Source organism: Salinivibrio proteolyticus, from assembly GCF_001996165.1.
Taxonomy (GTDB): Bacteria; Pseudomonadota; Gammaproteobacteria; order Enterobacterales; family Vibrionaceae; genus Salinivibrio; species Salinivibrio proteolyticus.
The window spans coordinates 57,672-106,865 of the sequence record NZ_MUFP01000011.1 but is presented as its reverse complement, the minus strand read 5'-3'; the positions used below and the strand labels follow the sequence as shown (position 1 = coordinate 106,865).

Genomic DNA, 49,194 nt, shown 5'->3' with positions numbered 1-49,194 from the left:
ACGTTGATAGGCAGGGTGTGTAAGCGCTGTGAGGCGTTGAGCTAACCTGTACTAATTGCCCGTGAGGCTTAACCATACAACACCCAAGAGGTTTTGGGTTGGACTTAAAATAAGCCAGTTGATTGTGGCGAGAACGAACAGCTTTCTAGATTACCGAATTTGCTTGGCGACCATAGCGCTTTGGACCCACCTGAYTCCATGCCGAACTCAGTAGTGAAACGAAGCAGCGCCGATGGTAGTGTGGGGTCTCCCCATGTGAGAGTAGGACATCGCCAGGCTTTGATTACAATTGATTAAAGCAAAGAGATATAAGYCTTTAGTCATACAGAATTGGTGCGGAGTGGTAGTTCAGTTGGTTAGAATACCGGCCTGTCACGCCGGGGGTCGCGGGTTCGAGTCCCGTCCACTCCGCCACTACTTAGAAACCCTAGCTGAGAAGCTGGGGTTTTTTGCATTTAAGCTCCCCTGAGCCAGACGTCTTGGTCGCGGCACTTGCAGGGCGCGTTGAGTCCCGCAGGATGGCCTGCCCGTTGTCCGCAACCCCGGCCCTCCGCCACTACTTATAAACCCCAGCTGAAAAGCTGTGGTTTTTTGCGTTTAAGGCGCCCCTAAATCAAGAGCTTATTCATGTTTGAGAACTGCACGGCGTGGAGTGCTTCACTCTCTTTCCTCACTATACGTTTTTACTAACGCTTGCTTAGTCATGACTTTATGAATGCATAAACTGCGATATGTGTGAGCCTGAGTGTCTCAATGTACCTTCGTTACTCTGGGCTGTCATGCATGACTGTAAAGCACGTAGCATTAGTTTACTATTTTGGGTGATACAGATATAAAAAAAGCGCCTTGCGGCGCTTTGAATGGTTTAGGCCATCCCTTGGATGACCACAAATTTTTCTAGGAGCTGATCCTCAGTCTCGACATTATCGGGATCGGTGATAATGCATTTGGAGATCGGGCAGACTGACTGGCACGTTGGCTTGTCGTAATGGCCTTTACACTCGGTACATAAATCTGGCTCGATCTCAAAGATCTCGGACCCCATCGAGATGGCCCCGTTGGGACACTCGGGCTCACACATATCGCAGTTTATACACCGGTCTGTTATTAATAGAGCCATGTCACAAAAATCACTCTTTTTGGCCTCTATATCAGGCACTTACAAATTATCTTGATTAACTGTTGTTTACCTTGGTTTACTGAAATAAACTTTGATTTTACCAATTCAGTAACGCAAATCCGTAACGCACAGCGTTTTTGATGGCTTCAAAAAGTGGCATGTGTGAGCTTTACGGTTGAGCCCAGTAATATCAAGGATCGACAATGTCAGACACTGTACCACAAAGCCGTAAATCGGCAAAAATGAGTGACTATGATCACGCTCTCAAAAAGTGGGAGTCCTGCAAACCACCTTACACAAGCTCACACATACAGATCTGCGTTGCGGCGGCCAAAACGCTACTTGAGCACGACGGCAAAGCGCGCCGATCAAAATACGAAAGCGCGAACTATTTACGCTTAGAATTTACCAAAGCAGGCAAAGTGGTGATCTACGCTAACTTTGCTAAATCAACTGGCTTGAAAGGGCGTAAGCTCGGTGAGTGGCCCGAGCTGCAGCTACCAATCGCACGCGAAAAAGCGCATGAGATAGCCGCTGGTGCGCTGCGCGCTGAGTCAGTACAACAAGCGATAGAAATGTATCATGATGATCTGCGCGGCCGTGTTGAGCGCATGAGCATGAGCGAGTCGAGCTTTGCGACATATTCATCACGCATCAAGCAGCTGGAACTCGCATTCGCAAAAAAACAGCCGTTCGTTGATGTCACATACAATCAGCTGATTGRCGTTCTCGATACGTGGATAGCAACCAAATCGAACAATCACGCGCTCGAGCTGTTTGCAGAGCTCCGGAGATTATGGAAGTTCTGCGCGCCAATCTTGGCCAACGGCAAAAACGTTGCCGCCTCCATTCCTGATAACTACGTTTCTTCACGCGTTCAGCGTCCTGCCGCAACTCGGCTTTATACTGACATCAACTCTATCGCGAAACTCTGGATTAGCGTTGCCGGCTGCACGTCCCCACACCAGAAAAACGCTATCCGGTACATGATCCTCACCGGCGTTCGTCCTATTAACGTGCACAACCTCAAGTGGGAATATGTCAGCTCCGACATGAGCGAGATTGCCTATCCATCAAGCACTGTCGGCGCGCGTGGCGCGATGAAAACAGAGAAAGAGTTTCGCATCCCGGTAACAGAGCCGCTAAAGCGAATTCTCAAAGAGCAGGCTGAATGGCGAGACGCGGTCCCTAACTGCAATAAAGAGTATGTATTTTTGCAGCCGCGCGATCCGTCTAAACCTTTCTCGCGCCGCTCCCTCGACAAGATCATAAAAACACACATGCCAGCGGATGCGATCAAAGGCATGAAGCACGACGGCACCATCAAAGGCAGCTCTGGCGCGTTCAATACCATCTGCCGTAAGTTCCTTAAAACAAACATCATCGTGATACTGCGAGATAAGGGACACTCACGAACAGAAGTGCGCGAGATAAGCGCGTTGTGCATGCATCACAAACTTGATAGCGATCCGATGGCCGAGCACTACGATTTTTCTGACGAGATACTACAAGAGGAAATGTCGCTCAAGCGAATGGCGTTTACAGCGCATGCTGAAAGCATTCTGTGCGCCGTTGCGCTGGAAAGAAAAAAGGCCAGATAATCTGGCCTTTGGATTAACACACGCTAAAGCAGCGCCGTTTAAATTCACACAGCTGGCTCTCTAAGTAGCGAACGCGACGCGCGCTGTAGCGAATTGGCGCCAGAAAACTGCGGTGCCGGTGCGATCGGGTCCACTGAATCAGCGTTTTTTGCGAAATACCGCCGAGCACTTCACAGGCCTCTTTTGGCGTCAGTTCTCGGTCGTTTTTAATTTGTTGAGCGTTAAGTCTCATTGCACGATGCTCCTTTTCCTTGCTCACAGCTGGTCAGGCTGGTCGGTTTTATTTAGTTATAACTTGTCGATACTTGGCAGACGTCATCACCGTCGCCGTACACGGCACAAATTAAAGGCAATAATTCGTGATGAGGGATCGCCGTTCCATCGCGTCCAATAGCAGGCTTACCAACCATCTTGTCACCGATTTCACAAAGCTGCGGTTGCCACCAATAGCGCCAATCTGCACTGACAAGCTCGGTTAACAAATCGTCTTCATCCTGGCTGCACAGCGGCGGAAACTCTTCTTTTATTTGCTCGGCGCTCTTGGCTGCGTATATCTCGCTCTCATCTTCGTAGCAGTAGGCTTTACGCCCTTTCAGTGTTACATCAACGATTGATTGCTTGATCCGCTTATTTCTTTTCATCTGGATTACTCCTATCAAATTGGAACTTACGAATAAGGCCAACTGGTTTACTGCCTGTTTTGTGGTTTTTAATCCACACATGCTCACCGTCAACGGCGAGGATTGTGCAGGCGCACCAGTTAAAGCCGCCTCTTTCTTTGTAGTAGCCCTGCCATCCCGCGAAGGGGAATATGGGCGATATTGATGCGCTCAAAGTTGAGTACCTCCCAGCTTGGTTAGCTATTTGGCAATCTCGCCCAGAGTATTTCGCCCTCGATGTGTTTATTGGTTATGGTGAATTCTTCTTTAATGTCATCATCTAAATGATCACAATGAAGATAAAAAAACTCGCCATGGTCACTCGCATCAAATTGCCAAGTTTCATGCTGAACAACGCCCTTTAGTTTGATTAGAATCGGAGTGTTGTATGGCGGCTTCTTATCACAAGCATCAAGCCATTTAATCGCATCTTTCGCCAGAGTATCACGCAGCGCTGCGTTTTCTGACTTAAGCTTATCAATGCAGCCTTCGTTAGCGTCCATCTGCCCCTCTATCATGTCAGCCAAGTAATTTACTTGCTCGCCAGAAAACTCGCTCACTTCGCAGCCTGATACGCGCTCAAATAATGAGTGAAGTTGGTCGCGCAGGGCTTCATTCTCTTGTGATAACTTTTCCACATGACGCTCCGCCATGTTTAAGTGCCAATTTGGCGTTTCTGTTTTGTACATTATTATTCACCTTGCTTTGTTTTGTTTATAAACTTTCGTTGCCATCTGTAAGTGACATTATCCAGTTTCTGAGCTCAATCATTTGAGGACAAAAAACCATACTCGCTACGTATGTGTAGAGTTTTGGATAATCGTGCTGTTTTCTTTCAATGAATGCTTTTGCGTCCGCTTCGGTTAAGCAGGTTTTAACAACAACCTCAGTTTCCTGCATGTGAAGTTTTTTGAGCGTGTCAGGCAGATCGTCTAAATCTGGGTCAAAGTCATTATTGATAGACTCAATCAAGCGATCATAGTCGTCCTCGTCAACCTCCCCATCTACCAGTTCAATATTTGCGTCCATATTGTTACAGGACCAGTCTTTTATCCAATCTGGGTGTTGCTCAATCAAGTGCATTGCAACGTCTGAATAATCTTGGCTTTCCTCTGAATGGAATAGAGTTGCTCCGTCTTCTGTGTCGATAACCTCCCAGTGATGCTCGTTATATCCTTCTTCTGTTACAAGGTATTCTTTATATCTAACTTGCCATATCGGCTCGGCTGTAATTCGATTATCTTGTTCGTGCATTTGCCGAGACATTTCTAATAAGAAATTAGGGATTTCTTTACTCATACTCACGCCGCCTTCTTACCTTTTGCTCGTTTAAACTGATACTTAGCGCCACAATCGATGCACTCTGCACGCATAGAGCCGGAGCGTGTTTGCTTTAACTGCCCATCGCAACGCTCGCAACGTTTTTGTTTTAACGCCTCGGCCATGCCTTTATTGATGGCCTCGGAGTTATTTGCGCGGGGGATTTTATAACCCAGCGCTCGAAGAATTCGCTTGTACTCCGTAGAGATCCATTTGCCATCTGGCTCTAGGTGCAGGCCGTCGCTCATCATGTCGCCGAGCTTAACGAGCTGAGAGAGCAAATGGCTTTCGGTTGCCTTGTCCTTGCTCATGCCGCCTCCAAAAATTTCTCATCTGTTGGCATTGTTTCATTCACTAGCGACAAGCAATCCGCAACACCAAGCTGGCCAGCATGAAAACAGAAACATCTAAATTCAGCTAAAACATGAATGTGAAAGCGCTCTTCCTCGCTTAAACTAGTGGCCTTACTCAGTGCATTTAAAAGAAACTTTTTCCTACCACTCTCCTGAGTAGCCTCTTTATCCCCAACTCTTAACTCTCGAAGTATTCCAAGCTTCGCCTGATAGATTGCGTCTTGATCATCAATCGCTTTGGTAATAACCCTGTGCATCACTTGAATGCATTTTTCTACGCAAGCATGATCGCGGTGCGCTATTGCCTGCTCGTTTGTAATGTAAGCCGTACTCATGCCGCCTCCCTCTGCGCACGTGTATAGGCGTTGCGGCGCTGTAGTTCGCAGGCGCGGCAGGCTGCAAAGTCGCCGTCAATATTGGCGCGTTGGCGATGCCAGAATTCCAGCGTTAGCGGATACCATTCGTGGCACTTGCTGCATGGTTTTTCGATGCAGTCTCTGTCAGCGCTGATGCGCATGATTCCCTTGCGTTCGCGACGAACAAACGCCTTGGCGGTTACGTGAAACTCGCTCGGATTGAGCAGCTGAATCACTTCAACTTCATGCACCTCAAATTTTTCTGCGATCTCGCTTTCTGATAAGCCCTCGCAGTGGAGGGCGCGAATCAAAAAGCAATCATGGTTAGTTAAGCTCATTGCACGATGCTCCTTTGTTTCAAACCCGCAGCTGGTCAGGCTGCTTTGATGGCGGTGCCGAATGCGTTATAACGCACGTTGATCATCTGTAATGCGTCACGCTTGCAATCATCGAGTGATGCGTGAGCGACTAAATCCAGCTCTAAATCGATATAGCCGCTGGTGTCGCCACTTAGTGCATCGATGTAGGTGCGCACGTCGCGCCACGCGTTGTACTTCACTGGCACATCAACGCCAAAATCACGCGCAAGGCTAAGCAGCTTTGGTGGATCAAAATCAGTGCCGCGACAAAACACCTGGCAACCTTCAATAAACTGCACAAAGTCTTTCAGGACGGGCTCACAAGCAAAGGTCCCAGCGTCCAAAATGCGCGCCATTGCCTCTTTTTGCGCGGGCTTGTTCCACCACGCCACAGTGCCCGCTTCGATAACGCGGCCTTTAAACACTTGCTCGCGCAGGTTTAGCACGGCATCAAACTCTTCAAGCTCGACGTTCGCAGGCGTTGCAAAGCGATCAAACTTCACCCCTGAGATACTGGCGATCAGCGCATTATCTGGCTTGAGCGCGAATGTCTCTAAATCAAAAACCACAGTATTACTTGGCACATTTGCCTCCTTTTGCCTCGACGGGCAGATCAAACAATGGGTTGGTGTAGGTGGGTTTGCGGCGCTGCTTTAGCTTCATTGCCGCTGAATACACGCCATAAAACACAAAGGCACACACGCTGTACTCAAACATGTTTCACTCCTTTTTCGGTGATAGTGCTTAGCTCGCGAATGCTGATCCGCTGCGTGGTGTGCCAGCAGGTCGCATCACCTTTAAACAAGCCGCCCTCGTGGCAGTTGGCGCAACCCTCTGGCAGTTGCTCACCGCACTTGCCGCAGGTGCCCAGCTGCTCACGCACGTTGGCGATTTGGCTGTGAAAGTGAGTGATCATTTCCGCTAGCGCCTCGGTGTGGCTGTATGGCGCATCTGGCATGCCGAACACGCGGCATACTTCATCTAGCTTTGCCATGTCTGCGACATCCAGCGTGAGCGGGAACGTGGTTACACCGCTGGCTTTGCGCTTGTTGCGTAGCCGCTGCGCACGAATGCGAGCTTGTTCGCGTTGTTTCTCGCGCTTGTCCATTACGCCGCCTTAGCCTTGGCTTTTTTAGCCGCACGCTTTTTCGCGGCTGTTTTGGCGGGCGTTAAAAACTGCAGGGCTCGCGCCATGCATTGCTCAAAGGCTTTGCCTTTAAAGCCGGCGTTCTCACGGAAATGTCGAAGGGCCACTTCGTCGCCACGGTCTGCATCAAGTGGCGTGTAGCCATCGGTAGTGAGTTTTTTGGTGACTTCTCGCACCAAAAACGCTTCTACGTTGTTTCGCGTTTGGATGCTCATTGCACGATGCTCCTTGGTTGAGTGCTGGCACTCAGGCCAGCGCTTGCAGGTTGGTCATGCCTGCGATACTCTTATTAGCGAGCCTTAGGGCTCATTGCACGATGGAAGCCCACTGGTTTGGTCACCGGTGGGTTTTCCTTTTTATGCCGCCGCTAACAGCACTTGCTCTGCGTGTGTCGCGGCAGTCAAAATGTCTTTTATCTGCTCTGTTTGCTGCGGTTGCAGCTCTACCTGAACCCCCTCTAGAAATTCATCCACTTGTTGCTGATAACGCGCTATGCATGCATATGCGTCGCTGCTTGGGTTTAGCTGGCTGAGTTGCTGGCCAAACATGGCGCGCTGCACTTTCAGCTTTGTGATGAGCTGCGCGAGCTCGATGATCGTGTCGGCGTTGATGGTGTTTTTCATTTCTGTCGTCCTCTGAAAAGTGCGGGTGGTCAGCCCGATGGCTCATTGCACAAAAAATTTCTGCGAACCTTATACTTCCCCATTAGGTTCATACTTTCTTTTTTTGGTACATAACCGCTCTCCGTGAGTACCTTTAAGGTACATAAAGGCGGCGGGCGTGTAAAGTCAGACAAGTAAAAAAATTAGATAGGACTCTCATTTCGACCAAGAAGCCAAGTGATAAAATCCAAACCTCATGACTCAAAAAAAGACATAAAGTCTTATAAAAATTGAAAAAAATGGAGGGGTACATGGACGTTATAGAGAGGCTAAGCGAGGCGATTGATACAGGTGAAGTGATAGATATTGCTTATCGTGGCGGCAGTCAACCAGGCGCCTCTAGGAAAATAAGCCCTATACAGGTTGATGGCGACACAGTAAAAGCTAGGTGTTTCTCTTCAGGGCGCGTAAAAACTTACATGGTCGAACTTATTGAGCTGATAGATGAGAATACCGATCGCCCTCTATTCACTGAAGATAACAAGGTGTCCGAACCTATTCCCTACCCAAGTCTTTTGCAAGCGGGCTCTTACAATAGGCCGCGCTTTGAGAGTATGGGGTGGGTAGTGAGCGTTACAGACGAAAGCGTTCAGCTTTTCAAAAAATGGAAAAACGGCAATAGCCAGAAGACGCCTAGCTGTGAAATAAACTATGAGGAATATTCGACCGAGCATGCCTACGATATAAAAACGGGTGAAATGGTTGAGTGCGATCCGATCAAGCGAGAAAGACCTTGGGTTGTTAGAGCAAGGAAAAAGAAAACCGTCAGCTTTTCTAACTTCCCTAGAGCATTCGAGAGGTTCTTTTCGTATGCTGAAGAACTGGCGCCAGAAAAGAATGATTACATACCCGACGCCTGCTACGAGATGGATTTGCTAAGCAGCCTCTGGAGACCAAGAGCCAAAAGAAGCGCGCTTACAATCGTTCCTGCAGTAAAGGGAAAGCAAGAGCCTAGAAGCGTGTTTCTTGAACACTGGGCCTTTCCTTTGGCGTATGCATACAGAGACGCCATAGACATAAAGCTAGAAGAAAGAACGGTAAACAAAAAGAAAGTGGCTATGTGGACGCAAGGCGGGCTACTAAAGTTTAAAGATGGAGACTTTATTCATTCGAGCGATAGAAAAAAAGCGGTCAGGGTAACAACAGCAAATCCTATGGGATGGGATTCGGACAAGGGAAAAATGTATATGGGGAGTGTCGCGTTCCGTTACCACCAAGACATTCACAATGAGGGTTATAACAACCCTTCTGAGTTCATATTGTCACAGCCTAAGTTCTTGAAGCTTCTAATCACAGGGAAAATAGATCTAAGCAACGAATAGCATCTAAGTCGCAAACCCGCCAAACACAACAACGCCAACGATTGTGCAGTTGCCGTTAATTTGCACGTACTGCTCGGGCCATTCTTTATTGAGCGGCTTGAGCATTTTGAGCCCATCTTCTTGAATGAGCTGTTTAAAAGTGGCCTGATTTCGGTCATCTAGACGAGCCACAACAAGACTTTTATTAATGGGTTGGACGTTAGGGTCAACCCAAATCAAGTGTCCCTCTTTGAAATCTGGCTCCATGCTGATCCCTTCAACTTTGAGCACAAATGTCTTTGGGCTGCAAGGAACTGGGCACGGGTAGCGCGGAGCAGATAATACGTCACGCTCATCAATATCTGACCAATTACCAGCCTGAACGCTTGATATTAACGGATAACCAAAACCAACAGAGCTGCTGGGATAAAACGCTTTAGGCTCATGAACCACTCCCGATTGAACTTCATCATGTGAGACATCTAGCCAGCCCTCTTCGAGCCCTAGCCTTTGCTCTATGTGCCTAGCCATACGCGAGCCCATCGACTTCGACGGGTTCCTGCCTATAACTCGACTCATTTGAGTAGGCGCGCGATCAACCGCCTCGGCAAATTTAGACAAGGTATCGAACCGCTCTACCAGCTTCCTAGCATTAACCAGGCGAAGTTCTTCAATCGTTTTCATGGTATCGATCATATTTTACCGTACCGAAAAGGTACACGCCCTTGCGGGTACTCTTTTTTTAATGTTTAATGTATCCCGGAGGTACTTAATCATGTATAAAAAATTCTGGCGTGAACTCGATGCCAAACAAAAGCAGGATCTGGCCGAAGAGGCTGGAACCACCGCTAGCTATCTGCGCCACGTCATGCATGGGCGTAAAGATGCGGGTCCCAAACTAGCGCTTCGACTCCATACCGCAACTGGCGGCGTCGTAAACAAAAGCGTACTTCGACCTGACATTTATCCACCCAGCGATGTAGCTGCATAGGTAAATAATAGAACAGATAGTTACCTAAAAGGTGAACCAAAAGTTTCTGTATGTACATCCAGCACAACCAAGGAGAGCAATCATGGCAACTCGAAGTTTCAAAAGCGTTATTCGTAACGCATTAGAAGCAACCCGCGTGGATTTAACCAAAGACGCGATCGCAACGCGCGTGACGCGTCACTATTTCAACATGAAGCTTGATGAAGAAGTAGACGCGCAGCACAAGCCGGTACTTAAGCCTGTGAGTGCGGCCAACGCCAAAAACAACGAGCAAAACTTTTGGCGGTATGTTGAGCGCACATCCGTAGAAGCCAAAGCCACCATCATGGATTTGCTGCCTGCCATTCTGGCCGCCATGCCCAAAGCCCGCGCTGTTAAAGCGTTGAATGATTTTTTAAACCCGCTTGGCTTTAGCGTGGCGGTAATTGGCGAGAGCCACTGCACCGTTAATCGTGATCGCCTGCTTGCACACCACGAACGCGAAGTGAGCGAAGCCAAGATTGCGTTGCTGYAGCTGAACGAAACCGCCTCGCTAGATGACTTGCGTGACGCGTATCGCGAAGTGCAAGAGGCGCGCGGCGCTCACGATCCGCTGCTCGATTACTTGGAATCGCTAATGACCAAAAAACGCAACGCCGCATAACAAGGAGCATCGTGCAATGAGCCTTCAATATCGCAACATCAACAACCGCCACTGCTGGGTGCTGACCACACCACGCATGGCGGCTATCATCAGCCGCGCTGAGGCTGAGCGCATTTTTCGTCAACTTAACGCGAAGGCGAAGGAGGCGAACCATGTCCATTAAGATCATGTCGGCAGTGTGGGATGCGCCCGCGTTCTCTGGTAACACCAAGCTGATCATGCTTTGCTTGGCCGATTACGCGAATGATGACGGCCTATGCTGGCCCAGCATCGATGCTGTGGCGCGTAAGTGCTCGGTCTCTAAATCAACGGTTAAAGCGCAAATCAAGCGACTGATTGAGCGTGGTTATGTAAGCGCTAAGCGCCGTAAACGTACTACCGAAGAGGGTCGAAAAACCAATGATACAAACCTCTATCAATTGAACGTTAATGCGATCAATGACCCCGAGCTAACCGAGGGCGAAAACTGCCCTAGGTCAGAATCTGCCCTAGGGCGAAATAGCGCAGGGGGTGGGTCAAATTTCGACCCCAAACCATCATTAGATCCGTCAGTTAAAAGAGATCCCCCTATAGTCCCCCAAAACCAAAGCGCGGATAACACACCGAGCAAAGCGAAAACCGATAAGCGCAAGACGTTAAAAACCACGCTGCCAGAAAATTTCTCTGTCACGGAGTCGATGCGCGAGTGGTACGCACAGCAAAATTTCTCGCTGTGCATCGAGGAGGCCACCGCCCAGTGGTGCGATGCCATGCTTGCCAAGCAAACCAAATACGTGGATTGGCCTGCGGCGTGGCGCAACGGCATGCGCAATGCCAACAAGTGGGCGGCACAGCGCAGCGGCGGGGCGCCAGCGCGCAACATTAACCAAGTGCCGGATCGCTCAAGCGATTTCTCGGCGCCAGCGAAATACCGCAAAGGGGGTGACGTATGAATTTATTCAGCAAATTGCAATCCATCATGCCTGCAAACGTCACACCGTACACGCCGGAGCAGTTGGCCGAAATTCGCGAGCGTGAGAACCAACAGTTTTGCCGCGAGAGCTACGAGCACTACGTGAGCAAGCAGGTTGAAAACGCCATGGGCCGCAGTGGCATTGCCAAAAAACACCGCAAGTGCTCATTGGATAACTACGCGACCGAATGCGCCGGCCAGCGCCGTGCGTACAATCAAGCCAGCGCGTGGCTGAGTGACTATCTGCGCGGCACCGAAGGCGGGTTTGTTTTTGCCGGCACACCTGGCACTGGCAAAAATCACCTAGCGTGCGGCATCGCCAACGCGCTTATCGAGCGCGGGCAATCAGCCATGGTGATCACTGTGTCTGAGCTGGTGCTGCGCATTCGCGACACGTACAACAGCAACTCCGCGATCACCGAAGCCGCGATGTATCGCCACCTCGGCAGCATTGATTTGCTGGTTCTGGATGAAGTCGGCGTGCAGCGCAACAACACCAACGAGCACGTGGTACTCAACGAGATCATCAACACCCGCAGCGCCGCCGAGAAACCAACCGGCATACTCACCAACCTGAACAGTGATCAGCTGCAGGGCATGCTCGGCGAACGCGCGATTGAGCGCATCATGGAAGGCGACGCATCTCGCTGGGTGGAGTTTAACTGGCCGTCGTACCGCTTGCGCCGCACGCAGGCACAAACGCGGGGGGCTGCGTAATGGCGATTTTAGTGAAATCAACCACCGCTGCGAGCGATAAAAACCGTTGGGGCACGCAATGGGAATGTTTCTGGGATGCCCAAGCGCTGTATGGCCGCGAGTTTCAGCTAGACGTTGCCGCCGAGCCTGAGACTGCGAAAGTAAATCGGTTTTATACCTCGGGCGATTGGATTGATCGCAGCCGTGCCGCGGGCGCGTTCGTGACCAACCCCAAAGCCACCATCGTGGGGTTTGATGCGCTATCTCACGATTGGGAGCACGACTGGTGGTGCAACCCGCCGTTTGATTTAAAGCGCGAATTTGCTGCCCACGCTGCCAAGCAAGCGCGGCAAAACGGCTTTAGCGGCATGATGCTGTTGCCGTATGAGCCGCTAACCGGTTGGTGGCTTGAGCTGATTGAGGGCGTTGCCGCTGCGGTTTACGAGCCAGACGGGCGCTACAACTTTGTAGAGCCGGACGGCGTCACCAAAAAAACCGGCGTGAACTTTGGCAGCGTGCCTGTGCTGTTCACTCCGGGCTACTTCCCCACCACACAACGCATTCGCTACCGCCGCGGCGTACGCGATGAGTTGATGATCAACTTAGGTGAAAACCTCAGTATGGAGCCATGTAAACCCGAGCAGGCAGTAGACCCACTCAAAGAACGCGAGGCCGCATAATATGAGAATTGAACAGTTGCTAGGAAAATTCGGGCTGAAAGGTATTAACTACGAGCCAACAACCGGTGGGCGTGGTTTGCTCTCTGTCGAGGAGCAGATCGCCAGTGTGGGAATTTGCTGGCAGGAGTCCCCCGCTGGCTGGCTGTTGCTGTTTGTCGAAGTCTGTAATGATGCATTGGCGTATAGCCAGTTGCACACGATCATGAAAGCGGAGGCGAACCGCCACTTGGCAAATATGCGCGGCAGTTATCCTGACCAAGCCCTTGATGCATTGGCAGCCACTGCCATTCATGAAGCAGCGACGCTGACTGGCCGTGTGTGCCCTGAGTGCAACGGCGCAGGGAAGGTGAAAACCGCAAGCCGCCATATGCGTAAGTGTGCCGCGTGCAAAGAGGGCCGCATTCCGTGGAACAACGAAACCCGCTTTGCGCGTTTTGCACAAGAGCTGCCGGTGACGTTTGGACGGTTTAACCGTTACAAGCCTGCGCTTGAGCACTTGGTGGATTGGCTAACAATGGGCCGCACCGCCGCGCTGTTAGCCATTGAGGGGCGCCTCGAGAAAGAGAAGGAAGAGGCTAGGAAAGTGGCGTAACTCGAAAGGCCGTGGCTGTTAGTCACGGCTTTTAAATTTTTCAGTTTTTTCAATAATATCACTCTTCGGGAGTTCAACATTTCTTTTGAAGAAATTTGTGATTCGATTTACGGCATGCTTATTTTCATCACCTATTGCATCGGAATCATCGGTTAACGCCATTAGCCATTCTTTCCTAATTTCTTCGTTGTTTATAAATGCATCTGCATCTTCTTTAGTTACTTCATAAAATAAAGCTTGGGCATACTCTCCACCCTTAAAGTATTTGAGGTAAGCCCTAAATACTAGTCTTAGAAGGAGGAAATACTTTCTCTTTTCCTCAGGGTGAACTATGTTGAATGTTCCATTTTTTTCATTTAACGTCAAACACACATCTTTTAGCTCTCTAGAGTATGCTAGATCTATATCGGTAAAGTCTTCTGACTTTTGATTGCAAAAGTCTAAAATGTCATGAATGGTCTTCTTTAAAATGACCAGCTCTGACTGAATGCTAAAGATATTAAATATTTTTATTTTTCTGTCTTGGATCTTTTTCTGAAGCTCGCCAAGCTCATTAAGTATCACTGGCTCTGCGTCAATTACCTCTAGGATTTTGGAGTAGTGCTCTACTGCCTCTTGGGCATACACTTTTTCATCATCAGGGCTTTTTCTTATTATATCTGAAACCATCCTGAAATTTTGGCAGTGCTCTCTTAATTCCTCTAGGAAAAAGTGGTTGTCATCGATACTGAGAGAGCAGTGATCATAATTGTTTTGGTTGAATATTGTGGAATAAAGCTTGCTTTTGTTATGGAATTTTAAATTTCTTTGTTCTTCTATTTCGGAAAGTAAGTTAAAAAACTCTCTTTTATGTTCTTGATACTTCTGAAATTCCCATAGTCTGCTTTGCTTTCCCCCTTGAGTTACCAAGAATATTAGGGTCGCTGATGTGGCTAGAGCTGCTAATGCGGAGCTTCCTGCGGCAAATAGTGTTACAGGGTCTTTCCAAGTGATACTGTCAAAAATACCAATAATGCCAACGACAAATATAGTGAAAATTGGTAGTGCGACTATAATCGTAACTATTGTTATAAAAAGCTTATTCAAGCTATTCATTATATTCACTCCCTAATGCGACCCACATCAATGGGTTAGATTATCAGTTGCAGCGTTGAGCTGCTACGGTAAAAGAAAACCTCCTCTCTCCTTTTTCCCTGCCCATGGCAGGGATTTTTTTGATACTTATCACAACAACACAACATCTAGTGGGTGAGTGTTGACACTCACCGCTAAATGCCGCAAGATTTCCACGATGCAAAGCCTCACCTTTTTGGTGGGGCTTTGTTGTTTCTACTCTCCCTCGGGCCAACCTGGCTTATCTCTATGACTGAAAAAATCTCGCAAACGCTCACTTACTTCTGGGCGTCGTTTGTGACGTTTTTCGGTGCGTTCTCGATTAACGAAATTGGCGTGATTATAGGTATCGTGCTCGGTATCGCCTCGTTTGTCGTTAATCTTTTGCACAAGCGACGCATTGCAAAAGCGATTGAACAAAACGTAAAGCTGGCAGCGTTCCATGAAAAACTGGACCAAGGCTAGCACCGGCGGTTGTACCGTCGGCGTAATCCTTGCGCTGGTGTTTGGGGCCGAGCACGACTTAAAAACCAGTGAGCAAGGATTAACACACACTGCTAATTACGAAGGGTGCCGCACCCAAGCCTACCAATGCAGCGCAGACAAATGGACTGCGGGCATGGGCCATACTGATGGCGTTGAAAAGGGTGACGTGGCAACCCATGAGCAAATCGCAAACTGGTTTGTTGAAGACGTGCGAGAAGCCGAGCAAGTGGTTAACCGACACTTGCGGGCTGACGTCACGCAAGCGCAATACGACATGAACGTGTCGTTTGTGTACAACCTCGGAGCGGGTAACTACATCCGCTCCACCTTCCTGAAAAAATTCAATAACGGCGACCCGGTCGGCGCATGCAACGAGCTGCCGCGCTGGGTGTACGTTAACGGCAAAAACTGCCGCATCGCTGCTAACAACTGTGGCGGCATTCCTAAGCGGCGAGACAGAGAACAGCAGATATGTTTGCACGGCTACGAATAGGACTGGCACTTAAAGTGCTGGCTGGCGTGGTGATTGTGGCGCTCTGGCTTTACACCGACGCACTCAATGCGCAACTGGAAGACGCCAAAGCCGCCACCGCTACCGCACAAGCGGATTTAGCACACGCAACCAGCAAGAACGCAGAGCTGGTACGTACGATTGAAGCGCAGCAACGCGAAGCAGAGCACAACCGCGACTTGCTCGACAAAGTGTTGGCGCAGCGGCGACGATCGCAAGCGCGTGCGAATGACGCTCAGCAGCAAATTAAAGAGACTTTACGCCATGAAGACAACAAAGATTGCGCTAATCAGCGGGTTGTTGGTGCTGATGAGTGGATGTACTACGAAAACGGAACTGGTGACGGAGTATAAAAACCGCGAAAAGCTGCCGCCCGACGCTTATCTGATTAAGTGTGAGCGACCTTTTGATCGTCCGCCACAGGTTTTCGGTGAAGGCATGGAGCGCGATCCTATCTGGCTGCAGCACTTTACGCTGTGCGCCAATCAAATTGAACAACTGCGTGAGTATTACCGCTCGCGCGACCCCACACGGGCAGATGCCGACCATTAAAGGCCAGTCGTCTGGCGTATTCATAGCGTCTGCCCGTTCCTTATCCTTCCGGCTTACTAGGGCCACTGCCGCGTCGGTACCTCGCAGTAATACACGTTAGCGATGACGGTCGCTCCTTATACCCGAGCGCGTGTGATAGTCAAAAAAGGTGCAAGCCAGCGTGAGAGCGTGACATTGGAGTGAAACGTCCAACTCGGCGATCGAGGCGTGACGGGCGGGAGAGACCGCCAATCAATTTACGAGGAACACAATGGATGAAAAACGGCTTTGGAATTTATCGCAGCTTGAAGCGTTCGGGCTTAACCGCGCGACGATCCGAAAGCGCTTAAAGGCGGCAGGCATTGAGCCACGCGCCACAGGCCGCAGTAATAAAGCGCTGTATGACATTATCGAGGTTGCGCCGCACCTTTGCCAGCGCCCACAAAAACAAACCGATGCCCCCGATCTCATGGGCTTTAAAACCGCTGCCGAACTGCGCGCTTATATTCAAGCCGAGCGCGAAAAGCTCGCGCTTGAACAAGACAGCGGCGAGCTGATCACCCGCGCTGATTACGAGAACGAAATTGCCATGGTGATTGCGGCCATCAAGAAATTTGCAGGCACCGCGATCACAAGGGTGGAATCGGCGATACCCAACGCCACTGGCGAACAGCTTGAAAAGCTCGAGATTTTGTATGATCACGATTTAAAGGCGGTGAGTGATGAGCTACAGCTTTGATGAACGCTTGGGCATTCAGTTTGCCAACGCTGCCGACATTCGCCGCTCACTCGCGCACTTGTGCGCCCCCACGAACAAAACACCCGTTGAAGCCGCCGACGAAGGGCTGTGGATTTCCGACGGCATGGACACGGTAAAGTTTTTATCGAGCGAGACGCCATACATGCGCACGCCGATGAACTGCCTTGCGCGCCGCATATACGAGGCGCTGATCTTAGGTGGCCCCGCGCGTAGCGGGAAAACCAAAGCGCTCATCGAAGGCTGGATTAACTACACAGTGACGCAAGCCCCCGGTGACATGCTGCTGATTTACAGCACAAAGAAAAAAGCCGAGAGCATGTCGAAAAAAGATCTCGCGCGTAGCTTTGCTGCAACCGAGCAAATCAGCGCGTTGCGCACAGGACGCAAAAGCGACGACACGCTGACCTTTAAGCACTTTAAAAACGGCATGAACCTGAACTTGGATTCGGCAACCGAATCGAGTCTGTCAGCAGAAACATTCCGCTATGCCGGTTACACCGACTATGACCGTGCCGACGATCACGTTGGCGAGGAAGGCAGCAAATTTAACTTGCTGCTCAAGCGTGTGCAGAACGCACGCAGCTCAGGCATGGCGATGGCGGAAAGCTCCCCAGGTCGTGTAGTACGTAACCCCGTCCCCGAGGCGGAGCTGGGCCCGCACGAACTGCAACCCTGCGGCGGCATTGCGGCGCTTTACAATGCTGGCGATCGTCGCCGTTTTTACTGGCAGTGCGATGATTGCGAGGCATGGTTTCGCCCTGATTTTGAAACGTTGACGTGGGATGACTTGCCGGACGCCATGGACGCGGCAAAAACCGCGCGCGTATGTTGCCCCCGTTGCACGCATGCAATCCCCGAGACTGACAAGAGCCGACACAACACAAACGGCGAGTGGTTTCGTGAAGGCGAGATTGACCAATACGGCAACGTGAACACCGACGAAAGCGAAATCCGCCAGAGCAAATGGGCGTCGTTTTGGTTTGAGGGCGTGGTCGCGACATACCAAAGCTGGGAAAGTCTGGTGTACCGCTACATTTCAGCCTCTCGTAATTTTGAAACGACCGGCGATGAGGAAGAGCTCAAGACGTTTTTTAACGTCGATATTGGGCGCCCTTACGTGGTGCAATCCCGTTCGCAAGAAATTGGCGCTCACGAACTGCAGCAACGCGCCGAGGCGAATCCGTACAACCGTGGTGTGATACCGCAAAACGGCCGCTTTTTGATCATGAGTGTTGACGTACAAGGCGGTAAGAAAAACGCCCGCTTTGTGGTGCAAGCACAGGTTTATGGTGAGGGCTTGCAACGCTGGGTGATTGACCGCTTTGAAATTCTCACTAACCCAAACCGCAACGGTGACCGCGTAAACCCGGCTGTGTATGCCGAGGATTGGGATTTGCTCATCGAGCAAGTGATCAAAAAAACCTATCCGCTCTCTGATGGCAGCGGGCGGGTAATGAAGCCAGTGCTAACGCTGTGCGACTCCGGCGGCTCGGGCGATCAGAAAGATGGTAAGCCGACCTCAGTCACGGAGAACAGCTACCAGTTTTATAACCGCCTAAAGCCGCTCGGCCTCAATCATCTATTCCGACTCGTTAAAGGCGCCAGCCGCGAGCAGGATCAGCTTGTCAAAGAAAGCTACCCCGACAAGCGAAGCAAACACGCACACGGTGAGATCCCGCTGCTTATTCTGCACACCAACCGGCTTAAAAACCGCGTGTCTTCTAGTTATGAGCGCGTGGAATTTGGCGCCCGTTATTTCTGGTTGCCGAGCTGGGCGGATCGCAGTTGGTTTGATGAGCTCACCGCCGAATTCGTGGACGACAAAGGCAACTGGCAAAAGCCCGACCGTGCCGCGAACGAGTCATTTGATTTGTGCGCGTATGCAGAGGCTGGCATGCACAAACTGGGCGGTGATGACATCAACTGGCAGAGCCCACCTAACTGGGCCGCGGATTGGCAATTTAACACGCACGTGATTGATGCCGATCAGCAGCCAGTGTTTGAGCGCACGCCGCGCCGTCGCTATCGGCATTCAAAAGGTATTTTCGGATGACATCAGCAAACAAGCAGCGCCTGCAAACCTATTTAGACGCAGAGAAAGCAATACTCGAAGGCGGGCAAACGGTGCAAACCGGCGAGGGGGAATCCCTCACGCTGGCATCACTTGCCACAGTGCGCAAAGARATTGAGCGGCTGCAGAGATTGGTTGCGTTAGAAGAAAGGCCAAGGCGGATCATCAGGAGGAATTATCTTGAGTAAATTCACACTGATTGACCGTGCCGTCGGCTACTTTAGCCCTACCGCAGGCTTACGCCGCGCACACGACCGCCAACTGCTCAACAAATACCAAGCCGCGTTGCCGGCTAACCCGCACACCAAAAAACGCAACAAACGCTCGACGGGGAACGCCAACCAGCTCAACAAAGGCGCCAAAGTGATCCGCGAACGGGCGCGCCATTATGACGAGAACAACCCGCACGTAACCGCCATCCTCGATGAGCTAGTCGTTAACGTCGTGGGCGCCAACGGCATCATGGTTGAGCCGCAACCGCTAGACAAAAATGGCGAAGTGCATGTGGAATGCGCGCGCCGGATCAGTGATTGGTTTGAAACCTATAGCCTGCATCAAAACATCGACGGCGAGCTAAGCCGCGCCGAAACCGAGCAGCTCGCGTGCCGCACTTGGCTGCGCGATGGCGAGGTGTTCGCGCGGCACTACATGGGTAACAACCCGCAAATTACTTACCCAACGGCGACGCCGTTTGCGGTGCAGCCTTTCGAGCCGGATTTTATTCCTGCACATATCAGCGAGCCCGAGCGTGGTTTGCTCGAGGGCATTCAGCGCAACAAGTTAGGCCAAGCCATTAAATATCTTATTCAGCGCGACTCGCTGGGCTTTGAGTTTGCCGAGGTAGACGCCTACTACATTTCGCATTTGAAATTTACGCGCCGCTTGCATCAAAACCGTGGTGTTAGCCTGTTGCACTCCGTGCTCGACTTGATCGCTGACTTGGAGGACTACGACCAAAGCGAGCGCATTAGTGCACAGATCGCCAGCCGCTTTGCTTACTTCACTAAAAGCGTCGCTAACGAAAACATGGGCAGCGATGGCTTTGTCGGTGCTGGCGATGAAGAGATCGCCCTTGGCTACGGGAACAGCTTTTCGCTGGCACCGGGTGAAGACGCGGGCGTGATTGAAAGCAACCGCCGTGAAGCAATGAGCGCGCCGTTCCGTGATGGACAGCTACGCATGACGAGCGCCGGCACTGGCGTGAATAACTCGAGTGTCACCCGACACTACACGGGCCCTTATTCATCACAGCGACAAGAGCTGGTTGATTCGTTCAGTCGTTACAAAGTGCTGCAGCGTCGGTTTGTGACGGGCTGGACCCGCCCACAATATCGCCACGCGTTGCAAATGGCGATGCTATCCGGCGAGCTGAAGATTCCGCAGGGCGTAAAGCGCGACACGATATTAAACGCGATTTATCAAGCGCCAGTCATGCCGTGGATTGACCCGAAAAAAGAGATGGACGGCATCGAGAAATCGAACCGACTCGGCTTGCAATCACTCAGCCACAGCCAGCGCGAGCGCAACATCAATCCACTGGCGACACGCCGCGAAATTCAAGCAGAACGTAAAGCAATGGATGAAATGGGCATTGTGAGTACGTCAGACCCTAAACATAACCTCGCTGATCAGATTCAGCATGAAAACAAGAGAGGCGATGATGCCGAAACCGACTAATAAATCTTGGTACACGCTCAAGAATGCGGGCGATAACCAGCCCGTTAAAATCTGGATCCACGGCGACATTGGCGCTTATGACATTGAAGCCGTTGACCTCATTCGTGCTCTGCAAGCCATCGGCAATGATGTTGATGTTGAACTGCGCGTGCAATGTTACGGCGGCTCGGTCTACGAAGGCCTTGCGCTGTACAACGCACTGAAAGCGCACAAAGGCAAAGTCACCGCAGTGGTTGACGGCGTGGTCGCTTCGATTGCGAGTTACGTGTTGATGGCATGCGATGAAATCCACATGCCTGAGAATGCGTCGCTGATGATTCATGACCCTGCGATTGGCGCGTGGGGCGGTGAGCAAGAATTAGAGAGCGCGCTCACTCAGCTGCGCAACGCACGCAAGACGCTCGCTGATGCCTACGTTGAAAAAAGCGGCAAAAGCGAAGCGGACGTGCTGGCCGCAATGGAAAAAGAAACTTGGTTCCGAGCCAATGAGGCGCTCGAGTTCGGCTTAATCGACAAAGTGATCGACCCTGTTGATTTGACCAACTGCGCCGTGAGGCCGGACGCGCTCACCGCGCAGTTTAAGCATCCGCCTAAAGAGCTGCTTAACCAACTTAATCCCGTGCCAAGCGAGCCGCCCGCGCCACCCGCGAACGAGCCGGCGCCAACGCCTGACCCTGAACCTCAACCCCTCGCCGCGCAGGCGGCACACTCTAAAAAAACACAGGTAAGCGACGATATGCCAACACCTAACACTGAGCTGCAAGCAGCCATCACCAAAGAAAACCAGCGTCAGCAAGCTATTCGTGCTCTGTGCGCGCAACACAAAGTGAGTGACACACTGCGTGACGAGATGCTGAACGACGTTAACTGTGACGAAGCCGGCGCCGCGCAGAAGATTTTAACCAACCTCGGCAAAAGCTCTGTTGACGGACAAGACCCGACTGGCGACAACGGCAAACCAAGCCCTAACTTGACCAACACGCACTTGCACGTCGGTAACGGCAATATCACTAAAGATGCGCTGCAAAATGCATTGAATAGCCGCTGCGGTGTTGCCGAAGCGGAAAAAGACAACCCGTACAAACACAAGACATTAATCGACATGGCGGAAATCGCGCTAGGCAAAGAGGCGATTAACGCTAGCAGCCGCAGTGATTTGGTTGCGCGAGCGTTTACCTCCGGTGATTTTGCCGACGTGATCACTGAAAGCGTACGCACTGTGATGCGCGACGAAGCGAAAGTGCGCGCGCCGCTTTGGCGCGACCTGGCATCAACCGAAAACTTGCCGAACTTTAAAGAGAGCGAGCTGGTGATGGTGAACGATGCGCCAGACTTGATGCGTGTCTCCGAAGATGGCGAGTATAAATCCGCCACGCTTACCGGCAGCGGCGAAAAAATCCAGCTGGCGACGTTTGGCCGAGAGATTGGCTTTACCCGCCAAGCGATCATCAATGATGAGATCTCATTGATCAGCAAAGTGCCGCGCAAGTTTATGCAAGCGGCGTATCGCTTGTCAGATAAGCTGTTTTTCAATGCCATCCTCAGCGGCAAGATGGCAGATGGCAACCCTGTTTTCCACGGCGCCAACTTGATTGAAGGCGTGAAAGCGGCGGATTACCAAGCGTTAATCACCAAATTGCACCGCGCGTTCTCGCTCGCCACTACTGACCAGGGCGATCCGCTCGATTTGCGCGGCGAAGTGCTAATTGCCAGCCCCGACCACGCACCCATGCTAGAAGCGGTGCTAAAAACCGCTAGCAAGCCGGATGCATTTAACCCCGCATACAACAAATTCAAAGACATTGTCGAGACAGGTCACGCAGCCAGCATTAACGGCGCCATCGGCCTGACATCGCGTGACTTTGAAACGGTGCTGATGGGCTTCTTGGACGGCCAGCAAGATCCGTGGCTAGAAACTGGCGACGGTTGGACCAGCGACGGCGCCAAGTTCCGCATTACGTACGACATTACGTCGAAAGTGGCTGACCGCCGCGGCATTGCAAAGGCGACGTTCGCGTAAGCCTCAGCTTTTTATATAACCATACCAAGCCCTGCACACGCGGGGCTTTTTGTTTTGCAAAACAGGATAGAAAACATGCGTATTGCAGACGGTAAAAGCATTGATATTGTCGCGCCAGCGGGCGGACTGAAAAAAGACGTACCCGTAAAGCACGGTGCGTTGATCGTGGTGCCGAAAATGACGGTGCCAGAGGGCGCGGTGGTATCCGCACATTGGCGCGGACTGTTCAGCGGGCCGATTAAAGACGGCGACACGCCCGCATTTAGCGGTGAGCCCGCTTACTTTAAAGGCGGCAAGTTCACCAAAACTAAGCCAACCGCCGAAAGTGATGTGAAAGTGCCCGTTGGTGTGTTCATCGATGGCGCAGTGTTGCTCACCGGCGTGACACTGGAAAGCTAATGAGCAGCCGCTTTGAACGTGCGCGGGGCAAACTCCGCGCATCCATCACGTATCACATGGGTTCACCGCATCCGGTCACGCTGCCCAGTGGCGATGCGGGTGTGACTTACGGCTACGTAAAACGCAGCAACAATGACGGCGTGCGCACTTACACGTTCTATGGCACCGAAGAGCTGCCCGCGGGCACCACGGTGAGTTACGAGGGCCACGTGTATGCATTGGCGTTCCGTGACTTGGCCGCTTCACCGCGTAGCGCGGGGAGCCAGTTGTGTTACGAGTACACGATGGGCCGTAAAACAAACAGCGAGAGCAATCATGGCTGGTCTGAGTTCGAGAATGTGGGTTGACACCGATTTTATTAAACGTCTTCCCAACCTGCCTAGTGACGTGCAAAAAGCAGCACAAATCGCGGTGCGCAAAACCAATCAGTGGTTTCGTCACATCACGATGACCGAGCTGGGTTATGAGCTGGCCATTGATAACAAAGCTGCGCTGCGCTCGCGTTTTAAAGTTTACCGCCAAGGCGGTGTGCGGGCGCGCTTGTGGGTGGGTATTCGCGATATTGGCGTGCACCGCTTAGGCAAGCCGGTGCAGCAAAAAGAAGGCGTCGCAGTCGGCGAACGCTTTTTTGAGAAAGCCTTTATCTCACCGATGAACAGCAGCGAATTACTGGTGTTTCGCCGCACCGGCAAGCATCGCTCGCAAATTGAAATGGTTCAGCTCGATATTGCGGACGAAGCCGAGGAGATCATCGGCAGCTATCAAGCCGATCTGAATCGTAAATTCGAGGAGATTTTCACGCGTGAATTCCACCGCTTATACAGCACCTAGCCAGTTCGTGAAACATGTAGTGAACACCCTTGGCCAGCGTTTAAACATTGAGATTGAAAGCGCTTACCAGCGCGAAGCGAGTGAGCTGAAAAGCGCCCGCGTTGCCTATCACACCGGTGATGTCGATTCTGAATCCGGCTACGCGAGTGATGGCCGCAAACAGCATGAGGTTGAGATCCGCTTTTTAGTGTATGTGCCGATAGTAAAAAGCGATTTTGAATTGGAAGCCCTTGATCTGGCTTGCCGGATTGAGCGCGAGCTACTGGAAACGACATGGCAAAGCGGCGGCGTGCATGACACGCTGACAATCGAAAGCAACGTGCCGCGCAAGTTCGCGCCGGAGCAAGGCTTTTTCTTACGTGTTGTCACCGTTCGCCAGCAAATCCGCGTGGGGCCGCTTGATGAGCAGTGGCACCAAATAGTCGGAGACGATCTCGATGTTGTCACTCCTTAATCGCATTGAATCCCTAGAACGCGAGCTAAAGCTAATGCGTCAGCAAGCCGAGCGCGACCGCCTTGCGACTGCAAACATTATCCGATTGGGCTATGTCGTGGTTGCCGATAAAAACACGGTGAGTGTGAAAACGGGCGACAACCTCGCCACGCGCATTCCGTTCTTTGTTTTCTGCGCAGGCCGCGTCAGCCACTACCGGCGACCCACATTGGGCGAGCAGTGCTTGTTGCTCAACCTTGGCTCGGGCGACAACTTGAATAATGCCGTGGCGTTGATGGGGTTGCCGTCTGACAAATTTCCGTCGCCGACAGTCAAAGAAAACGAATTCATGACCGATTATAGCGGCGGCATGAAGGAGGTTTACAACCTCGACACTGGCAAGCTCACGTGCCATTACCCCGGCGGTGTCGAGATGTATGCGCCGAAGTTTAAAAACCACGGTGAGATCATCGACCACACCCGCTCGATGGAGGCGGATCGCAACATCTACGACAGCCACGATCATCCTGAAAGCATCGGCTCGAAGACGAGCCCACCCACGCAGAAGCAATCCGAAAAATGATAGCCATCGACCCCAACACAGGGCGCACGGTCACCGGTGCGCAGGCACTGACGTGCCGTTTTCGTCGCGTGCTCACTACCGAAGTGACCAGCCGCATCAAACGCCGTGGCGTCGGCAATCGCGCAATTAGCACGCTGGGCAAAATGCAATCGCCCAACACGGCGATGATTGTGCAGAACCTCACGCTGGAAGCCTTGGCGATGCCGATTAATGGCCTGACTGCATTTCGCGCCACGCGCTGTAAAGCCACGCCAAGTGAAAGCGGTTTTCACATCACGGTTGAAGGCACCTGGCACGGCAAACCGATCAAGCTAGAGGGCGGACTATGACAAACCAAGTGCCCCAAGCGTTTACTACGCCGGATTTTGAAACGCTGCTGACTAACTACAAACAGCACGTAATTGAGTACGTCGCCGCTAAAGATCCCGATAACCGCGAAGCGGTGACCGAGGCGCTGAACAATGAGGGTGAGCTGCTCGCGCAAGTGCTCGAAGCACTGATGACAAAACGCCTCGCCGAAAAGCGCGAAGACAATCATCAGGCGTTGCAGATGTTTCGCCGCTTTGTGACCGAATCAGAAATGGTCGATCTGCTGGCGCTGCAGTACAACTTGAAGCGCCAAACCATCGAGCCAGCAGATACCAGCGTGTTCCCGCCAAAGCCAGCGGTGATGGAAAGCGACGAAGACTTACTGCGCCGCTTTGACCTCGCGCCTTATCAGTTTCACACCACAGGCACGCGGATGGGGTATAAGTTCCACGCCCTAACATTAGACGAGCGTCCGACGATCAGCATCGAAACCACAGAGACGGGCGTACTGATGCGGTATGACTTTCCCACCGAGTCACAGCCTGCATTGGTGAAAGATGCCGAGCCACGCATGAGAGAGCCGAACTCTGGCAAAGTGGATGTGGCTTTGCTGAGCCGCGAAACTGAAGATGGCACCCCGAGCGCGGCTTTGATTGCGCGTGCCGAGCAGTATTTAAATCGTGATGACATTGCGCAAGAGAGCGATGAGATCACCGTGGTCCCTGCGCGCATCACACCGTATCGCATTCACGCGACGCTCTTCACTGGCGGCGAACCTGCACACGACGTTAATCAAGCCGATGCGGTGGCGACGGCACAGCAGTTTGCGGAATCACAGCACCGATTAAACACACGCATTGATCGGCTAAAACTCGGTGAGTTGCTTTACTCGCTTAATCCTAAGCGCGTTGAGTTGCACGAGCCCGCCGCAGACATTGTGTGTGATTGGGATGAAGCGCCGCACTGCACCGAGGTGATCATTGATGTTAAAGCCAACTGAGTTCACATCTGTTCAGCCTGAAAATCGCACCACGCTAGAAGAAGCCTTGGAGTTTGCTTGGCATGCCGTTATCGCTGCCGCAGAGCGCCCCTATCCAAACCTTAAGCAACCACAACTGACCAATGCTGATTTTGTGAGCTTGCTGGCCGAAGAGCGCGGCGTGCTCGACTGGCAACCGAACGACACCCTCACACAGCGACGCGCCACCACCGATAAAGCCTTTGCGATACACAGCAAAGCGGGTACGCGATCAGGGCTGAAAGAAGCACTGGACGTGCTGGGGTTTGAATCGCGCGTGACGCGCGGTGACCTGCCGTATTCAATTGACGTGAGTGCAGAGATTGAAACCGGCTCGCTGGATGAAGCACTCCAACAGCGGCTGAGTGCCCGTATCACGGCTTACAAATCAGAGCGAGATAGCACCAGTTTGCAAACCGTTCGCGGTGCGACCGTGCACACTCGCCTCGGTGTACTCACCGAAGTGGGCATTGTAAATGACTGCCAACCCTACACGAACACCGATGCCATCAGCACAACGCCTGCGCACACTGGTGTGCTGATTGAAACGTACATTACGAATGATAGCGAGGCTGCGCAATGACGCTGACAGAACTCCAAAATTTGGACTTCCGCTGCTATGTAACAGCAGCCGGTTTTAATTATGAAGCAACCGCCAAAGCAACCAGTAAGACCGTCAACATTACCCATATTCAGCTTGGCAAGGGCATGCTGCCAGCTGATCAATCACCCGTGACTGTTACTGAGCTGGTTGAAAGCTACGGTGAGCAAGGCCGTTTTAGTGCCAGCGTTACCGAAGACGCCGATAACCCGGGCGGATTTATTGCTCAAGCCATTATTCCCGCCGATCACGCTATTGATGGGCAAGGTTATGTGATCAACGAAGCGGCTGCGGTGCTGGATAACGGCATTGTTTACGCTTACCGCCGTGTTGAGAGTGACTTTAAACTCGTTGGCCAAGGCTCAGCCAAAAGCTATATCCTCCGCATGCGCTTTCGCCCCGCGAACGCGGAAGTGATCCACTTCACCATTGACCCGTCCGTCGTGCTTGCGACCGAGCAAGATCTGAACGATGCGATTAAGCGGCACGAGCAGAAAGCGGATCCGCATAGTCAATACGCCAAGGAGCAAGATTTTCAGTCGCACCTAAATGCCAGCGATCCTCACAATCAATACGCCCAAAAGAGCGATTTTGAGCAGTTCGCGCAGCGTTCTCTGCTCACCGCAAAAGACTTCGTTAAATCAACGGCGTGGGAGGCTGCGTTTGCCGTTGCCGGCGGCGTGGTGCGTACTGCGTGTGACATTGCGGTGATTGTTGGTGACCGCGTCGTCACTGCTGGCGCAAACGAATCAATCGACATGCCGACACTAGTGATTGGAGCCGATTACGCAATCTATGCAACGCACGACGGCCTGCTCGTGTCGAGCAACTTCACTGTGCCTGATGGCTACACAGAGTCAAACTCACGCCGCATCGGCGGGTTCCACTACGGTGATAGTGAATTCAAAATGCACTCGTTCTATGACCTGCATTTCCGCCCGCGCGCACGTGACCCGCGCGGAATGGTTTTAGACATGGGCGAACGTTTCTGGGCGGACATTTATCTGACGAACACAACACCAGACCTGCTCGGCACGTCGGCATATGACGCGCAAATTGCAGACGGAAGCTCAGCACCAAAAGTACCGGCGATGATGGGCGGCGACGGAGCTCAGCAATACAGCGATTACACGCAGTTCACTGCCAATGAGCTGCTCGCATGCTATGGCAAGCGCTTGCCGAACTATCAAGAATTCCAAATGCTCGCGCGTAGTAACGTCTTTGGATACGTACACGGTAGTGACCCTGTGAAAACTCTATTCGACAGTAATTCACGCTCAATCATCGGATGCGAGCAAGTTTCAGGGCACATGCGCCAGTGGGGAGCCGAAGTATGGGATCGTGGCAGCGGAACAAGCGGCTATGAATGGTACGACATGACCGGAGGCTACGGAAAAATGTATGCATCGCACCTGCAAGGTGTTGGTGCGTCGTTGTTCGGCGCTGCTTGGGGGGATTCAGGACCATCAGGACCACGATCATCTACGTGGAGTAGCGAGCCATCGGACTCGAACAAATACCGTGGCTCAAGAGGTATCTGTGACCACTTCTTACTTGTTTGAGGAGAGAAAAATGCGAGGAAGTGTGGCAATTATCAACTCAGAAGCGGACGCACAAAAAGTAGGCATGACACGCGAAGACGCACTAAAGCAAGCGACAATCACAGTACGACATGACAAAGCGGAATACCCAGCGGACTACGACAAAAACCTAAAGCCCAACGACGAAGGCTACATTGAGCCAATCTACGAGTATGAAGAGGTTGTGGATGATGCCGCGCTGAAGCGGTTTGGGTTCACTTCCACCTCCTAAGCCCGCCACATCGGCGGGCTTTTTTACATCCGTTCCCACCCAGCCCCGCAGTTTGCGGGGTTTTCTTTTTGCAAAAAGACAGGAAAAGACGCATGAGCAAAAGCAACGTGCAGAGCTACCCTGTGCTCAAACCTTTTCGCCTAAATAAGCGATGGGTCAAATCGGGCACAGTGTCATTGCTGCCAGCGCAGGCGTACACGCTGCAGCTAAACGGCAAGATTGGCAAAGCCAAGACAGCTAACAACAAAACCAGCGAGGTGAAAAGCTAATGACACAACTCGCACCGATTAACGACTTTCAACTCAACGGCGTTGAGGTCAATACCATTGAGCCGTTGCCCAGCATGGGCCCACTGGCGCTGCAAATCGTTCACTTAACCGGCACGGCACCTAACTCGACGCTTGAGCCGAACGAGCCGACGCGCCTATTCAACTACGCATCGGCGATGATGGCGCTCGATACCACCGGTGACCGCCTTGGCACGCTGCCGTACTTAGTCCGCTACTTGCTCGAGTATGTCAAATGCATCGTGTATGTCACCGTGGTCGAAGAAGGCACCTCACAGGCAGAAACCGAAACCAACATCATTGGCGGCGTGGACTCGGAAACAGGCGCGATCACCGGCCTTGAAACCGTTAAAGCTTGCCCCGAAACACCAACCATTATCGCCGCCCCCGGCTTTAGCTCCGTCCCTGTTGGGCAAAAGCTGGCGCTGATTGGCCGCGACGTTCGCTGCCGTCCTGTATTGGATGGACCAAACACGAACGACATGGAAGCCGCCGAGTTTGCGGCCAACTTTGGCGCCGAAGGCACTGGCGAAGACAAAATGACGATTGTCGATCCGTGGTTTATGAAAACCTACGACGGCGCGCAGCTGTTAATGCCAGCTTCTATTGCGATGGTTGCGGCCATGGCATCGGTGGAAGGCTGGCAAAGTCCGCAGAACCGTGCGGTGCTGTGTGATGAAACCGCGCGTAACGTGTCGTACAAAATCAACGACAAAACCACGCAAGCCAACTTCTTGAATAAGCACGGCGTGGCGACGATTGCGCGCACGCGCATGGGCGGCTATTCGATCATTGGTAACCGCACCAACACAGGTCGCTTTATCTCGCATGTCGGGCTTGAAGATCTGATGGCGCGCAAGCTGGAAGAAACCAGTCAGCCGCTCATGGGCAAGAACCTGACCGAAGCGTTTATGAACCAGGTTATCGACCGCCTCACCAACTGGGGGCAAAACCTCGTCGCCCAAGGCGTTATTCCGGTGTTCCGTGCGTTTTTGCATCCAGATAAAAACAATCTGGAAAACTACACAAGCGGCCGCTGGTACTTGTGTGTGAACTATGGCCGCTACTCGCCGAACGAGCACATGGTCTACGAAATGAGCGTAGACAACGGCCTCATCGAAAGCTGGTTAGAGGAGGTGGTCAATGGCTGATCGCATTCGCATGCGCCTCACGGCACAGGTTGAATCTGTGCCGATGATGAACGAGATCGTGGACTTCACGCCGCCGGAGCTGAAAGCCAAGTTGGCAAGCAACGAAGGCAGCTTTGTGCAGCACGAGGACACAGTTGGTCTCGAAAAGCTTAGCTGGACGCTGAAAGTGCGTGGTGAGCACGGCGCGATCCAAAAAGAGCTTGGCAAATTCTTGATGAACAACGCGCAAATCAACATCACTGAGAAAGGCCGCACCACTGACGGCGAGCCCTACTCGGTGGAGTATTCGCTTTATGGTGGCATCACTAACATCAAGAAAGAGGCGGTGAAGATGGGCGAAAAGCCCGAGGTGTCCATCGAAGGCACCTGCCGCGCTTACAAAGAGACCGACACGGATACAGTGGTCCATGACATTAACGTGGACACCGGCAAAACCATCATCGGCACCGTCGATATGATGCAAGAAGCCGGCATTCAGTAACCACTAACCAGCAACCAAGGGCGCTTCGGCGCCCTTTTTTATTTGGGTGAGAGCATGAAATTAGTTAAAAAGCCTGTATCAAAATTACCTTTCTTCAAACGCGGTGACAGCAATGTGATTGAGATTAAACCGATCACCTTTGGTGACTTCAACAAGCTGCCTTATGCCAAAAAAGAAAGCGAATCACTGACCGACGCCGAGCTATTCCAGCAGTACAAAGCCGCCATCTTTGCTTGCACAGACATCAACGAAGGTGAGTTTGCGACGCTGACGGCGCCGGACTTTAACACCCTCTCGAAAGACATTGACAAATTCATTAACTCATCCAGCGATGTGCTACGCGGCGAGCCCATCACCGGCAACACCTTCGAGTTTGATTTGTTGCACCCGTTCGAGAACGACGTGGGTGAAACCATTTCGCGCATTAAATTCAAGGCGCCGTTGGTGGCGCATAGCGAAAAGCTGGCCGAAATTGACGACGCGCACGAACGCGAGCACTTCATGTTTCGCTGCGCGTGCGGGCTGGATGAAGAGGACGTGGATCGCATGTCGATGAACGACTATCTAGCGATTAAACCGCAGGTCGGCGCTTTTTTTACACTAACGGCGGATTACTTTCGCCCGAGGACGTTCAAAGCTTAATTGACATCATTCCGATGTACCGCAACACCACCGAAGCGGAGCTTAAAACATGGCCGCAAGATGCGGCCTTGCGCCGCTATGATCTCATTCTGGAAAAGCTGGGTGTGAAGCGATGAGCGAAAAAATCAGCTTTAACATCGAGGCCGCCGTGAAAGGCCTCAAAGACATTACCTCAACCACTACCGCCACCGAGCGACTTACCGAAGCCGTCGAAGCGCAGCGCGAAGCGATGAAGCAAAGCAAGCGCCAGCTTAACGAGCTAGAAAGCTACGACAAGGCCAAAGCACGGATCAAAAAGCTAGGTGGCGAGCTGGATAATGCGCGCAGCAAATACCAGCGCTTGGGTGATGAGTTAAAGCAGCAAAACAAAACCAATGCGGCCACGCGCACGGAGTACAAGCGCACGCAAAAAACGCTGGCCGATTTGCAGGCTGAGATGAAAAAGACCAGCGGCGACGGCTTAAAGCCGCTGCAGCGCGAAGCGCAAAACGCGGAACGCAAAATGCAGCAACTGGATGATGAGTTGCGTCGTGGTCAGCAAGCGTCGGAAGAGCTGCGCGTTGATTATCGCAAATCAAAATCAGCGGTGAGCCAGCTAACCAGCAAAAAAATCAAGCAAATTCAGAAAACGCGAAACTTACGCTCTGAGCTGCGCAAAGCGGGCGTGAACACACGCGACTTTGCCAATGAGCAAAAGCGGCTGCAGGCGGCATCGGAAAAAACCAGCGCGCAACTGGATAAACAAAGCAAGCGCTTGAAAGAGATGCAAGCGATCCAAGGCCGCATTGATGGACGCAAGGCGAAGCTTGGCGAACTGGGAGGCGAAGCAACCGGCTTGGCGATGAAAGCCGCGCCGATTGCGGCATCGATTTTTACCGCGATTAAAAACGAAAGCAGCTTTGCAGATGTGAAAAAAGTGCGTGACATGTCGCCAGAGCAGGCAGCAGAGTTGCGCTCATGGGCGCTAAAAACATCCGAAAAAAGCCCTATGTCCGCCAACCAAATCAATCAGCTGATGGCGGCAGGCGCGCGAACCGGTATTAAAAGCGACGAAGATTTAAAGCAATTTGTGCTAGATGCCAACAAAATGGGCGTCGCGTTTGATATGGACGCCGCAGAGGCCGGCAAAACACTGGCGGTGTTTAAATCATCGATGGGGCTCGATCAGCAAGGCGCAATGAACCTCGCGGGCCTTGCCAACTACTTAGACAACAACACCAACGCACAAGCCAAAGATATTGCCGGCGTGATGTCTCGCCAAGGTGCGACCGCTAAATCAGCCGGCTTTAGCGTGAATGAAGCTACTGCTTTATCTGCCTCGTTGCTTTCTTTTGGCATGGGTGAAGAGCGCGCCGCGACTGCGATGAAAAACATCTCAGGCCGGTTAACCATGGGCGACGCGGCCACGTCAGCACAAAAGAACGCGTTCAATCGCATTGGGCTAGACTCGACCGACATTGCCGCGCGTATGCAAGAAGACGCCTCCGGCACGTTGATTGATGTGCTTGATGCGATCAAGTCCGCGCCAATTGAAGAGCAATCGGCATTGATGTCGCAAATCTTCGGTGAAGAAGCCAAAGGCGCAGTGGCATCGCTGGCGGGTAACACCGATAAGCTCCATAAAGCCTTGAAGCTGGCGAGCGAATCCCAGCAAGTGCACACCAATTCGATCAACAACGAGTACCAAGGCCAGCTAGAGAAAACGGAAGCCGGTTTAAGCATGTTTATGAACAAGCTTAATCGGCTTTCTGTGGTCTTTGGTGAGTCTTTGCTTCCTGCTTTGARCTGGGTACTAGGGCCCGCGGGCGACTTAGTAAGCTGGCTAGCCGATGTTGCGGAGGCGAACCAAGGCATTACGGCTGCCGTCGGTATCGCAGCGGCTGGCTTTATCGGGCTAAAAGCGGCGCTGCTCGGCGTGAAAGCTGTCTCGTTAGTGTTAGGCAACAAAATGGACCAAGGCCGTTTGTTCCGCAAAGGACTTAACCGCGAAACCCGAGAAGGTGGCCGCATCGCGCAGTTCGCGGCGCAGCAGTGGCGAAGCTTAAACCAAGCAGTGCGCAACAGCAGCCCGCACGGTGGGCAATATGGCGGTGAGTACGGTGCCGGTTACGAGCCACGCAAGCGCGAAGGACTCGGCGAGCGCGTAAAACGCAAAACCCGTCGCACGCGGGCACGGTTCCGTCGTCGTGGTCGAGGTCTTGGTGGTTTAATTCGTGGCGGCATCGGCATGCTCATGCAACCCAGCCTCACCAGTGCAGTGCGTAATACGGCTAGTCGTGGCGGGGCAGCGGTAGCGAACACAGCCCGCGTATTAAACCCCATTCACAACAAAAAAGCCGTGGCGCTGTCTCTGGGCGGCGGTGCAATTGCGGCCATGCCAGCCACGGCCATGGCAGGCGATGCGATCGGTATTGGCGGGGACATTGCCGAATCCGTCGGCAAATTTGGCCTTGCGCGGATCCTCAAGCCGCTTTCCTACGCCGTGAACTCGGTAGAGGCTTACCGCGGTATTCGCGATGGTAACGGTGAGCAAGCTGGCTCGGCGCTGGGTGATTTAGGCGGTTCACTGGCAGGGGCGGCAGCAGGTGCAGCACTTGGCTCGGTCGTGCCGGGCATTGGCACCGCTATTGGTGGGTTAATCGGCGGTATTGCTGGCGGCTTGGGCGGGCAGGAAATTGGCGCGTGGTTTGGCCGCAAACTCGATCCGCCCGAGGTGACGGCCCAAAAGATCAAAGAGGTAGAACGTAAAAAGGCAGAAGCTGCACAAAAACCCCCTGTGCATTTTGCACCTCAGATCAACATTAAATCTTCACCTAACCAAAACAGTGAAGAAATTGCCGAGATTGCCATGCGCAAGATGGAAGAGAAGTACGCTCACGCCACCTCGGGCAACGACGTTACCACCCAGCTGGGTTATTCGGGCATAGATCAGGACTAAGGTGGCATTGCGCCACCTACTTATCACAAGCCATAGACGGTTACGTAAATCTGTTCTTTGTTGTCGGTCAGCTCGACTATGTACTCAATGGGAACAGATACGCTTTCGCCACTCCCAGCATTGTACGCTTCTAGCTCGGCTGCGCACTCTTTGGCTCCTGTTTGTTCGTTCTCACTAATAGTTCGGATGAACTTGACGTCATAACTAAAAAGCGCTGCAGCTTCACTGCCTAATTGCGCGGTCATTTCGTCATTCGCTACCTGCTTAACCAAAGTGGTTGAGTCTTCTCTGCTGCACTCAACGGTTGGTTCACCGCAGCCAGCAAGAAGAAAAACAGAAGAGGCCGCAAGTAATAGATTTCTCATGGAGGGTTCCTTATGTCTGCGCGATCTGTCTAATTTATTTCACAGGTTGACGAGTGGCAAATCATTGGACAAGGCGTGAGAGGTGGATCATTTGTTTTGCGCGCAACCGGTCCGTCAAATTGCGTTACGCCTGATTCTCAGGAAGCCAAAAATTCACCAACGAGGCTAGTATGCATCACTTAGTTATCGGCGAGTTTGTGTTTAGCGTAGGAGATAAAACCCCCATTGCTAAATTCACTCGCACCACACCCGGCTCCTATACAGAGGTAGGCGTAATCGACAACGCACGCTCTGAACACACAGGGCGCCCGCTTGAAACCATCGACATTACCGCCAAATGGCTGCAATACGGCGCCGCCGCGAACGTGGACGCGATTCGCAAACTGATCGACTCACCGCAACAAGTGAGTGATGGCCAAGGCAACAACCTCGGCCGATGGACGATCAAAAACCTCACCGAAGGACGCAGCCGTATCATTCACGATGGCCGCGCCATGGTCACGGACGTGACGCTGCAGCTGATGGAGAAACGTGATGAAAGTACAGGCTAAGCGCGGCGAACTGGTCACCGATTTACTATTCAAACAGCTCGGCCAAGACGATGATGTGATTGAGGCGGAATTCTACCGGCTTAATCCGCATGTTCGGGCCGATATTTTTCCGCAAGATACCCTCGTGACACTCCCAACCCCCACCCACAAAACCAACATCCAAAAACCAACCCGCAGCTGGGACTAACCATGATTAAACTGATAGGCAAAAACGCCGAGCTGATGCTCGCGCGTTTAAAGGCGTGGCGCTTGGAAGATAGCACCGGCACCGATGGCGACGCGCTCACGCTCACCATTAACTCAGACGACATAGACGGTCTGCCACCCAAGGGCGAAAAGTACCAGGTGTTTATTGCCGATGTGGAACGCGACACGTTTGAGATCAGCAAGCGCTCATTCTCGCTGCATCCGCGTGAAATAAAGTTAGTGCTTACGGTGGCGCCGTTCTCTGTAAAAGACGCCTCCGAATACCGCGCTCGCAAGTCATCCAGTTGGGATAACACCACATTAGCCCAAGTGGTCGCCGACACTGTTACCCCGCACGGCTTTCAGCCTTTTGTGCATCCTGAATTACAAAAAATTGAAATCCAGCATGTTGATCGCACCGACGAGAGCGTTCAGCAGTTCCTCAACCGTCTGGCCAAGAACTACGATGCGATCGCCAAGCCGGTGAACGGGCGCTTTATTTTCGTGCCCAAAGGCAAGGCGAAAAGCGCCACAGGCAAAGACATTGAAACGATTACGCTGTCACTTCCACAAGATAACCGCCCCGAACTGCCTAACTTCGTCAACGTAGGCGGTGATCTGGATGGGCGCAACGAGTTTAACGGTGTGCGCGGGCACTACGTTTCAACCGCTGATTGCTCTCGGCATGAAGTCAGCATTGGCGGCGCGCCGTTCAAAAAACTCGCCAAGGATCAGAACAGCAAAGCCGAGGCCGAACAGGCGATTGCTGCCGAACTGCGCCGTATTAAGCGCGAGGGCAGGAAGCTGAGCATTACCGCACCGGTGAACCCTGCCGCGTTCGCGGAAGGCTTGGTGATGCTGGATGAAACTTTCCCCCGAGCAGTTGCCGGGCTATGCAGCATTGATAGTGTGACCATTTCCGGCCAAGGCCTGCAAGCGACGCGCATGAGTTTAACCGCCACCATGACAGAGGGCGATTCATGATCATCAACCAACAAGCCTTTTTCATGCACACCGTGCGCACCAAAATATCGGATGCGCAAATTAAAAAGCACCTTCGTGATTCACGCGTGCGCCAGCTCAAAGACGAACGCGGCCCCATCTACCTACGCTTCAATAAACACCGCACTGGCGGCACGTGGATATTAATCGAGTACCGAAACGGCAACCAAAAGGCACATCGGATCGGTAAGTGGCCACTGGTGCCTGCCAAGCACATCATGGACATTGCCGCGAAGGCGCGCATGCAGCTAATGGATAGCGAGGCCGCTGAATATGCCAGCTTTGAGACGGTTGATCAGCTGATTAACTGGTACGTTAGTCGCGAACTAAAACTCAACAACTCATCACGTGCGCGACTGCGCAACATCAAGAGCATGGGCGAGCAAAAGCTGTGCTACTTCTTTGATGGCGTACCCATTCAACAAGTTGATCACCAATTGGTAGATAAAACGCTCATTCAACCGCTGTTTAATCAGGGCTACTCAGTGAGTTATGTGCGCGCCAATTTCCAACTATTGAAGTCGGCGTATTCCAAAGCTAAGCGCTTTAAACACATCACGATCAATCCGCTGGCGGATGTGAAGTTTAAAGACTTTTTCGGTGAGACGTTTTCTGTTTCGAGCGCGCAGGTTCGTGGGTGCAGACTACCAACCGACAAAGTGCCTGATCTGCTGCGCAAAGCCAGCGACTTGCCACCCATGCAGCGCATGCTGATCACAATGATGATTTCCCACGGCACACGCATTGGTGAAACTCGCAAAGCAAAGTGGACGCACATCGATTTGCACCGGCGCGTTTGGCACATCCCGATGGAAAACACTAAGAACGGCAAGGCGATTGATTACCCGCTAACGGCAGACATGGTTGAATTGCTGCGCTCATACCAACAATGGATGCATGCGCTAGGCTATAAGAAAGGCCGGTTTTTATTCCCAACCAACAAGCAAGACACCAAGCCGGTACATGCGCAGGTTGCATCAAACTGGATACAGCAAGTATCAGGCAAAGCGTGGTCGTCACATGATATGCGCAAGCGTGCGCGGTCGGTATGGCAGGAACTGGGGATTGATTACATCTTCTGTGAGCTGTTGCTTAACCACTCACGCGACATGCTAGACCAAGCCTACATGCATTCGCACGTGACACTGCAGAAGAAAAACGCGCTAGAAACGTATCACGAGTGGCTAAAATCGTGCTGGTTAAACTTCCTATCACCTGTCTCGATTGAAAACACGATCGCCGCTTAGCCCTTTCCCCGCCTGACCTCGCAGGCTTTCTTATGATAAACCTCAGAGAATGATAATGATGATGGACAATTTTTGCCAAAATGGGCAGATCTCGCCCGATCTTTCGCGTGTGGCGCGCACGTATCCGCATCAACTTAACTTCATCAAGTTGAGCAAGACACAACTCAAAGTGCTTCAATCAATCAGGAATGGTGAACGTGTAACAGCTTGGATGATTTCGGAGCGATGCGAACTGTCGCAATCATTCACAAGCACGCTACTAAAGCGGCTTTATGATAAGTGTTTCTTGAGAAGGCAATCAGTTGTTGCCGATTCGGGAGGAGTGGCTTACGAGTATTTCAAGTGAGTGGATAGCTGCCTGAAAGGCATCAGGCAGCATGTCGAGTTACAAAATATCTTCAAGATTAGTGCGCTTAGGCGACACATCCTTAAGAGCGCCGCTCTTAATTAAGCCTTTCTCCAAATCGTCTATATCTCCGATGCTGTTGACGTAAACAGTAGGCCAAACAGACTGGTTAGACCGATATGTCACAGCGACAACCTCATGAATGCCGCTATCGACGTTAATAAAGTCACCTGTTCGCGGGCAAAAGTCCATATAAAACGGATCTGGGTCTTCATCTATTTTCCCGCCAACTAAGTGCGCGAGAGTGACGTGATAAACCACCGGCTCTGACATATGCGTTCTCCTTGAGGTGAATGGGTCCTTCTGAGGGCTGTATCTCTTCAAACGAGGGCAACCCGCGCGAAATAAAAATTTTTCGGTCTCCTAGGTCATCACCACCAACTTACCAATAAACGTACACGTTGCCTAGCTTTCTTCTATCGCGTTATGCGTAACGCTTATAAGCAAACATTGTTTATTCTCTTTTATTGGCAGAATTATCACTAATGTGCTTAGCTTTGAGATGCGTATAGTCAGCTAGCAACTCAATCGCGTCATATTCGAACGAGTCTGGTTGCAAATGATCTAAAACGAGTAGTAGAGAGTTCGAGATTTTTTCAAGAGCGTCTTTAGCATTTTCCATTGCGATAACACCTATTGCCAACTTTATTAATTATGTAATTGTTTATCGTTGGTATCTTATGGCGTTAAACAGTGAGGATATAGAGGCAAAGTGCCTCGCTCAAATCTTGAACTATGATCGCTGTTGCATAAAACAAACAAAGCCGACCATTACCTCCGACATATCCGGCGGTTCGTGGCTGAATCGGATCGCGCAGCGGTGATTTACAGAGGTACGAGTCTGTACTTTGTGAATCGCGCGGTCACCGGAAAAGTTGGCGATAATGTTCTCGCATTCAAAAGAGAGCATCCACAGCTCGCGAAACACTATGCACACCAAGTCAGACAAATACTGTCTAACCAGTCAATAATAGAAACACTTGATTACATTTCCGAGACTGAGCAAGCGCAGGCTGCAATTTATCGAATGCAAAAGCGTCCGATCTACTTTGAAGGCAAAGTAATCGGTGTTGTGTTCGAAGGTATGCAGCTAAAAAAAGCTGAGCTTGCTCTCTACCAAGCTTTGAATATTGCCACCGCGAAAGAAATCGTTGATGTGCATTTCACGCAAGCGGAAGCAGTTGTTCTAGTCGCACTAAAATCAGGTTATAACGCCCGACAAGCCAGTAATATGCTTAACGTAACGCACAAAGCGGTTCGATCGAGAATAGAGCGAGTGATGGCAAAGCTGAACGTAAAAAATAGAGACGAGCTACTAGAAGCCGCGCGTCATCCAAAAGCGATCACAGCCATTACCACAGCGCTGATCAATGAGAGCTTCTCAATACAAATCGGTTAAAGCGCGTTAAACATCATGTAGCGCAATAAATTTTCTTTAAGTGTTTGTTTATATTAATAATAGAGAAGCGTTAGTAGGTAAGGAGTAACGCAATTCGCTTGAATGTAATTAACGCTAGTAACGCAAAAAATTAGAAGCCAAAGAGCCGATCAAAACATAAAAAAAGTGCGTTACGCTCAAACGAGTAACGCACTTAATGAAGAAATAACGCACAACGCTAACAGTAACGCACTTTTATAAGTTGCTGTTAATTAGTCATAATTATGTCACGTTCACACATATCGCAGTTTATGCATTTATCCGTGATGAGTAATGCCATACTATTTTCCTGATGGATTACGCGTATCTTGGCCTGATTTTAGGTTACGCATCAGTAGTGCGTATTCCAAGTCCATATCTTCTGGCACAGGAATAAACACAAAGTGGCCATTGCCTTTGGCATCGTCGATAGACTCTGATTTGCGGTTTTCCATGACTTCAAGAGTGAAGTGTACGTTACCCTTCGGCGTCATGAGCTCAAGGCTATCACCTAAAACAAACTTGTTCTTCACGGCAACTTCCGCTAAATCGCCACGGCGTTTACCGGTAAATTCACCAACAAATTGCTGTTGGTCAGAGACCGAATAGCCGTAATCATAGTTTTGGTAGCTATCGTGTGTATGGCGACGTAAGAAGCCTTCGGTATAACCGCGGTGCGCGAGGTTTTCCAGTGTGCTCATGAGGCTTTCATCGAAAGGCTTACCGGCAACAGCATCATCAATCGCCTGACGATAAACTTGGGCTGTTCGAGCACAGTAGTAGAAGGACTTCGTTCGACCTTCGATTTTCAGCGAGTGAACACCCATTTGGGTCAAGCGTTCAACGTGCTGAATGGCACGGAGGTCTTTTGAGTTCATAATGTAAGTGCCGTGCTCATCTTCATAGGCGGCCATTAATTCACCGGGGCGACGGCCTTCTTCAAGCAAAACGACATCGTCGACAGGCTGGCCTTCACCCAATGTTGGTGTGACTTCCTGTACTTGTACCACTTGGCCTGCATCGTCTTCTTTGGCTTCGTGAACCTTATAGTCCCAGCGGCACGCATTGGTGCAGGTGCCTTGGTTAGGGTCGCGCTTATTGATGTAGCCGGAGAGCAGACAACGACCCGAGTAAGCCATACACAGTGCGCCGTGCACAAACACTTCAAGCTCCATCTCTGGGCATTGTTTGCGGATCTCTTCGATCTCTTCAAGCGACAGCTCACGTGAAAGGATCACGCGTTCAACGCCTTGTGAATACCAGAACTTCACCGTCGCCCAGTTCACCGCGTTGGCTTGTACCGACAAGTGAATTGCCATATCGGGGAAATGCTCACGCACCATCATGATAAGGCCTGGATCTGACATGATCAGCGCATCAGGACCCATATCGATGATAGGTTGCAAATCGCGGATAAAGGTTTTCAGCTTGGCGTTGTGCGGTTGAATGTTACAGACCACATAGAACTTTTTGCCCTGTGCGTGGGCTTCATCGATCCCGATTTTCAAGTTCTCGTGGTTAAATTCGTTATTGCGCACACGTAAGCTGTAACGCGGTTGTCCGGCGTAAACGGCATCAGCCCCATAGGCGAATGCGTAGCGCATGTTTTTAAGGCTACCGGCGGGTGAGAGTAGTTCTGGAGTAAACATAATTCCTAGCTAAAGTCTGAGTGTAAGTCAGGCACCTTCATCGTGAAGGTGAGTGTGGGCGCTATTTTACTGTGACAGTGCCCACACTACCAGCAGGAATTACCTAGTATTTGTGTGGATTAAGCCTGTTGCATCAGTATGCAAAGGCTCACTCGGGCGACTAGTCGGTTTGTAAACCGCCGAGGGTCGTGAATAATCCATCAAGTAATACATCGAGCTCACCGCACATCAACGACAAGTCAGCATCCAGTCGGGCTGCGATATCTTCGCGGTCGATATCTGCGTTTTGATCGCGTAACTCTTCCGAAAACTTCAGGCGCTTAAGGCTGAGATCATCGCCCAACACAAAATGGATTTGTTCTTGCCAGTCCATGGCGAGTTTGGTGACTTGTTTGTCGGCATCGAGGTGGGCGTGAATCTCTTCACTAGTGAGGTCTTGCTGTTTGCATTTAATCACCCCACCTTCTTCAAGCAGTGCTTTGAGTTCAGCCTCATCACCAAGGTGGAAGCCCTGAGGCGCGCTGCCTTGTTTAACCCATTCTGTCATGGCATGTTCCACCGGTGTTTGGGTTTCGACGGGCACAACCGGTAAGCTACCGATGGATTTACGAAGTAAGGCAAGTAGCTCTTCGGCTTTTTTAATACTGGCCGCATCGACCAGAACCAGCCCTTTTGCCGGCATGAGAAGGGCGCACATCTGGCTTTGGCGGGTAAAAGCGCGCGGGAGCAACTCCATGACAACATCATCTTTTAGGCTGTCTTTTTCACGTTTTTTCAAACGCTGGCCTTGGGCTTGCTCCATAGCATCAACTTTTTCTTCTAGCGCATCTTTGATCACAGAGGCAGGAAGCAGCTTTTCTTCTTTGCGTGCCCGGATCAAAATATTGCCACCGCTGACATGGGTCAGCATGTCGCCGTGCTTACCCAATGCTTTGTCCCAGCCGAACTTCTGCATGTCCTGGCTGCCGCAAGGGGTAAAATCGAACTCTTTGAGTTGGCTTTCGAGCTGTTCGGGATCGAGAGGAATGTCGCGGGTGAGGCGGTAGACGAGTAAGTTCTTAAACCAAATCATGGCGAGGCTTTATCCATCCAGTTGTGAGAAAGCCAACATGGTATTGCATTCATACTCGAATGTCGCTGCAATTAGCGTAGAATTTTACCCGGCTCGCGACATTGGCGAGTGTCTATGACCTCGTCTTTTTTCAACCAACGGATAACCCCAGCAGTGTTAAAAATCATTCATACCTCAGATTGGCACCTTGGCCACCAATTGCATGGCTATGATCGTCAGCAAGAGCACCAAGCGTTTCTTGATTGGCTACAGCAGCAATTGATAGATGAAGAGGCGGATGCCTTGTTGGTTGCCGGAGACATCTTTGATAGTGCTAATCCGCCGGCGAGCGCTTGGCGTATGCTATACCGCTTCTTAGCGGATGTCGCGAAGGCGTTGCCCCAACTGAATGTGATTATTACCGGTGGGAACCATGACTCACCTAGCAAACTCGATGCGCCACACGAGCTACTCAAAGCCTTTGATTTACACTTAATTGGTGCTATCTCACGGCACAGCGATGGCAGTTTAGATACCGAGCGTATGATGGTGCCAGTGACGGACAAAGAGGGGCAAACCGCCGCTTGGGTGATGGCTGTACCTTTTTTACGTAGCAGTGATTTACGCACGGAAGGATTGGGGGAAGACGATGATCGTCTCATCGAAGGGGTGCGACAGATTTATCAGCAAACTGAACAAGCGGCGCGCGCCAAATGCACGGGGAGCCAAGCGCTGATTGCGATGGGGCATGTTTATATGGCGAGTGGGCAGCTATCAGAAATGTCTGAGCGACGCATTCTCGGCGGCAACCAGCATGCGCTGCCAGCTGATATTTTTGCCAAGGATGTTGCCTATGTGGCACTGGGACATTTGCACCTCGCGCAGCGGGTCGCGAAGCAAGACCGAATTCGCTATTGTGGTTCGCCGATCCCGCTGTCTCTGTCAGAGCGACACTATCGTCATCAAGTGCTCGCTGTCACGTTAGAGGGGGAGCAGCTTGCCGATATTCGCTCTCTTGAAGTGCCGCGACGGGTCGACCTATTGCGTGTGCCTGACAAGCCTGCTCCGCTTGATGAAGTGATAGAAGCGCTGCAGGCGATGACCCTTTCCCCACTATCGCTGGATATGCAGCCGTTATTGGAGGTGCCTGTTCTATTAGATGCCCCGCAACCGATGTTGCGTGAGAAGATCCTCGTGGCGCTAGAGGGACAGCCTATCCGTTTGGCGAAAATAACGCCGCACTATCGTGACCGCACCCACGAGCGCCAATTTCGTGAGCAGCGCTTGTCTGATGTTGAGCCGTTTCAAGTTTTCCGACACGGCTGGCAGCAAAAATATCAAGGTGAGCCGGATCCGGCTATCGCAGCGACTTTTTCACATTTGCTTGAACAACTGGAACAGGATGAGGACCAATAAACGATGAAAATTCTGGCATTACGTGGCGAGAACCTGGCCAGTATTCAACACCCGTTTGAGTTGGACTTTTCGAAGGGCCCTTTGGGTGATAGCGGTTTGTTTGCGATCACTGGCAAAACGGGCGCCGGTAAATCCACGTTGTTAGATGCTATCTGTCTTGCGTTATACGACAAAATCCCGCGCTTTCAAGCCAACAAAAAGAACGATGCAGATATTGGTCTCGGCGATCCTGCAACCCGAGTCAAAGCCAACGATGTGCGCAGTATTTTGTCGCGAGGAAAAGGCGAAGGGTACGCAGAAGTCGACTTCTTTGCCCATGACGGCAGTCGCTGGCGTGCCCATTGGTCGGTACGTCGCGCGCGAGGAAAAGCCGACGGTCGGATCCAAGCCAGTGAGCATTGGCTCGAAAACCTCACCACCGGCCAACGTTTTGCAGGAAAGAAACAGGAAGTGCTCAGTGAAATTGAGCGTCTGGTCGGGCTTAGCTATGAACAGTTCCGTCGAGCGGTGATGCTCCCTCAAGGAGATTTCGCGGCTTTTTTGAAAGCGTCAGCAGATGACCGCGCAGCACTGCTGGAGCGGATGACTGGTACCGAAATTTACAGCCGTTTATCCCAAATGGCCCATGAGCGTGCCCGTGATGAAAAACAAGCACTGGATCAGCTCATGCAACAGCTCGGTGACATTCAGCTACTGAGCGAAGATGAAGAGCAGCAATTGGTGGATGAGCAAGCCCAATGCCAACAGACGGTCAAGCATCATCAACACCAGCTCAAAATGCTGAACGACTATCGCCAGCAACACACCCATTTAGCGCAGGCGCAACAAGCGCTTGATGACGCGCAAGTGGCACTGGATGAGGCGGAACAAGAAAAAGCGGGTGTGGAAGCACGTCGAGAGACATTGGCGCAGATTGAACGTGCCCAAGCGGCGCGAGAGGATCTCAATGCGCTGCAGCGTCACCAGTGGCAGTACCTATCTTTGGGAGAGGATCTTGCTGCGTTAGCCCGTGATGAACAGGCTGTTGCAGCCGACTATGAGCGACAAGCGGATCGTTGGCGAGAAGCCAATCGCGCATTGACCGATGCCGAGCAAGGGTGGGCTGATATAGAGCCGAAGGTGCGTGAGGCTCAGCAAATCGAGACCCAACTAGCCAGTCTTGATGAGCAAATGCGTGAGCAAAACATTACCCTCAATGAAGAACAGCAAAAATGGCGTCAAGCGCAACAGACCCTTGAACAAACCCGTGCCCATGCACAGCATTTGGTGCATCGTGAAACGATCATTGCTGAGCAACTGGCAGCGTTTGGCGATTTCGGTCACGTGGCTGAGCACTATCAGCCGGTGTTTGACAACCTCAAGCAATTTTTAGATTGCCAAGATGCGCTAGCCGCACTGAGTGATGAGCACAGACAGCGACAGCAGCAAGCCCAGCAATGGCGTCCTCAGCGCGATAAGCTTGAGCAGGATATTGCGCAAGTGGATGCCAGCAGTGACCAGTTAAAAACAAAACGCGCGGCTGCGGAACCTGAGCGTTTGATTGCGGAGCAAGAGACCGATCAAGCGCGCTACAGCCAATTACAGTCTACCCGCCGTTTACAAGAGGCGGTCTTAAATGAGGCGCATAACTGGCAATACTGGGACGAACGCTGCCGCCATAATCAGACGGAGTTCGAAAAGTTTGATGCCATTTTCCGCGATAGCCAAACCCACCTAGCGCGTTTGAAAGACACGGTAACGCGCCAAAAAGCACAGGTTGACGAAGCACGCCACAGTTTGCAGCAAGCGATGGCCGTGATGGAGTTGGAAGACTTGCGTCAAGCGCTTAACGAGGGAGACCCTTGCCCGCTTTGTGGGGCGACTGAGCATCCTTACTTACACCATGCGCCCGTTGTGGAAAGTTTGATTGATCAGCAGCAAACGCGTCTCGCTGAGCTGCAAGCGACACTCAATCAAAGCCAGGCAGAATACTACTACTGGCAAAAGCAACATCAACAAAGTGAACACGCATGTGCTGAATTGCGTGAGCAAGGGCAAGTGTGGCAAGCGGAGCGTGATCAGTACGAAAAAGGGCTACGTGTCGCTATTGCTGAATTGGATAGTGACATCGACAGTCAGACGCCAATGCGCGATGTACTCATCGATATTGAAGCTCGAGCCCAACAGACGCAAGCGGACTATGTGGCTTGTTATCAAGCCATGACCGAACGTCAGCAACAGCTTGCCCATATTCAGCAGATTGATGCGGCACTCAGTGAGTTACAACAAGCTCGAGAGCAGCTTGTTGCCCGTCGTCATCACTTAGATCAGGCGTTAACCGAATGTGAAACACGCCTTACCGCCATCGACGAACAATGGCACCAGCAACAAGCTCAGCGTGATAGTCGCTGCGAGGCACTCGATAAACAGCTAGGCAAAGGCCAATGGCAGGCCAGCTTACAACAAGTGGGATCCGCGCGTTACATTCGCCAAATGGAGCAAAAAATCCAGCAATACCGCGCTTTGCAAGCGGAACGTGAGGGGATGGCGGCAGAAAAGCAGCGTACCGACACCGAGCTTGCCACGCTCACACAGCAGTGTCAGAGCTTATCGGATGCCATTCAGTCACGTCAGACGCAGTTGGTGAACTTGGCGCAACAACATCAGCAGCGTATGGCGGCGCGACAGGCGCTGGTGGGGGAGCAGGATCTTGCGAGCTTAGAAACTGAGTACAAATCACGCATAGACGCGCAGCGCCAGCGTCGAGCTGAGGCGGAAAAGGCGTATACGCAAGCCAGTGAGCAACGCGCCGGCTTACAAGCCCGCCAGCAAACCTTACAGCAGCAACGGCAAGATGCTAATCAGCACTATCGTACCGCCGTTAGGCGTTGGATCCAGTGGCAACCTGCGCTGGGAATGAGTCAGTATACTTTGATGGCGCATTTATCATTGAGCGAAGCTTGGCGCGCGGATGAACGCCAAGCTTTAAACCAGATTGAGGCGCGCTATCAGGAAGCGAAAACACGCTTTGAAGAACGTGAACAGCAGCTAAATCATTGTTATCAGGCCATTGCGACCGCTAAAGCGTGGTTTGATGAGCAAGCGCTGACAGATGACGAGACAGTCTTGGAGACGCAGCAAGCCGAGTGGCAACACGTGCAAGAGCAGGCTGAACAGCGTGTGTTCGATATTCGTCATCGGCTGACGCAAGCCGACCAGGCACGTCAGCAAGCGGGGAGTTTAACCGACAAAATCGATACCCAACGTAGTAAAACGGAACAATGGCTAAAACTGGCCGATTTAATTGGCTCGGCCAGCGGTGCCAAATTTCGTAACCTTGCCCAATCACTCACACTCGCCCAGCTGGTGGAGATTGCCAACGAGCACCTTGCTTCGCTTTCCCCTCGCTACGCGCTGCAAACCGTACCCGACAGTTTGTTAGCATTGCAGGTGGTGGATCATGATATGGGAGATGAAGTGCGCAGTGTGGAATCGCTCTCTGGGGGAGAGAGTTTCTTGGTTTCTTTGTCGCTGGCACTGGCGCTCGCCTCATTAGCGGCAGATACCCGTCAGTTGGGATCGCTGTTTATCGATGAAGGCTTTGGCACCTTGGACCCCGACAGCCTTGAGATGGCGCTGTCGTGTCTCGATACCCTGCAAGCGGATGGACGCCAAATTGGTGTGATCTCTCATGTGAGTACTTTAGTCGAGCGGATTGGCGCCCAAGTTCGCGTAGACAGTCAGGGCGGAGGTGCAAGTCGCGTGTTGGTCACACAGCAAGGTGTTGGCTAGGTCACAGCATGCACAAAGGGCGGGAAATTTGCTCGCGGTGGGTCACAAAAATGTCATAATAAATCCACATAATGGCGCCAGTTAAATGATAACACTAGGTAATTATCATGGTTAGAAGGATTCTAGTTGTTGAGGACGAAGCGCCGATCCGAGAGATGCTGTGCTTTGTGCTGGAGCAAAAAGGCTACCAAACGGTAGAGGCCGAAGACTACGACTCAGCGCTGGCGCAAATTTGCGAGCCTTATCCGGAAATGATCCTCATGGATTGGATGCTACCGGGCGGATCAGGAATTAACTTGATCAAGCACCTCAAGCGCGACGAACTGACCCGACAAATTCCTGTAGTGATGCTGACCGCGCGTGGGGAAGAGGAAGATAAAGTCCGAGGCCTAGAAGTTGGCGCGGATGATTACATTACCAAACCTTTCTCACCGAAAGAGCTCATGGCACGCTTAAAAGCGGTGATGCGTCGCGTATCACCGACCACACTGGACGATGTGATTGATGTACAAGGCCTCAAGTTAGACCCTGTCTCGCACCGTGTGACGGCCAATGATGAACCGCTCGATATGGGGCCAACCGAATTTAAGATGTTACACTTTTTTATGACGCATCAAGAGCGTGTCTACAGCCGTGAGCAGCTGTTGAATAACGTTTGGGGTACCAATGTGTATGTTGAAGATCGTACCGTTGATGTACATATCCGGCGTTTGCGCAAAGCGCTTGAAGCGGGCGGTCATGATAAGTTAGTGCAAACCGTACGTGGCGCAGGATATCGTTTCTCGACACGCAACTAAAAAGATAGAAAGCGCTCCACATACGTTGGGGTGGATGGAGAGTAAATGGTCGAACGACTGTCTTGGAAGAAGCTAGCTTGGGAGCTGGCTTTTTTTTATTTGCCTTGGTTTATTATTGGCTGGCTGTTCGGTGGCCTGCCTTGGTTACTATTGGGTGCAACGGTTGCCATGTTGCTTTGGCATCTGCATCAACAAATCAAACTGTCCGACTGGCTATGGAAAGATAAAAGCCTGACCCCGCCTTCAGGCACAGGCTCCTGGGAGCCATTGTTTAATGGCATTTATCGGCTTCAAAAACGTAATCGTCGCCGTCGCAAAGAGTTAGCAAACCTGATCCGTCGTTTCCGCAACGGGGCCGAATCCTTGCCCGATGCGGTGGTAGTCTTTGAAAGTGATGGCTCGATTGTGTGGTGTAACAAGCTGGCACAAGAACTCCTTGGCTTGCGAATGCCAGATGATAATGGCCAACATATTAGCAATCTTATTCGAGCGCCCGAGTTTGTCAGCTACATCGCCGAGGCAAATTACGATATACCGTTAGAAATGCGCTCCCACATCAACAGTGCGCGCACCTTAGAATTTCGTACCATGCCCTATGCCGAGGGAGAGTTCTTGATGGTGGTGCGTGATATCACCCAACTCAAACAGCTAGAAGGAATGCGACGCAACTTCTTCGCCAATGTCTCACATGAACTGCGTACGCCAATGACGGTATTGCGCGGTTATCTCGAGATGACAGAAGATCCTGACATGGTGATAGGGCCGATGTGGCCGAAAGCGCATGGTGTTATGACTGAACAGCTATCGCGCATGGAATCACTGGTTGAGCAGCTCCTGACGTTATCCAAAATTGAGGCGGCCGCAAAACCAGAATTAGATCACGATGTTGATGTGCCAGCCATGCTGGATGTGTTGCAAAAAGAGGCGCAAACCTTGAGTGGTGATCGTGAGCATGTGCTGACGTTTGATGTTGATAAGAGCCTAAAAGTAAAAGGCAATGACGACCAACTCCGCAGCGCGATTTCCAATTTAGTCTATAACGCGGTGAAGCATACCCCAGCTCAGGCGGCGATTTCCGTCAAATGGTATCGCACCGACAAAGGACCGCGTTTAGAAGTCACTGACAGCGGCGAAGGCATTCCTCCGCAACACCTCGATCGCTTGACTGAACGCTTTTATCGTGTCGATAAGGCGCGCTCTCGTGAAACCGGTGGCAGCGGTCTGGGTTTGGCAATCGTCAAACACGCCCT

62 protein-coding genes, 1 tRNA gene and 2 rRNA genes (1 of these 65 cut by a window edge) are annotated in these 49,194 nt (G+C 51.7%); 46 read left to right on the top strand and 19 right to left on the bottom strand.

The annotated features are described in order from the left end of the window. The 3 genes from BZJ19_RS10220 to BZJ19_RS10210 form a co-directional block, all read left to right on the top strand. Positions 1–76 (top strand): 23S ribosomal RNA (locus BZJ19_RS10220); the annotation flags it as partial. Positions 77–162: 86 nt separating this feature from the next. Beyond that, positions 163–278, top strand: a 5S ribosomal RNA gene (rrf, locus tag BZJ19_RS10215). 59 nt (positions 279–337) lie between these two features. After that, positions 338–414 (top strand) — tRNA-Asp (locus tag BZJ19_RS10210). A 451-nt stretch (positions 415–865) separates the two neighbouring features. Here the strand turns inward: BZJ19_RS10210 and BZJ19_RS10205 are convergent. Next, positions 866–1,120, bottom strand: coding sequence for a YfhL family 4Fe-4S dicluster ferredoxin (locus tag BZJ19_RS10205; protein WP_077522394.1), 255 nt, complete (start codon positions 1,118–1,120; stop codon positions 866–868). A 203-nt stretch (positions 1,121–1,323) separates the two neighbouring features. Between BZJ19_RS10205 and BZJ19_RS10200 the strand changes: the two genes are divergently transcribed. Beyond that, complete coding sequence (locus BZJ19_RS10200; protein WP_077675567.1) at positions 1,324–2,721, top strand: tyrosine-type recombinase/integrase; 1,398 nt, start codon at positions 1,324–1,326, stop codon at positions 2,719–2,721. Between the two features lie 13 nt (positions 2,722–2,734). On the opposite strand, the gene BZJ19_RS10195 is transcribed toward BZJ19_RS10200, so the two are convergent. From BZJ19_RS10195 to BZJ19_RS10145, 12 genes are all read right to left on the bottom strand, one after another. Then, entirely contained in the window at positions 2,735–2,953 is a 219-nt protein-coding gene (locus BZJ19_RS10195; protein ID WP_077675566.1) for a MerR family transcriptional regulator, read from the bottom strand. A gap of 52 nt (positions 2,954–3,005) precedes the next feature. Beyond that, on the bottom strand, positions 3,006–3,362 hold the full coding sequence (locus BZJ19_RS10190; RefSeq protein ID WP_077675565.1) for a hypothetical protein: 357 nt from the start codon (positions 3,360–3,362) through the stop codon (positions 3,006–3,008). Between the two features lie 215 nt (positions 3,363–3,577). Next, positions 3,578–4,069 carry a hypothetical protein gene (locus tag BZJ19_RS10185; RefSeq protein WP_077675564.1) on the bottom strand — a complete coding sequence of 164 codons (492 nt, stop codon included), beginning with the start codon at positions 4,067–4,069 and terminating at the stop codon, positions 3,578–3,580. A gap of 25 nt (positions 4,070–4,094) precedes the next feature. Further along, the gene (locus tag BZJ19_RS10180; protein WP_108744082.1) at positions 4,095–4,679 is read right to left on the bottom strand and encodes an ead/Ea22-like family protein; all 585 of its coding nucleotides are present in this window, start codon (positions 4,677–4,679) and stop codon (positions 4,095–4,097) included. Positions 4,680–4,681: 2 nt separating this feature from the next. Continuing rightward, a complete protein-coding gene (locus BZJ19_RS10175; protein ID WP_077675562.1) occupies positions 4,682–5,011 on the bottom strand; it encodes a hypothetical protein in 330 nt (109 codons plus the stop codon). Next, positions 5,008–5,388 (bottom strand): hypothetical protein, encoded by a 381-nt coding sequence (locus BZJ19_RS10170; protein ID WP_077675561.1) that lies wholly within the window; start codon positions 5,386–5,388, stop codon positions 5,008–5,010. The genes BZJ19_RS10175 and BZJ19_RS10170 overlap by 4 nt, the downstream gene beginning before the upstream one ends. Further along, entirely contained in the window at positions 5,385–5,747 is a 363-nt protein-coding gene (locus tag BZJ19_RS10165; protein ID WP_077675560.1) for a hypothetical protein, read from the bottom strand. Before BZJ19_RS10165 ends, BZJ19_RS10170 begins: the two co-directional genes overlap by 4 nt. A gap of 35 nt (positions 5,748–5,782) precedes the next feature. Further along, positions 5,783–6,352 carry a 3'-5' exoribonuclease domain-containing protein gene (locus tag BZJ19_RS10160; RefSeq protein WP_157891180.1) on the bottom strand — a complete coding sequence of 190 codons (570 nt, stop codon included), beginning with the start codon at positions 6,350–6,352 and terminating at the stop codon, positions 5,783–5,785. Further along, entirely contained in the window at positions 6,342–6,485 is a 144-nt protein-coding gene (locus tag BZJ19_RS17110; protein ID WP_157891179.1) for a hypothetical protein, read from the bottom strand. Before BZJ19_RS17110 ends, BZJ19_RS10160 begins: the two co-directional genes overlap by 11 nt. Then, a complete protein-coding gene (locus tag BZJ19_RS10155; protein ID WP_077675558.1) occupies positions 6,478–6,876 on the bottom strand; it encodes a hypothetical protein in 399 nt (132 codons plus the stop codon). The genes BZJ19_RS17110 and BZJ19_RS10155 overlap by 8 nt, the downstream gene beginning before the upstream one ends. After that, a complete protein-coding gene (locus BZJ19_RS10150; RefSeq protein ID WP_077675557.1) occupies positions 6,876–7,130 on the bottom strand; it encodes a hypothetical protein in 255 nt (84 codons plus the stop codon). Before BZJ19_RS10150 ends, BZJ19_RS10155 begins: the two co-directional genes overlap by 1 nt. A gap of 141 nt (positions 7,131–7,271) precedes the next feature. Continuing rightward, positions 7,272–7,538, bottom strand: a complete 267-nt coding sequence (locus tag BZJ19_RS10145) for a hypothetical protein (RefSeq protein WP_077675556.1) — start codon at positions 7,536–7,538, stop codon at positions 7,272–7,274. Between the two features lie 290 nt (positions 7,539–7,828). Here BZJ19_RS10145 and BZJ19_RS10140 point away from each other — a divergent pair, with 290 nt between their 5' ends. Continuing rightward, positions 7,829–8,899, top strand: coding sequence for a WYL domain-containing protein (locus BZJ19_RS10140; protein ID WP_077675555.1), 1,071 nt, complete (start codon positions 7,829–7,831; stop codon positions 8,897–8,899). Between the two features lie 3 nt (positions 8,900–8,902). On the opposite strand, the gene BZJ19_RS10135 is transcribed toward BZJ19_RS10140, so the two are convergent. Continuing rightward, positions 8,903–9,562 carry a LexA family protein gene (locus tag BZJ19_RS10135; protein ID WP_157891178.1) on the bottom strand — a complete coding sequence of 220 codons (660 nt, stop codon included), beginning with the start codon at positions 9,560–9,562 and terminating at the stop codon, positions 8,903–8,905. A gap of 91 nt (positions 9,563–9,653) precedes the next feature. Between BZJ19_RS10135 and BZJ19_RS10130 the strand changes: the two genes are divergently transcribed. From BZJ19_RS10130 to BZJ19_RS10105, 7 genes are all read left to right on the top strand, one after another. Further along, entirely contained in the window at positions 9,654–9,869 is a 216-nt protein-coding gene (locus tag BZJ19_RS10130) for a helix-turn-helix domain-containing protein (RefSeq protein WP_077675553.1), read from the top strand. 82 nt (positions 9,870–9,951) lie between these two features. Then, positions 9,952–10,512 carry a toxin YdaT family protein gene (locus BZJ19_RS10125; protein ID WP_077675552.1) on the top strand — a complete coding sequence of 187 codons (561 nt, stop codon included), beginning with the start codon at positions 9,952–9,954 and terminating at the stop codon, positions 10,510–10,512. Positions 10,513–10,528: 16 nt separating this feature from the next. Then, positions 10,529–10,675, top strand: a complete 147-nt coding sequence (locus BZJ19_RS17105) for a hypothetical protein (protein ID WP_157891177.1) — start codon at positions 10,529–10,531, stop codon at positions 10,673–10,675. Beyond that, a complete protein-coding gene (locus BZJ19_RS10120) occupies positions 10,665–11,444 on the top strand; it encodes a helix-turn-helix domain-containing protein (RefSeq protein WP_077675551.1) in 780 nt (259 codons plus the stop codon). Before BZJ19_RS17105 ends, BZJ19_RS10120 begins: the two co-directional genes overlap by 11 nt. Further along, the gene (locus BZJ19_RS10115) at positions 11,441–12,181 is read left to right on the top strand and encodes an ATP-binding protein (RefSeq protein WP_077675550.1); all 741 of its coding nucleotides are present in this window, start codon (positions 11,441–11,443) and stop codon (positions 12,179–12,181) included. Before BZJ19_RS10120 ends, BZJ19_RS10115 begins: the two co-directional genes overlap by 4 nt. Positions 12,182–12,192: 11 nt before the next feature. Continuing rightward, positions 12,193–12,840 carry a phage N-6-adenine-methyltransferase gene (locus tag BZJ19_RS10110; RefSeq protein ID WP_235608202.1) on the top strand — a complete coding sequence of 216 codons (648 nt, stop codon included), beginning with the start codon at positions 12,193–12,195 and terminating at the stop codon, positions 12,838–12,840. Between the two features lies 1 nt (position 12,841). Continuing rightward, positions 12,842–13,432 (top strand): hypothetical protein, encoded by a 591-nt coding sequence (locus BZJ19_RS10105; protein WP_077675548.1) that lies wholly within the window; start codon positions 12,842–12,844, stop codon positions 13,430–13,432. Positions 13,433–13,450: 18 nt separating this feature from the next. Here the strand turns inward: BZJ19_RS10105 and BZJ19_RS10100 are convergent, their stop codons facing one another. After that, a complete protein-coding gene (locus tag BZJ19_RS10100; RefSeq protein ID WP_077675547.1) occupies positions 13,451–14,527 on the bottom strand; it encodes a hypothetical protein in 1,077 nt (358 codons plus the stop codon). 267 nt (positions 14,528–14,794) lie between these two features. On the opposite strand from BZJ19_RS10100, the gene BZJ19_RS10095 reads away from it, so the two are divergent. From BZJ19_RS10095 to BZJ19_RS09985, 24 genes are all read left to right on the top strand, one after another. Continuing rightward, positions 14,795–15,010 (top strand): HP1 family phage holin, encoded by a 216-nt coding sequence (locus BZJ19_RS10095; RefSeq protein WP_157891176.1) that lies wholly within the window; start codon positions 14,795–14,797, stop codon positions 15,008–15,010. Then, positions 14,988–15,524 (top strand): lysozyme, encoded by a 537-nt coding sequence (locus tag BZJ19_RS10090; protein WP_077675545.1) that lies wholly within the window; start codon positions 14,988–14,990, stop codon positions 15,522–15,524. The genes BZJ19_RS10095 and BZJ19_RS10090 overlap by 23 nt, the downstream gene beginning before the upstream one ends. Next, on the top strand, positions 15,503–15,895 hold the full coding sequence (locus BZJ19_RS10085; RefSeq protein ID WP_077675544.1) for a hypothetical protein: 393 nt from the start codon (positions 15,503–15,505) through the stop codon (positions 15,893–15,895). The genes BZJ19_RS10090 and BZJ19_RS10085 overlap by 22 nt, the downstream gene beginning before the upstream one ends. Beyond that, entirely contained in the window at positions 15,882–16,094 is a 213-nt protein-coding gene (gene lysC, locus BZJ19_RS10080; protein WP_235608200.1) for an Rz1-like lysis system protein LysC, read from the top strand. The genes BZJ19_RS10085 and lysC overlap by 14 nt, the downstream gene beginning before the upstream one ends. A gap of 250 nt (positions 16,095–16,344) precedes the next feature. After that, positions 16,345–16,812, top strand: coding sequence for a DUF1441 family protein (locus BZJ19_RS10075; protein ID WP_077675543.1), 468 nt, complete (start codon positions 16,345–16,347; stop codon positions 16,810–16,812). Further along, the gene (locus BZJ19_RS10070) at positions 16,796–18,886 is read left to right on the top strand and encodes a terminase gpA endonuclease subunit (RefSeq protein WP_077675542.1); all 2,091 of its coding nucleotides are present in this window, start codon (positions 16,796–16,798) and stop codon (positions 18,884–18,886) included. The genes BZJ19_RS10075 and BZJ19_RS10070 overlap by 17 nt, the downstream gene beginning before the upstream one ends. Next, on the top strand, positions 18,883–19,092 hold the full coding sequence (locus BZJ19_RS10065) for a hypothetical protein (RefSeq protein ID WP_077675541.1): 210 nt from the start codon (positions 18,883–18,885) through the stop codon (positions 19,090–19,092). Before BZJ19_RS10070 ends, BZJ19_RS10065 begins: the two co-directional genes overlap by 4 nt. Next, a complete protein-coding gene (locus BZJ19_RS10060; protein WP_077675540.1) occupies positions 19,085–20,581 on the top strand; it encodes a phage portal protein in 1,497 nt (498 codons plus the stop codon). Before BZJ19_RS10065 ends, BZJ19_RS10060 begins: the two co-directional genes overlap by 8 nt. After that, the gene (locus BZJ19_RS10055) at positions 20,544–22,601 is read left to right on the top strand and encodes a ClpP-like prohead protease/major capsid protein fusion protein (protein ID WP_235608198.1); all 2,058 of its coding nucleotides are present in this window, start codon (positions 20,544–20,546) and stop codon (positions 22,599–22,601) included. The genes BZJ19_RS10060 and BZJ19_RS10055 overlap by 38 nt, the downstream gene beginning before the upstream one ends. A 75-nt stretch (positions 22,602–22,676) precedes the next feature. Continuing rightward, positions 22,677–23,000 carry a capsid cement protein gene (locus BZJ19_RS10050; RefSeq protein WP_077675538.1) on the top strand — a complete coding sequence of 108 codons (324 nt, stop codon included), beginning with the start codon at positions 22,677–22,679 and terminating at the stop codon, positions 22,998–23,000. A gap of 56 nt (positions 23,001–23,056) precedes the next feature. Further along, positions 23,057–23,347, top strand: a complete 291-nt coding sequence (locus BZJ19_RS10045; RefSeq protein WP_131826393.1) for a hypothetical protein — start codon at positions 23,057–23,059, stop codon at positions 23,345–23,347. Further along, positions 23,337–23,831 (top strand): phage tail protein, encoded by a 495-nt coding sequence (locus BZJ19_RS10040; protein WP_235608196.1) that lies wholly within the window; start codon positions 23,337–23,339, stop codon positions 23,829–23,831. The genes BZJ19_RS10045 and BZJ19_RS10040 overlap by 11 nt, the downstream gene beginning before the upstream one ends. Continuing rightward, the gene (locus BZJ19_RS10035; RefSeq protein WP_077675535.1) at positions 23,803–24,285 is read left to right on the top strand and encodes a hypothetical protein; all 483 of its coding nucleotides are present in this window, start codon (positions 23,803–23,805) and stop codon (positions 24,283–24,285) included. The genes BZJ19_RS10040 and BZJ19_RS10035 overlap by 29 nt, the downstream gene beginning before the upstream one ends. Positions 24,286–24,319: 34 nt before the next feature. Then, entirely contained in the window at positions 24,320–24,847 is a 528-nt protein-coding gene (locus BZJ19_RS10030) for a phage baseplate assembly protein V (RefSeq protein ID WP_077675569.1), read from the top strand. Then, positions 24,844–25,176, top strand: a complete 333-nt coding sequence (locus BZJ19_RS10025; protein WP_077675534.1) for a GPW/gp25 family protein — start codon at positions 24,844–24,846, stop codon at positions 25,174–25,176. Before BZJ19_RS10030 ends, BZJ19_RS10025 begins: the two co-directional genes overlap by 4 nt. After that, positions 25,173–26,156, top strand: a complete 984-nt coding sequence (locus BZJ19_RS10020; RefSeq protein ID WP_077675533.1) for a baseplate J/gp47 family protein — start codon at positions 25,173–25,175, stop codon at positions 26,154–26,156. Before BZJ19_RS10025 ends, BZJ19_RS10020 begins: the two co-directional genes overlap by 4 nt. Then, positions 26,140–26,757, top strand: coding sequence for a phage tail protein (locus BZJ19_RS10015; RefSeq protein WP_077675532.1), 618 nt, complete (start codon positions 26,140–26,142; stop codon positions 26,755–26,757). The genes BZJ19_RS10020 and BZJ19_RS10015 overlap by 17 nt, the downstream gene beginning before the upstream one ends. Beyond that, positions 26,754–28,337 (top strand): phage major tropism determinant, encoded by a 1,584-nt coding sequence (locus BZJ19_RS10010; RefSeq protein ID WP_077675531.1) that lies wholly within the window; start codon positions 26,754–26,756, stop codon positions 28,335–28,337. The genes BZJ19_RS10015 and BZJ19_RS10010 overlap by 4 nt, the downstream gene beginning before the upstream one ends. A gap of 10 nt (positions 28,338–28,347) precedes the next feature. Beyond that, positions 28,348–28,587, top strand: coding sequence for a hypothetical protein (locus tag BZJ19_RS10005; protein WP_077675530.1), 240 nt, complete (start codon positions 28,348–28,350; stop codon positions 28,585–28,587). A gap of 92 nt (positions 28,588–28,679) precedes the next feature. Next, entirely contained in the window at positions 28,680–28,856 is a 177-nt protein-coding gene (locus BZJ19_RS17190) for a hypothetical protein (protein WP_167370408.1), read from the top strand. After that, positions 28,856–30,025, top strand: a complete 1,170-nt coding sequence (locus tag BZJ19_RS10000) for a phage tail sheath protein (RefSeq protein WP_077675529.1) — start codon at positions 28,856–28,858, stop codon at positions 30,023–30,025. The genes BZJ19_RS17190 and BZJ19_RS10000 overlap by 1 nt, the downstream gene beginning before the upstream one ends. Beyond that, positions 30,018–30,506, top strand: a complete 489-nt coding sequence (locus BZJ19_RS09995; RefSeq protein ID WP_077675528.1) for a phage major tail tube protein — start codon at positions 30,018–30,020, stop codon at positions 30,504–30,506. The genes BZJ19_RS10000 and BZJ19_RS09995 overlap by 8 nt, the downstream gene beginning before the upstream one ends. 54 nt (positions 30,507–30,560) lie before the next feature. Beyond that, positions 30,561–31,148 carry a phage tail assembly protein gene (locus BZJ19_RS09990; RefSeq protein ID WP_077675527.1) on the top strand — a complete coding sequence of 196 codons (588 nt, stop codon included), beginning with the start codon at positions 30,561–30,563 and terminating at the stop codon, positions 31,146–31,148. Positions 31,149–31,260: 112 nt separating this feature from the next. Beyond that, positions 31,261–34,086 (top strand): phage tail tape measure protein, encoded by a 2,826-nt coding sequence (locus BZJ19_RS09985; RefSeq protein WP_077675526.1) that lies wholly within the window; start codon positions 31,261–31,263, stop codon positions 34,084–34,086. Between the two features lie 23 nt (positions 34,087–34,109). On the opposite strand, the gene BZJ19_RS09980 is transcribed toward BZJ19_RS09985, so the two are convergent. After that, positions 34,110–34,451 carry a putative periplasmic lipoprotein gene (locus BZJ19_RS09980; protein WP_077675525.1) on the bottom strand — a complete coding sequence of 114 codons (342 nt, stop codon included), beginning with the start codon at positions 34,449–34,451 and terminating at the stop codon, positions 34,110–34,112. A gap of 170 nt (positions 34,452–34,621) precedes the next feature. Between BZJ19_RS09980 and BZJ19_RS09975 the strand changes: the two genes are divergently transcribed. The 5 genes from BZJ19_RS09975 to BZJ19_RS09955 are packed head-to-tail and all read left to right on the top strand — an operon-like array spanning position 34,622 to position 37,783. Beyond that, positions 34,622–35,002, top strand: coding sequence for a phage tail protein (locus tag BZJ19_RS09975; RefSeq protein ID WP_077675524.1), 381 nt, complete (start codon positions 34,622–34,624; stop codon positions 35,000–35,002). Beyond that, positions 34,986–35,189 carry a hypothetical protein gene (locus BZJ19_RS09970; RefSeq protein WP_077675523.1) on the top strand — a complete coding sequence of 68 codons (204 nt, stop codon included), beginning with the start codon at positions 34,986–34,988 and terminating at the stop codon, positions 35,187–35,189. Before BZJ19_RS09975 ends, BZJ19_RS09970 begins: the two co-directional genes overlap by 17 nt. Before the next feature lie 2 nt (positions 35,190–35,191). Next, complete coding sequence (locus tag BZJ19_RS09965) at positions 35,192–36,172, top strand: hypothetical protein (protein WP_077675522.1); 981 nt, start codon at positions 35,192–35,194, stop codon at positions 36,170–36,172. Next, positions 36,169–37,437: a tyrosine-type recombinase/integrase gene (locus BZJ19_RS09960; protein WP_077675521.1), complete on the top strand. Its 1,269-nt coding sequence runs from the start codon at positions 36,169–36,171 to the stop codon at positions 37,435–37,437. The genes BZJ19_RS09965 and BZJ19_RS09960 overlap by 4 nt, the downstream gene beginning before the upstream one ends. A gap of 49 nt (positions 37,438–37,486) precedes the next feature. Next, positions 37,487–37,783, top strand: coding sequence for a MarR family transcriptional regulator (locus tag BZJ19_RS09955; RefSeq protein WP_338096568.1), 297 nt, complete (start codon positions 37,487–37,489; stop codon positions 37,781–37,783). 39 nt (positions 37,784–37,822) lie between these two features. Here BZJ19_RS09955 and BZJ19_RS09950 read toward each other — a convergent pair whose 3' ends face one another. Next, positions 37,823–38,116: a hypothetical protein gene (locus BZJ19_RS09950; RefSeq protein ID WP_077675519.1), complete on the bottom strand. Its 294-nt coding sequence runs from the start codon at positions 38,114–38,116 to the stop codon at positions 37,823–37,825. A 472-nt stretch (positions 38,117–38,588) separates the two neighbouring features. Between BZJ19_RS09950 and BZJ19_RS09945 the strand changes: the two genes are divergently transcribed. Then, positions 38,589–39,242 carry a LuxR C-terminal-related transcriptional regulator gene (locus BZJ19_RS09945; RefSeq protein WP_077675518.1) on the top strand — a complete coding sequence of 218 codons (654 nt, stop codon included), beginning with the start codon at positions 38,589–38,591 and terminating at the stop codon, positions 39,240–39,242. Positions 39,243–39,562: 320 nt separating this feature from the next. Here the strand turns inward: BZJ19_RS09945 and trhP are convergent, their stop codons facing one another. Further along, a complete protein-coding gene (gene trhP / locus BZJ19_RS09940) occupies positions 39,563–40,909 on the bottom strand; it encodes a prephenate-dependent tRNA uridine(34) hydroxylase TrhP (protein WP_077675517.1) in 1,347 nt (448 codons plus the stop codon). A gap of 160 nt (positions 40,910–41,069) precedes the next feature. Then, the gene (gene rdgC / locus BZJ19_RS09935) at positions 41,070–41,978 is read right to left on the bottom strand and encodes a recombination-associated protein RdgC (RefSeq protein WP_198536719.1); all 909 of its coding nucleotides are present in this window, start codon (positions 41,976–41,978) and stop codon (positions 41,070–41,072) included. 117 nt (positions 41,979–42,095) lie between these two features. Here rdgC and BZJ19_RS09930 point away from each other — a divergent pair, with 117 nt between their 5' ends. The 4 genes from BZJ19_RS09930 to phoR form a co-directional block, all read left to right on the top strand. Next, positions 42,096–43,376, top strand: coding sequence for an exonuclease SbcCD subunit D C-terminal domain-containing protein (locus BZJ19_RS09930; RefSeq protein WP_077662908.1), 1,281 nt, complete (start codon positions 42,096–42,098; stop codon positions 43,374–43,376). Positions 43,377–43,379: 3 nt separating this feature from the next. Next, entirely contained in the window at positions 43,380–47,147 is a 3,768-nt protein-coding gene (locus BZJ19_RS09925; protein ID WP_077675516.1) for an AAA family ATPase, read from the top strand. A 107-nt stretch (positions 47,148–47,254) separates the two neighbouring features. Beyond that, positions 47,255–47,944: a phosphate regulon transcriptional regulator PhoB gene (gene phoB / locus BZJ19_RS09920; protein ID WP_069590589.1), complete on the top strand. Its 690-nt coding sequence runs from the start codon at positions 47,255–47,257 to the stop codon at positions 47,942–47,944. Positions 47,945–47,989: 45 nt separating this feature from the next. Further along, positions 47,990–49,194 carry the 5' portion of a phosphate regulon sensor histidine kinase PhoR gene (phoR, locus tag BZJ19_RS09915; RefSeq protein ID WP_077481289.1) on the top strand. The gene runs 91 nt beyond the window's last position, so the window shows 1,205 of its 1,296 coding nt (coding positions 1–1,205); its start codon is at positions 47,990–47,992; the stop codon falls past the right edge of the window.

Coding starts and splice junctions, on each gene's coding strand:
- BZJ19_RS10205 (WP_077522394.1), bottom strand. CDS start 1,120: ATGGCTCTATTAATAACAGACCGGTGTATAAACTGCGATATGTGTGAG.
- BZJ19_RS10195 (WP_077675566.1), bottom strand. CDS start 2,953: ATGAGACTTAACGCTCAACAAATTAAAAACGACCGAGAACTGACGCCA.
- BZJ19_RS10190 (WP_077675565.1), bottom strand. CDS start 3,362: ATGAAAAGAAATAAGCGGATCAAGCAATCAATCGTTGATGTAACACTG.
- BZJ19_RS10185 (WP_077675564.1), bottom strand. CDS start 4,069: ATGTACAAAACAGAAACGCCAAATTGGCACTTAAACATGGCGGAGCGT.
- BZJ19_RS10180 (WP_108744082.1), bottom strand. CDS start 4,679: ATGAGTAAAGAAATCCCTAATTTCTTATTAGAAATGTCTCGGCAAATG.
- BZJ19_RS10175 (WP_077675562.1), bottom strand. CDS start 5,011: ATGAGCAAGGACAAGGCAACCGAAAGCCATTTGCTCTCTCAGCTCGTT.
- BZJ19_RS10170 (WP_077675561.1), bottom strand. CDS start 5,388: ATGAGTACGGCTTACATTACAAACGAGCAGGCAATAGCGCACCGCGAT.
- BZJ19_RS10165 (WP_077675560.1), bottom strand. CDS start 5,747: ATGAGCTTAACTAACCATGATTGCTTTTTGATTCGCGCCCTCCACTGC.
- BZJ19_RS17110 (WP_157891179.1), bottom strand. CDS start 6,485: ATGTTTGAGTACAGCGTGTGTGCCTTTGTGTTTTATGGCGTGTATTCA.
- BZJ19_RS10155 (WP_077675558.1), bottom strand. CDS start 6,876: ATGGACAAGCGCGAGAAACAACGCGAACAAGCTCGCATTCGTGCGCAG.
- BZJ19_RS10150 (WP_077675557.1), bottom strand. CDS start 7,130: ATGAGCATCCAAACGCGAAACAACGTAGAAGCGTTTTTGGTGCGAGAA.
- BZJ19_RS10145 (WP_077675556.1), bottom strand. CDS start 7,538: ATGAAAAACACCATCAACGCCGACACGATCATCGAGCTCGCGCAGCTC.
- BZJ19_RS10140 (WP_077675555.1), top strand. CDS start 7,829: ATGGACGTTATAGAGAGGCTAAGCGAGGCGATTGATACAGGTGAAGTG.
- BZJ19_RS10135 (WP_157891178.1), bottom strand. CDS start 9,562: ATGAAAACGATTGAAGAACTTCGCCTGGTTAATGCTAGGAAGCTGGTA.
- BZJ19_RS10130 (WP_077675553.1), top strand. CDS start 9,654: ATGTATAAAAAATTCTGGCGTGAACTCGATGCCAAACAAAAGCAGGAT.
- BZJ19_RS17105 (WP_157891177.1), top strand. CDS start 10,529: ATGAGCCTTCAATATCGCAACATCAACAACCGCCACTGCTGGGTGCTG.
- BZJ19_RS10120 (WP_077675551.1), top strand. CDS start 10,665: ATGTCCATTAAGATCATGTCGGCAGTGTGGGATGCGCCCGCGTTCTCT.
- BZJ19_RS10115 (WP_077675550.1), top strand. CDS start 11,441: ATGAATTTATTCAGCAAATTGCAATCCATCATGCCTGCAAACGTCACA.
- BZJ19_RS10105 (WP_077675548.1), top strand. CDS start 12,842: ATGAGAATTGAACAGTTGCTAGGAAAATTCGGGCTGAAAGGTATTAAC.
- BZJ19_RS10100 (WP_077675547.1), bottom strand. CDS start 14,527: ATGAATAGCTTGAATAAGCTTTTTATAACAATAGTTACGATTATAGTC.
- BZJ19_RS10095 (WP_157891176.1), top strand. CDS start 14,795: ATGACTGAAAAAATCTCGCAAACGCTCACTTACTTCTGGGCGTCGTTT.
- BZJ19_RS10090 (WP_077675545.1), top strand. CDS start 14,988: ATGAAAAACTGGACCAAGGCTAGCACCGGCGGTTGTACCGTCGGCGTA.
- BZJ19_RS10085 (WP_077675544.1), top strand. CDS start 15,503: ATGTTTGCACGGCTACGAATAGGACTGGCACTTAAAGTGCTGGCTGGC.
- BZJ19_RS10075 (WP_077675543.1), top strand. CDS start 16,345: ATGGATGAAAAACGGCTTTGGAATTTATCGCAGCTTGAAGCGTTCGGG.
- BZJ19_RS10070 (WP_077675542.1), top strand. CDS start 16,796: ATGAGCTACAGCTTTGATGAACGCTTGGGCATTCAGTTTGCCAACGCT.
- BZJ19_RS10055 (WP_235608198.1), top strand. CDS start 20,544: ATGAAAACAAGAGAGGCGATGATGCCGAAACCGACTAATAAATCTTGG.
- BZJ19_RS10050 (WP_077675538.1), top strand. CDS start 22,677: ATGCGTATTGCAGACGGTAAAAGCATTGATATTGTCGCGCCAGCGGGC.
- BZJ19_RS10045 (WP_131826393.1), top strand. CDS start 23,057: ATGGGTTCACCGCATCCGGTCACGCTGCCCAGTGGCGATGCGGGTGTG.
- BZJ19_RS10040 (WP_235608196.1), top strand. CDS start 23,337: ATGTGGGTTGACACCGATTTTATTAAACGTCTTCCCAACCTGCCTAGT.
- BZJ19_RS10030 (WP_077675569.1), top strand. CDS start 24,320: ATGCGTCAGCAAGCCGAGCGCGACCGCCTTGCGACTGCAAACATTATC.
- BZJ19_RS10025 (WP_077675534.1), top strand. CDS start 24,844: ATGATAGCCATCGACCCCAACACAGGGCGCACGGTCACCGGTGCGCAG.
- BZJ19_RS10020 (WP_077675533.1), top strand. CDS start 25,173: ATGACAAACCAAGTGCCCCAAGCGTTTACTACGCCGGATTTTGAAACG.
- BZJ19_RS10015 (WP_077675532.1), top strand. CDS start 26,140: ATGTTAAAGCCAACTGAGTTCACATCTGTTCAGCCTGAAAATCGCACC.
- BZJ19_RS10010 (WP_077675531.1), top strand. CDS start 26,754: ATGACGCTGACAGAACTCCAAAATTTGGACTTCCGCTGCTATGTAACA.
- BZJ19_RS10005 (WP_077675530.1), top strand. CDS start 28,348: ATGCGAGGAAGTGTGGCAATTATCAACTCAGAAGCGGACGCACAAAAA.
- BZJ19_RS17190 (WP_167370408.1), top strand. CDS start 28,680: ATGAGCAAAAGCAACGTGCAGAGCTACCCTGTGCTCAAACCTTTTCGC.
- BZJ19_RS10000 (WP_077675529.1), top strand. CDS start 28,856: ATGACACAACTCGCACCGATTAACGACTTTCAACTCAACGGCGTTGAG.
- BZJ19_RS09995 (WP_077675528.1), top strand. CDS start 30,018: ATGGCTGATCGCATTCGCATGCGCCTCACGGCACAGGTTGAATCTGTG.
- BZJ19_RS09990 (WP_077675527.1), top strand. CDS start 30,561: ATGAAATTAGTTAAAAAGCCTGTATCAAAATTACCTTTCTTCAAACGC.
- BZJ19_RS09980 (WP_077675525.1), bottom strand. CDS start 34,451: ATGAGAAATCTATTACTTGCGGCCTCTTCTGTTTTTCTTCTTGCTGGC.
- BZJ19_RS09975 (WP_077675524.1), top strand. CDS start 34,622: ATGCATCACTTAGTTATCGGCGAGTTTGTGTTTAGCGTAGGAGATAAA.
- BZJ19_RS09970 (WP_077675523.1), top strand. CDS start 34,986: ATGAAAGTACAGGCTAAGCGCGGCGAACTGGTCACCGATTTACTATTC.
- BZJ19_RS09965 (WP_077675522.1), top strand. CDS start 35,192: ATGATTAAACTGATAGGCAAAAACGCCGAGCTGATGCTCGCGCGTTTA.
- BZJ19_RS09960 (WP_077675521.1), top strand. CDS start 36,169: ATGATCATCAACCAACAAGCCTTTTTCATGCACACCGTGCGCACCAAA.
- BZJ19_RS09955 (WP_338096568.1), top strand. CDS start 37,487: ATGATAATGATGATGGACAATTTTTGCCAAAATGGGCAGATCTCGCCC.
- BZJ19_RS09950 (WP_077675519.1), bottom strand. CDS start 38,116: ATGTCAGAGCCGGTGGTTTATCACGTCACTCTCGCGCACTTAGTTGGC.
- trhP (WP_077675517.1), bottom strand. CDS start 40,909: ATGTTTACTCCAGAACTACTCTCACCCGCCGGTAGCCTTAAAAACATG.
- BZJ19_RS09930 (WP_077662908.1), top strand. CDS start 42,096: ATGACCTCGTCTTTTTTCAACCAACGGATAACCCCAGCAGTGTTAAAA.
- BZJ19_RS09925 (WP_077675516.1), top strand. CDS start 43,380: ATGAAAATTCTGGCATTACGTGGCGAGAACCTGGCCAGTATTCAACAC.
- phoB (WP_069590589.1), top strand. CDS start 47,255: ATGGTTAGAAGGATTCTAGTTGTTGAGGACGAAGCGCCGATCCGAGAG.